General features: G+C 41.6%; 50 protein-coding genes, 5 tRNA genes and 2 riboswitches (2 of these 57 only partly in view). Of the genes, 14 read left to right on the top strand and 41 right to left on the bottom strand.

Annotation, left to right across the window (positions count from 1 at the left end; translation table 11 throughout):
- Positions 1 to 1,407 carry the start of an insulinase family protein gene (locus NE664_08805; GenBank protein MCQ4726753.1) on the bottom strand. The gene continues 1,506 nt to the left of window position 1, outside the view, so 1,407 of the gene's 2,913 nt are visible here — the first part of the coding sequence; the start codon lies at positions 1,405 to 1,407; the stop codon falls past the left edge of the window.
- A 560-nt stretch (positions 1,408 to 1,967) separates the two neighbouring features.
- On the opposite strand from NE664_08805, the gene NE664_08800 reads away from it, so the two are divergent.
- The 5 genes from NE664_08800 (at position 1,968) to NE664_08780 (ending at position 8,846) form a co-directional block, all read left to right on the top strand.
- Positions 1,968 to 2,513 (top strand): NADH peroxidase, encoded by a 546-nt coding sequence (locus NE664_08800; protein ID MCQ4726752.1) that lies wholly within the window; start codon positions 1,968 to 1,970, stop codon positions 2,511 to 2,513.
- Between the two features lie 1,728 nt (positions 2,514 to 4,241).
- The gene (locus NE664_08795) at positions 4,242 to 4,988 is read left to right on the top strand and encodes a DUF5058 family protein (GenBank protein ID MCQ4726751.1); all 747 of its coding nucleotides are present in this window, start codon (positions 4,242 to 4,244) and stop codon (positions 4,986 to 4,988) included.
- A 1-nt stretch (position 4,989) separates the two neighbouring features.
- A complete protein-coding gene (locus NE664_08790; protein MCQ4726750.1) occupies positions 4,990 to 5,685 on the top strand; it encodes a hypothetical protein in 696 nt (231 codons plus the stop codon).
- Positions 5,686 to 5,742: 57 nt separating this feature from the next.
- The gene (locus NE664_08785) at positions 5,743 to 7,065 is read left to right on the top strand and encodes a DUF2812 domain-containing protein (protein MCQ4726749.1); all 1,323 of its coding nucleotides are present in this window, start codon (positions 5,743 to 5,745) and stop codon (positions 7,063 to 7,065) included.
- A gap of 155 nt (positions 7,066 to 7,220) precedes the next feature.
- Positions 7,221 to 8,846 carry an amidohydrolase gene (locus NE664_08780; GenBank protein MCQ4726748.1) on the top strand — a complete coding sequence of 542 codons (1,626 nt, stop codon included), beginning with the start codon at positions 7,221 to 7,223 and terminating at the stop codon, positions 8,844 to 8,846.
- A gap of 876 nt (positions 8,847 to 9,722) precedes the next feature.
- Here NE664_08780 and NE664_08775 read toward each other — a convergent pair.
- The 7 genes from NE664_08775 to NE664_08745 all read right to left on the bottom strand — a co-directional run bounded on the left by NE664_08775 (position 9,723) and on the right by NE664_08745 (position 16,623).
- A complete protein-coding gene (locus NE664_08775) occupies positions 9,723 to 10,127 on the bottom strand; it encodes a hypothetical protein (protein ID MCQ4726747.1) in 405 nt (134 codons plus the stop codon).
- A 797-nt stretch (positions 10,128 to 10,924) separates the two neighbouring features.
- Positions 10,925 to 11,644 (bottom strand): DUF4367 domain-containing protein, encoded by a 720-nt coding sequence (locus NE664_08770; protein MCQ4726746.1) that lies wholly within the window; start codon positions 11,642 to 11,644, stop codon positions 10,925 to 10,927.
- Positions 11,637 to 12,170 carry a sigma-70 family RNA polymerase sigma factor gene (locus NE664_08765; GenBank protein MCQ4726745.1) on the bottom strand — a complete coding sequence of 178 codons (534 nt, stop codon included), beginning with the start codon at positions 12,168 to 12,170 and terminating at the stop codon, positions 11,637 to 11,639. The genes NE664_08770 and NE664_08765 overlap by 8 nt, the downstream gene beginning before the upstream one ends.
- Before the next feature lie 250 nt (positions 12,171 to 12,420).
- A complete protein-coding gene (locus tag NE664_08760) occupies positions 12,421 to 13,404 on the bottom strand; it encodes an NADPH:quinone reductase (protein ID MCQ4726744.1) in 984 nt (327 codons plus the stop codon).
- A 614-nt stretch (positions 13,405 to 14,018) separates the two neighbouring features.
- Entirely contained in the window at positions 14,019 to 14,399 is a 381-nt protein-coding gene (locus NE664_08755) for a RidA family protein (protein MCQ4726743.1), read from the bottom strand.
- A gap of 480 nt (positions 14,400 to 14,879) precedes the next feature.
- Positions 14,880 to 16,160, bottom strand: a complete 1,281-nt coding sequence (locus tag NE664_08750) for a diguanylate cyclase (protein ID MCQ4726742.1) — start codon at positions 16,158 to 16,160, stop codon at positions 14,880 to 14,882.
- A 390-nt stretch (positions 16,161 to 16,550) separates the two neighbouring features.
- A tRNA-Phe gene (locus NE664_08745) sits at positions 16,551 to 16,623 on the bottom strand.
- A 289-nt stretch (positions 16,624 to 16,912) separates the two neighbouring features.
- On the opposite strand from NE664_08745, the gene trxB reads away from it, so the two are divergent.
- Positions 16,913 to 17,845 carry a thioredoxin-disulfide reductase gene (gene trxB, locus NE664_08740; GenBank protein MCQ4726741.1) on the top strand — a complete coding sequence of 311 codons (933 nt, stop codon included), beginning with the start codon at positions 16,913 to 16,915 and terminating at the stop codon, positions 17,843 to 17,845.
- Between the two features lie 262 nt (positions 17,846 to 18,107).
- Here the strand turns inward: trxB and NE664_08735 are convergent.
- The 7 genes from NE664_08735 to abc-f form a co-directional block, all read right to left on the bottom strand.
- Positions 18,108 to 18,180 (bottom strand) — tRNA-Trp (locus NE664_08735).
- 7 nt (positions 18,181 to 18,187) lie between these two features.
- A tRNA-Asn gene (locus NE664_08730) sits at positions 18,188 to 18,259 on the bottom strand.
- A 26-nt stretch (positions 18,260 to 18,285) separates the two neighbouring features.
- Positions 18,286 to 18,374: transfer RNA gene (locus tag NE664_08725), tRNA-Ser, on the bottom strand.
- Positions 18,375 to 18,413: 39 nt separating this feature from the next.
- Positions 18,414 to 18,502 (bottom strand) — tRNA-Ser (locus NE664_08720).
- 85 nt (positions 18,503 to 18,587) lie between these two features.
- Complete coding sequence (locus NE664_08715; protein MCQ4726740.1) at positions 18,588 to 18,776, bottom strand: alpha/beta-type small acid-soluble spore protein; 189 nt, start codon at positions 18,774 to 18,776, stop codon at positions 18,588 to 18,590.
- 771 nt (positions 18,777 to 19,547) lie between these two features.
- Entirely contained in the window at positions 19,548 to 20,075 is a 528-nt protein-coding gene (locus NE664_08710; protein MCQ4726739.1) for a hypothetical protein, read from the bottom strand.
- Positions 20,076 to 20,418: 343 nt separating this feature from the next.
- Positions 20,419 to 21,903, bottom strand: coding sequence for an ABC-F type ribosomal protection protein (gene abc-f / locus NE664_08705; protein MCQ4726738.1), 1,485 nt, complete (start codon positions 21,901 to 21,903; stop codon positions 20,419 to 20,421).
- 467 nt (positions 21,904 to 22,370) lie between these two features.
- Here abc-f and NE664_08700 point away from each other — a divergent pair, with 467 nt between their 5' ends.
- The 5 genes from NE664_08700 to NE664_08680 all read left to right on the top strand — a co-directional run bounded on the left by NE664_08700 (position 22,371) and on the right by NE664_08680 (position 25,684).
- Positions 22,371 to 22,937, top strand: a complete 567-nt coding sequence (locus NE664_08700; GenBank protein ID MCQ4726737.1) for a hypothetical protein — start codon at positions 22,371 to 22,373, stop codon at positions 22,935 to 22,937.
- Positions 22,938 to 23,031: 94 nt separating this feature from the next.
- Entirely contained in the window at positions 23,032 to 23,673 is a 642-nt protein-coding gene (locus tag NE664_08695; protein ID MCQ4726736.1) for a single-stranded DNA-binding protein, read from the top strand.
- Positions 23,674 to 23,731: 58 nt separating this feature from the next.
- A complete protein-coding gene (locus NE664_08690; GenBank protein MCQ4726735.1) occupies positions 23,732 to 23,938 on the top strand; it encodes a DUF6465 family protein in 207 nt (68 codons plus the stop codon).
- 123 nt (positions 23,939 to 24,061) lie between these two features.
- The gene (locus NE664_08685; protein ID MCQ4726734.1) at positions 24,062 to 24,547 is read left to right on the top strand and encodes a cob(I)yrinic acid a,c-diamide adenosyltransferase; all 486 of its coding nucleotides are present in this window, start codon (positions 24,062 to 24,064) and stop codon (positions 24,545 to 24,547) included.
- An 855-nt stretch (positions 24,548 to 25,402) separates the two neighbouring features.
- Complete coding sequence (locus NE664_08680; protein MCQ4726733.1) at positions 25,403 to 25,684, top strand: hypothetical protein; 282 nt, start codon at positions 25,403 to 25,405, stop codon at positions 25,682 to 25,684.
- A 66-nt stretch (positions 25,685 to 25,750) separates the two neighbouring features.
- Here NE664_08680 and NE664_08675 read toward each other — a convergent pair whose 3' ends face one another.
- The 16 genes from NE664_08675 to NE664_08600 all read right to left on the bottom strand — a co-directional run bounded on the left by NE664_08675 (position 25,751) and on the right by NE664_08600 (position 43,094).
- A complete protein-coding gene (locus NE664_08675; GenBank protein MCQ4726732.1) occupies positions 25,751 to 26,062 on the bottom strand; it encodes a YbjQ family protein in 312 nt (103 codons plus the stop codon).
- Positions 26,063 to 26,123: 61 nt separating this feature from the next.
- Positions 26,124 to 26,876: a 4-hydroxy-tetrahydrodipicolinate reductase gene (gene dapB / locus NE664_08670; protein MCQ4726731.1), complete on the bottom strand. Its 753-nt coding sequence runs from the start codon at positions 26,874 to 26,876 to the stop codon at positions 26,124 to 26,126.
- A 440-nt stretch (positions 26,877 to 27,316) separates the two neighbouring features.
- Positions 27,317 to 28,198: a 4-hydroxy-tetrahydrodipicolinate synthase gene (dapA, locus tag NE664_08665; protein MCQ4726730.1), complete on the bottom strand. Its 882-nt coding sequence runs from the start codon at positions 28,196 to 28,198 to the stop codon at positions 27,317 to 27,319.
- A 25-nt stretch (positions 28,199 to 28,223) separates the two neighbouring features.
- Positions 28,224 to 29,219 carry an aspartate-semialdehyde dehydrogenase gene (locus NE664_08660; GenBank protein MCQ4726729.1) on the bottom strand — a complete coding sequence of 332 codons (996 nt, stop codon included), beginning with the start codon at positions 29,217 to 29,219 and terminating at the stop codon, positions 28,224 to 28,226.
- Positions 29,220 to 29,333: 114 nt separating this feature from the next.
- A riboswitch (Lysine riboswitch) is annotated at positions 29,334 to 29,510 on the bottom strand.
- Positions 29,511 to 30,299: 789 nt separating this feature from the next.
- On the bottom strand, positions 30,300 to 31,352 hold the full coding sequence (locus tag NE664_08655) for an electron transfer flavoprotein subunit alpha/FixB family protein (GenBank protein ID MCQ4726728.1): 1,053 nt from the start codon (positions 31,350 to 31,352) through the stop codon (positions 30,300 to 30,302).
- A 44-nt stretch (positions 31,353 to 31,396) separates the two neighbouring features.
- Positions 31,397 to 32,188: an electron transfer flavoprotein subunit beta/FixA family protein gene (locus NE664_08650; GenBank protein MCQ4726727.1), complete on the bottom strand. Its 792-nt coding sequence runs from the start codon at positions 32,186 to 32,188 to the stop codon at positions 31,397 to 31,399.
- 59 nt (positions 32,189 to 32,247) lie between these two features.
- Positions 32,248 to 33,393 carry an acyl-CoA dehydrogenase family protein gene (locus NE664_08645; GenBank protein MCQ4726726.1) on the bottom strand — a complete coding sequence of 382 codons (1,146 nt, stop codon included), beginning with the start codon at positions 33,391 to 33,393 and terminating at the stop codon, positions 32,248 to 32,250.
- A 465-nt stretch (positions 33,394 to 33,858) separates the two neighbouring features.
- Positions 33,859 to 34,392: a Holliday junction resolvase RecU gene (locus NE664_08640; GenBank protein ID MCQ4726725.1), complete on the bottom strand. Its 534-nt coding sequence runs from the start codon at positions 34,390 to 34,392 to the stop codon at positions 33,859 to 33,861.
- A gap of 3 nt (positions 34,393 to 34,395) precedes the next feature.
- Positions 34,396 to 35,223 (bottom strand): divergent polysaccharide deacetylase family protein, encoded by an 828-nt coding sequence (locus NE664_08635; protein MCQ4726724.1) that lies wholly within the window; start codon positions 35,221 to 35,223, stop codon positions 34,396 to 34,398.
- A 171-nt stretch (positions 35,224 to 35,394) separates the two neighbouring features.
- Positions 35,395 to 36,570 (bottom strand): tRNA 4-thiouridine(8) synthase ThiI, encoded by a 1,176-nt coding sequence (thiI, locus tag NE664_08630; protein MCQ4726723.1) that lies wholly within the window; start codon positions 36,568 to 36,570, stop codon positions 35,395 to 35,397.
- A gap of 25 nt (positions 36,571 to 36,595) precedes the next feature.
- Positions 36,596 to 37,753, bottom strand: a complete 1,158-nt coding sequence (locus NE664_08625) for a cysteine desulfurase (GenBank protein MCQ4726722.1) — start codon at positions 37,751 to 37,753, stop codon at positions 36,596 to 36,598.
- A gap of 7 nt (positions 37,754 to 37,760) precedes the next feature.
- Positions 37,761 to 38,489 (bottom strand): 16S rRNA (uracil(1498)-N(3))-methyltransferase, encoded by a 729-nt coding sequence (locus NE664_08620; protein MCQ4726721.1) that lies wholly within the window; start codon positions 38,487 to 38,489, stop codon positions 37,761 to 37,763.
- A 4-nt stretch (positions 38,490 to 38,493) separates the two neighbouring features.
- Entirely contained in the window at positions 38,494 to 39,471 is a 978-nt protein-coding gene (gene prmA, locus NE664_08615; protein MCQ4726720.1) for a 50S ribosomal protein L11 methyltransferase, read from the bottom strand.
- A 22-nt stretch (positions 39,472 to 39,493) separates the two neighbouring features.
- Positions 39,494 to 40,213, bottom strand: a complete 720-nt coding sequence (locus NE664_08610) for a DNA alkylation repair protein (GenBank protein ID MCQ4726719.1) — start codon at positions 40,211 to 40,213, stop codon at positions 39,494 to 39,496.
- A 928-nt stretch (positions 40,214 to 41,141) separates the two neighbouring features.
- A complete protein-coding gene (locus NE664_08605; protein ID MCQ4726718.1) occupies positions 41,142 to 41,747 on the bottom strand; it encodes an ECF transporter S component in 606 nt (201 codons plus the stop codon).
- A gap of 285 nt (positions 41,748 to 42,032) precedes the next feature.
- Positions 42,033 to 42,154: riboswitch (FMN riboswitch) on the bottom strand.
- Between the two features lie 238 nt (positions 42,155 to 42,392).
- Entirely contained in the window at positions 42,393 to 43,094 is a 702-nt protein-coding gene (locus NE664_08600) for a 5'-methylthioadenosine/adenosylhomocysteine nucleosidase (GenBank protein ID MCQ4726717.1), read from the bottom strand.
- Positions 43,095 to 43,233: 139 nt separating this feature from the next.
- On the opposite strand from NE664_08600, the gene NE664_08595 reads away from it, so the two are divergent.
- From NE664_08595 to NE664_08585, 3 genes are read left to right on the top strand one after another with little or no spacing between them, the layout of a single operon-like run.
- The gene (locus tag NE664_08595) at positions 43,234 to 44,073 is read left to right on the top strand and encodes a mechanosensitive ion channel family protein (GenBank protein ID MCQ4726716.1); all 840 of its coding nucleotides are present in this window, start codon (positions 43,234 to 43,236) and stop codon (positions 44,071 to 44,073) included.
- A 3-nt stretch (positions 44,074 to 44,076) separates the two neighbouring features.
- Complete coding sequence (locus NE664_08590) at positions 44,077 to 44,277, top strand: DUF951 domain-containing protein (protein MCQ4726715.1); 201 nt, start codon at positions 44,077 to 44,079, stop codon at positions 44,275 to 44,277.
- Positions 44,267 to 45,448, top strand: a complete 1,182-nt coding sequence (locus NE664_08585; protein MCQ4726714.1) for a beta-hexosaminidase — start codon at positions 44,267 to 44,269, stop codon at positions 45,446 to 45,448. The genes NE664_08590 and NE664_08585 overlap by 11 nt, the downstream gene beginning before the upstream one ends.
- Positions 45,449 to 45,747: 299 nt before the next feature.
- Here the strand turns inward: NE664_08585 and NE664_08580 are convergent, their stop codons facing one another.
- The 10 genes from NE664_08580 to NE664_08535 form a co-directional block, all read right to left on the bottom strand.
- On the bottom strand, positions 45,748 to 45,900 hold the full coding sequence (locus tag NE664_08580; GenBank protein MCQ4726713.1) for a hypothetical protein: 153 nt from the start codon (positions 45,898 to 45,900) through the stop codon (positions 45,748 to 45,750).
- Entirely contained in the window at positions 45,901 to 46,530 is a 630-nt protein-coding gene (locus tag NE664_08575; protein MCQ4726712.1) for an SdpI family protein, read from the bottom strand.
- On the bottom strand, positions 46,520 to 46,795 hold the full coding sequence (locus tag NE664_08570) for an autorepressor SdpR family transcription factor (GenBank protein MCQ4726711.1): 276 nt from the start codon (positions 46,793 to 46,795) through the stop codon (positions 46,520 to 46,522). Before NE664_08570 ends, NE664_08575 begins: the two co-directional genes overlap by 11 nt.
- A 2,172-nt stretch (positions 46,796 to 48,967) precedes the next feature.
- Positions 48,968 to 50,038 (bottom strand): peptidoglycan-binding protein, encoded by a 1,071-nt coding sequence (locus NE664_08565; GenBank protein MCQ4726710.1) that lies wholly within the window; start codon positions 50,036 to 50,038, stop codon positions 48,968 to 48,970.
- A gap of 232 nt (positions 50,039 to 50,270) precedes the next feature.
- Positions 50,271 to 50,900 carry a cyclodeaminase/cyclohydrolase family protein gene (locus tag NE664_08560; protein ID MCQ4726709.1) on the bottom strand — a complete coding sequence of 210 codons (630 nt, stop codon included), beginning with the start codon at positions 50,898 to 50,900 and terminating at the stop codon, positions 50,271 to 50,273.
- A gap of 65 nt (positions 50,901 to 50,965) precedes the next feature.
- On the bottom strand, positions 50,966 to 51,496 hold the full coding sequence (locus tag NE664_08555) for a folate family ECF transporter S component (GenBank protein MCQ4726708.1): 531 nt from the start codon (positions 51,494 to 51,496) through the stop codon (positions 50,966 to 50,968).
- A gap of 485 nt (positions 51,497 to 51,981) precedes the next feature.
- Positions 51,982 to 52,836, bottom strand: coding sequence for a bifunctional 5,10-methylenetetrahydrofolate dehydrogenase/5,10-methenyltetrahydrofolate cyclohydrolase (locus NE664_08550; GenBank protein MCQ4726707.1), 855 nt, complete (start codon positions 52,834 to 52,836; stop codon positions 51,982 to 51,984).
- A gap of 88 nt (positions 52,837 to 52,924) precedes the next feature.
- Positions 52,925 to 54,607, bottom strand: a complete 1,683-nt coding sequence (locus tag NE664_08545; GenBank protein MCQ4726706.1) for a formate--tetrahydrofolate ligase — start codon at positions 54,605 to 54,607, stop codon at positions 52,925 to 52,927.
- A 203-nt stretch (positions 54,608 to 54,810) separates the two neighbouring features.
- Positions 54,811 to 55,641 carry a 3-methyl-2-oxobutanoate hydroxymethyltransferase gene (gene panB, locus NE664_08540; GenBank protein ID MCQ4726705.1) on the bottom strand — a complete coding sequence of 277 codons (831 nt, stop codon included), beginning with the start codon at positions 55,639 to 55,641 and terminating at the stop codon, positions 54,811 to 54,813.
- A gap of 1,078 nt (positions 55,642 to 56,719) precedes the next feature.
- A protein-coding gene (locus tag NE664_08535) for a hydroxyacid dehydrogenase (GenBank protein ID MCQ4726704.1) crosses the window boundary here: on the bottom strand, positions 56,720 to 57,671 show its 3' portion. It continues 488 nt past the right edge of the window; the window shows 952 of its 1,440 coding nt (coding positions 489-1,440); its start codon lies off the right edge, out of view; the stop codon is at positions 56,720 to 56,722.

The raw sequence follows: 57,671 nt of genomic DNA, 5'->3' as shown, positions 1-57,671 counted from the left end.
TTCTTCCGCGGCAACCGCGGCTATGGAATGTATAGGGCTCATTAAAATATTTTCCTTGATTATATTTTCAAAATACCCGTCCTTTGCCCTTTCGCGCATAATATCAAAATATTTCCATATTTTAACGGCTTCAACCGGGTTTTGTCCATGGAGCCATCCTTTCATCATATCCATGCCGTAGGCAAGGCCTTTCGGCCTGTATCCGTAATCGGCCTCCCTCAAAAGAAACTCGTAATAATTTATGGCGGATTCCACAAGTTTAGGATCAAGCCCTGTCTTTAATATGTCTTTAAGCGAATTAAGCACGGTGTCCTTAAAGCTTCCGATTTTACGGCACGACGTATTTTTTGCAACGATACTGAACACCATCTGCTTTGTGGTGTTGTCGAACCATCCTTCCACGCTCTGTGCTATTCCTTTATCTATAACGGCTTTTTTAACAGGCGACGCGCTTGTTTCAAGAAGCACATAGCTTAAAACGTCCATGCTTAAAGACAAAAGCGTATCTGTAGATTTTCCCACTACAAAATTAAACGAAATCATGCTTTCCTTGCCTGTTTTTGTCCCTTTGGGAACGGAAAACGTATCCGAAGCGAACCCGCAGTGGGTATGCGCGGGCTCGTCGGCTATATCGTTTTTAATTTCCTTCCTGTCATATTTTTCAAGATAACCGCTGTTTATGCGTTCAAGGGCATACTCAACGTCCATATCGCCGTAAAGATAAAAAAAGCTGTTTGAAGGGTGATAATACTCATTATAAAAGCCGACGAAATTCTCATATGTCAGATCCGGTATATTTTCGGGATTTCCACCGCTTTCATATTTATATATGGAATCTTTAAAAAGCGTTTTATTTATAGTTTCTCCTAAGAGCCTGTCCGGCCCCGAAAAAGCCCCTTTCATTTCATTATATACAACGCCGTTTAATTTAAGCGGCGCGTCTTTATTTTCAAGTTCGAAATGCCAGCCTTCCTGCATAAATATCTTTCTGTCCCTGACGGCGCGCGGATTAAAAACGGCGTCAAGATATACGTCCATAAGGTTTTTAAAGTCCTCGTGATTGCAGCTTGCCACAGGATACATTGTTTTGTCGGAATATGTGAGGGCGTTAAGATAAGTATTTAACGAACCCTTAACAAGCGTATTGAACGGATCCTTAGCCGGATATTTTTCGGAACCGCATAAAACGGAATGTTCCATAATATGGGCCGTCCCGCAGTTGTCCGAAGGCGGAGTTTTAAAAGCCACAAAAAATACTTTGTTTTCATCGTTATTTTGAGCATAAAAAAGTTTTGCTCCCGTTTTTTCATGTTCAAAAACATGGCAACGGCTGTTAATATCTTCAACTTCTTCCATTTGGATAAGTTTAAAACCGTTGTATATCATGCCTGTTTCAAATTTATTCATTTAAATCCCCTTTCGCCTAATCGTTTTTACCATCAAGTTTAAAATCGTATAACCATATTATAACTAAATAACGGCAGTTTGGGAACTGTTAATGTTAAATAAATATCAAGGACCTTTTCAATACATAGTTGACAATTTACTTGTCCCGATAAAGGCGTCAATACTTTTAAAACATTTTGGCCTGCCGTCTTGCAATAAGTCTTTCATTCCTTCAGCATATCAGGAAAACAGGCGCATGTATATAAAACTCCGCCCTTATTTAATATATATAAAACTTTCATTAACATACGGGATTTATAAATTAATTTTTCAGTTTAACAGCCGCCTTCGGTTAATACATTTTTACGGAGGAATACCGGAAATTCACAATAATTTAACAAATATTTTATATTATGTTAAATACATTTTTCAACTTATGGTGTATAAAAAATATAGAATATTTTGCAGAAAAATTTTAAAAAAACTATTGACATTCTGTGATAACTAAATTATAATAATTATCAGTTAATAATAATTTAACACAATTTAAAAATACAACTTTATTTAAGGAGGATTTTAATATGAAAAAATTTGTTTGTTCAGTTTGCGGTTATGTACATGAAGGTGACACAGCTCCTGAAAAATGTCCTGTATGCGGCGTTGGCGCCGATAAATTTAAAGAGCAGACCGGTTCTCTTGAATGGGCTGCAGAACATGTTGTAGGCGTTGCAAACGGCGTAAGCGAAGATATCATCAAAGACCTCAGGGCTAACTTTGAAGGCGAATGCTGCGAAGTAGGCATGTACCTTGCAATGGGCCGCGTTGCACATAGAGAAGGCTATCCTGAAATCGGATTATATTATGAAAAAGCCGCTTGGGAAGAAGCGGAACATGCGGCTAAATTTGCTGAACTCCTCGGCGAAGTTATCACAGATTCTACAAAGAAAAATCTTGAATTGCGTATTGCGGCAGAAAACGGCGCAACAGCAGGCAAAGTAGACCTTGCAAAACGCGCTAAAGCGGCTAACCTTGACGCTATCCATGACACAGTGCATGAAATGGCAAGGGACGAAGCTCGTCACGGCAAAGCATTTGAAGGCCTTTACAACAGGTATTTCGGCAAATAATTATAGATACATAAAAACGGAGCGTTTTAGGCGCTCCGTTTTTTATTTTCGAATATCAAAGGCGCCCGCGCCCTACCTGTATAAACTAAATATGAACCATATTCTATATGTTTGCAATACGTTTAATTTACAATGGCATATATAATCCACATAGTAATTTTTTTCGGGCTTCAACGCCGCAAATACTTGACCGACCTCTTGAGCCACCATTTTTGTAACGCTCCGCGCCGCGATTAACACACGGTTCGTACACTTGCCTGCGGCAAACCTGCATATTTACGCCTTGAATAATAAAAAAATTTCTCTATGCATAGCCAAAGAGCCGGGATATAAATTAGCGTCTTAATGGCAATGAGAGAGAGCACAGACATAGACGACTCCAAGGCAAATGCTTTTTAGCCACTATTATGCCGGCGATCCCTTTTCCCAATCATATATTCCCTTATAAAGTGAAGATATACCCGGCCCTGTCCGTACTTCATCAAAAATCATGCCCTAACTCCAAAAATATATTTTATATCCGTACGGATTAAAACAAATCCAATCTAATAACCTTTTTAAGTTTCCTGTATATGTTATCTGCAAAAAACTTTTTCCCCATAATAGGCAAGCCCCTTTTGACTGTAATAAAGCTTTTGATTATGATGTTTCATACAAGTTTTTATAATATATATTTTTTGATATTCAATGCATTTATAAGCGGCTTGCCGGCAAACAGCTTAATCTTACATACGGTTTCAGTTTCCATTTCCGAAAAGCCCACAGCCTATGCTTTTTATTAAAAGGCGGAACATGTTCCCCGTATGGCGTTTATCGGAAACTCTCAATTTTAGACAATACCACGCCCGCCGCCGAAAATGACGGTTCTTTAAATATATAAGACGCCGCCTTAATCGTCAGAAGCATACGTTTTATATTATTTGTTAAATTAACTCCAAATATTAATCCTCATATAAAATACATTTGTTCATATCAGTGCATTTTTGCATATTGATATAAAATTGCACTATTGATTTTTCTCCCTAAATTACTGAATAAATACATAATAAATATTTTTTTCAATGCAATTTTGCATTGATATATATTACAATCTTTAGATATAAAATCCATAAATCCTGATTTTTTCAATACGGGCAAATCAAAAATGTTTATAAATTTATAACCAATAACACTCTGTTTATTTGCCGTTTCATTATCATTTTTTATAATATTCTCACATTTTCACACTCAAAATATAGATTATAGCACAAATAACATTTTATTTTTTTAAATTATTTGAAACTTTGGCACAACTATTGCTTTAATAACACGCGTATATTTTTGTTAGACATAAAACTTTATTTAAGGAGGCGACGCTTATGCGGAAAGACACAATTAAAAAAACCGGCGTCGGTTAAATGCCGGGATGTGCGGAAAAATTATATTTTCAAATTCAATGCAGGCCGACGCACATCATGTCAAGAATTTCTCCGCGGCCTGTTCGGAAGCGGCAAGTTTGTTAAAAAAATGACTTCCGCAAAGCAATTAAACAGTTAAGCGTCCTATTTTCAGCATAATGCATGATCTGTTTAAGCCGTCCCCTTTGGCGGAATATAATAATTATCCGCGTCATTAAACCGATTTAAAACGGATGCGCCCGAATTAGCGGGCAGGAATTTTACATTAAATAATTCCACGGTCAGCCGCCGAAGGAACTGTCAGCCAATTCAGAAGGAAGGGAGAAATAGTATGAATCAAAGTTTAATGTTATTAGACACAATGACGAACAAAGGGTATCTTGAAATAGCCAACTCCCCTATGATGTGGGCAATGGTTATACCGACGCTTATAGTCGTATGTCTTCAGGCATACATATTTATACGCGACGCGGTTAAAGCCGGCCCGATAGTCGGCCTTACAAGCAAAGAAACAAAAGAAGCTATGCGCGCCGGAGCAATCTGTTCCATAGGCCCCGGGCTTTCAATGTTCACCGTAATGATCGCCCTGATGAGTATCCTAGGAGGTCCTTTCGCCTGGCTCCGCCTTTCAATTATAGGCACTATGACAACCGAAATGCTTGGGGCAACCGCCGGAGCAACCGCCATGGGCGTGGAACTGGGCGGCCCGGATTACGGGATTATAGCCTTTACATGTTCCGTTTGGGTAATCACGTTAAATACATGGGGATTTTTCATCGTAAACCTTCTTTTTGCCCACAAAGTCGAAAAAGTTAAAGTCGCAATCGAAAAACATGATACGCACCTTTTCGACTCTGTCGGCTTATGTGTAATGATAAGTTCAATAGCTATGTTCCTCGCAGGCCAGATGGTCGGCGGAACAGGCAAGCTTATAGCAGGGATTGCAGGCTTTATAGTTATGTACATACTGCTTTTTATATCGGACAAATTCCCGAAATTAAGGGAATATAACCTTGGCATTTCAATGCTTCTTGCTATATTTATCGCACAGTTCTTTGTAGATATGGGAGGTATGTAATATGGCTAACACAAAATCCAACGCTGATATTGACAAACGATTTTATGAAGAATATACCGTCGGCATGATAAAACGCGGCCGCCTTACAACCCTTATAGCGGCCCTGCTTACTTTCCTCCCGGCTCTCTATTTATGGCTTGCGCTTGGGTTTAAACCCACATGGAACCAGATTGCCGAGGGGTGGTTTATAATATTTTCGTCGTATTTTATTATATATTTTGCAGAACCGCTCGGCTTCTATCCGATAATGGGTCTTTCCGGCATATATATCGGCTATCTTGCCGGAAATATACCTTCCGTCCGCCTTCCGGCCATGCTGAGCGCTCAGGCTGCCGTCAACGCCCCTGCCGGAACTAAAAAAGGCGAACTCGTCGGCACTATAGCCATAGGCATGTCGGTTTTCGTAAACCTTGCGTTCGTTACCCTGGCCGCTGTTGCCGGAGTAGGTATTTTAAACATACTGCCCGAATTTGTCATAAACGCGTTCGACTATACGCTTCCCGCAATCCTCGGCGGCGTTATGGCCCAATATTTCAGAAGCAACAAAGTATTTGTGCCTATTATACTTGTAATCTGTATTATTCTGCAAAAAGCTCCTATCCCAACAATCACGCAGTTCCCCGGGGCAATAATTTCAGGGTTCTTAATAGGCCTTTATATGTACCGGCGCAAAAAGAAACGCGAAGAGCAAGCATAATAGTCAATTCACACGGACGCCCTGTCTTTAAGGGAAATATTCTTTGAGGTGATAATCATGAAAGATAATATAATAAAATTTTTTCCGTTTTTACCGTTTGATTACATAGCCGTTGAGGAATATCTTTCCCAAATGCTTGAACAGGGCTACCGCCTTAAATGGATCAGAGGAAATTTTGCGGGGTTTGAAAAAAACGCCGGCAAAAACATAAGATACGTCGCCGATCCATATGCCGTTTCATCCATACTTAATTTCAGGCGTTTTTCAAAAACGCGTCTCGACAGCTATACGGAAAACGGCTGGTATTTCACGGGCAAGGCAAGAGGATGCTATGTATTCCAGTCTGATTCGGATGAAACGGAACGTCCGAACCTAGATGATAATTTAAAGACAAAAATAATAGATTCCCAGCTTAATTTTGCCGCGATATCTTTTGCCTTAATAGTATTTGTATTTTGGAAATGCCTTTCATCCCCGGCCGTTGTATACGCAATACTTTTAACAAATATTTACATTATTCTGGCGGCAGGGCTTCTGTTCCTTGCCGCATACGACATTTTTTATATATTTTTCCTTGCGCGGCAAAAAGCGCGCATAGGAACCGCAAACGAGGATTTCTCGGTTAAAGGGGCAATAAAGCGCGGAAAAATAAACGCGTTCAAAAATTCTGTCTTGCTGGTTTTAATTATCGTTGCTTTTATACTTGAAATAATTAAAACTCCGCAGGCTGTCGTGTTTGCATTAATACCCCTGTCCGTAATCGCCGCCGGCACAATTATAATAAAGTTTGTTTCAAAAAATATCAAGGAACAGCTCGGAAAATATTTGCTGCCGATTGTATCCGTAATAGCTCTGGCATTTTTGCTAATACTTCCATCGGCTATAAACGGCCTTAAGAATTTAAGCGCGGCGCCTTCGGCGGAAAAGTACGCGGAAAGTCCACTTCCGCTTCTGCACGTATCGGATATATCCGCTTCAAGCCTTGAAACTTCAAGCGTTAAAGAAAACATTTCCATACTGGGAGAAAATATACTTTACAGCGAAACCTCCGGAAACGGCGTCCGGGCGTTTACAAATTACAGCAGTATGAGAAACGAATTTTTTGCCGAGTGCATATTCAATTACCTTTATAAACAGGCTCCCGTTGATTACGGCGAAGAGTTTAAATTAATATCCATAAACGGATACGATACATATGCGCTCGAAAAGAGCCGGATTTATCTTACCAAAATCGGAAAAACGGTATTTTTATTTAATATAACAGGCATGCCGGATAATACCGACTTAAGCGGTATCATAGGCGATTTAATTTTAACGGCCCCCGAAATACCTGACGACGGCATAACGCAAAACGGCGTGGTTCCGATTTTCGGCAGATAAAACCTTCTTTTGTTTCATCCGGCTTATTTTATTTAAAATATTATAAAGAAACTTTTAATACCTTTTATGCAATTACTTTAAATCAGGCTATATGCGGATTTATCTCTTAAATCTGCTTATAAGTAAAATAATAAAGAATCGGAGGGTAATTTATTATGATTAAAGATTTTTTTGCAGACGTAGTTTTTAAAAATGCCAAAGCAATAACCGTAAATAAAAACGACGATATAGCCGAAGCAGTTGCAGTCAGCGGCAATAAAATCGTTTATGTAGGCACAAACGAAGGCTCCGCCGACTATATCGGAAAAGATACAAAGGTTATTGACGTAAACGGCAGGACGCTTATGCCGGGATTCATAGACGCGCATATACATTTCTGCCTCTACGGACTTTTAGATCACGGCGTTATCAATATCGACTATTCAAAAGCCAAGTCCATAAGCGACATAAAAGAGCTTATAAGGCAGGACGCCAAAACAAAAAAGAAAGGCGAATGGATAAAGCTTTCAGGTTACGATCACAATAAGCTTGCCGACAAACGCCATCCGACGACTGCCGATCTCGACGAAGCCGCCCCGGATAATCCGGTTCAATGCACAAGATGCTGCGCGCATATGGGCGTATATAACAGCCTCGCCCTTAAAATAGGAGGCGTGGACAGCCCGGCCAAATTTGCCCCCGGCGAAGTCGTAGTTGACGAAAACGGAAATCTCACGGGGCTTTTAAAGGAAACCGCTCATATGTACATGAGTACGAAAGTTGAATTTTCAGACGAGGAAATTCTCGGCGGCCTTAAAAACTGCGACAGCATAATGATTGAAAACGGCATAACTTCCGTCCACGACGCCGGCGCTTACGGCGCTCTTACGACAAGGCTTTATCAAAAAGCCTGCCAGGAAAATATAATAAACGTAAGGCTACGCCCAATGATATTCGACATGTTCGGCAAAGACTCCAACAAAAAATACATCGAAAGCTTTTTGGAAACAGGCGTATACACGGGGGCCGGCAATGAAAAATACCGCATAGGTCCCGTTAAGATAATGACTGACGGCAGTTCCAGCGGGCCTTCATCCGCCACGCTTGAACCATACTGCCACGATCCCAATTTAAAAGGCATACTTGTATGGAACCAGGAAGAAGCCGACGATATTGTTATGAAGGCGCATAAAGCCGGCTATCAAATGACGGCGCATGCCGTAGGGGATATGGCCGTTACGCTTATGGTAAACGCATACGAAAAAGCCTTGAAAGCCTATCCGCGCAAAGACCACAGGCACAGGATCGAACACTGCGGCATAACGAACCCGGATTTAATCAGGCGCATAAAAGAGCTCGGTATCATACCGATCTCGAACCCGGCGTTTATAACAATAAACGGAAGCGACTACAACAGATTTTACGGAAACAGGGTCGATTACATGTTCGCTTTAAAAAGCTATCTGGACGAAGGCATAATCACAGCTATCGGCTCTGACGCTCCCGTAACGCATCCAAACCCGATGTACAGCCTTTACGGAGCCCTCAACCGCGCCGATTACAAAACAAAAGACGTTGTAGGCGAAATGCAGAAAGTCGGTATTCTCGATATAATCAGGATGTTTACATATAACTGCGCATACTCAAGTTTTGAAGAAGATATAAAGGGCAGTCTTGAAGAAGGCAAGCTTGCCGACATGATAATACTTTCAGAAAATATACTTGATTATCCGACGGAAAATATATTTGACATTAAGACCGATCTGACAATGATTGACGGCAAAATTGTGTACACCCGTTAAATATCCAAAATCCATGCCGTTTGAAAACCCTCCCGGCGTCGTTATAAACGTAAGGGAGGGCTTTTTATTATATAATATAAATTTAACGAGCTTTAATTATTTTCATTTATTATATACGTTTTACATTTCGGAAATTCCCATATATGCCGCTTACGTTTAGCTTCAGTTTACAAGGGCGCATGCGCTCCGCAAGTAAAAATTTTCCGCACTTCCATGTTGTATGAGCCTTAAAACGCAAAAAATTTTTCCCTCATGATGTTGGAAAATTTTAACGGGCGTAAGCGGCGTAAGAGCAAGACGCCGCGGCTCCGACGGCAAGCGGAACGCATCCGTTGCGCCGCCGGAAACCGTTTAACCGTTCGTACTCTTGTAAATCGAAGGCAGATTATAACCGCACTGTCAAATCCGCCTTCAAGTGCACAGCGAAAAAATAGCCAAACACATAAATTGCAATAATGTGTTCCGTCACAACTTCCCTTTTGTTAAATTCCGCAATAAGCCTATGCATAATAAAATTATGTCGTCAGGTTTCATCCAATAAAAAAACTGCCCGCCGCGCCGCCACAGTTAAGGCATTGCTTTAAAATGTGCCTTTTCCTGTTTATAAAGCCGCGCAACGGACAGTTATTCAAACCTTTATAAATAAAGGTACCCTGCTGTATTAAATATAATTAAATGGGCTAACATTATTCAAAAAGGGTTTTCATCTCTCCATAAAAGCACTGTCCACCTGAATTTAAAAATTCTCTCCTGCATATAAATCTCATATTATATATACAGCAAGAAAGAGCAGTAATTTTTTAAATCATAAAATATAAAATTTTTTAACTCCATGTTCACACAATGTGTGTTTTTGATCACTTAACAACATGTAAATTAATAATATTTATATTTTGTGTCTGATTCCGATTTGCCATTGTCATAATATACCGTAACTTTATAATATACCCTGTAGCTTTCACTTGGATCGTATTCATAAGAATCTTCATACGAATAAACCTTTTTATCATATGCATTTCCCGTCGACGAAGAAAGCTTCCGCCATGAACTTCCTACAAGCCTTTGAAGCTCAAGATAAACAGTTATCCTCTCGGCCGAAAGTGTGTTTACCGTCGCCGCATACACAATTTCCCCGTCAATTTCAGTTATCGAATAAACTATGCTGTTAATATTTTCATAATAAGGGGATATTTCATACTCTTTATCCGCCGCAAACGCTTGAATACCTCCTCCCAAACAAAGCAATGCCGTCATCAGTAAAACTCCCAGTTTCTTTTTCATACACTTTCCTCTCCTTTGTAAAAATATTCTCCGTGCGGCAATACGCCGTCACTAAACGGCTGTAAATCCATCCCCGACCAATAAACAGCACGGCGTTTCCTATCCAGATAAATCATCGCCGAATATTTATAAATATGAATTTAATTGCCGTTTCAAAATAAGTAACCTTGCTTAAACGGATAATTTTACATAAAAATCAATTTTTTTACATATTTTTTCTTTCTAAAAATTCCGCGTTTAAATATTGCTTCGTTACGGCACGCCAAACCCGAATACCTCCCCGTATTAAACCGCACTTTCATATAACATCGCGCATAAACTAAACACAGCCTTTACGGCGTCACTTCGGTCTAACGGTTATCTGCTTTCAGTTTGCAATGGCGTACACGCTTCACATGGTAAATTTTTTCTCTTGTTCATTTCAAATACCTTACTTAACTTTCAAATTTTCCTTTGGAAACCATGTGCGTCCTGATTCCCACACGGTTTATACATTTGCCGCGGGCAAGCCTTTGCATTTGCGCCTTGAAAAACAAAAAATTTCTCCATGCGGACTTGAAAAGTTGAGGACAGCGTTATCCTTTTAAAATCAAATAAAAATATGCAGGCGCCGCCCAATCGGCGTCAAACGCTTTTGCCTCCGCTATTATGCCGATAATACCTTTCTCAACCATGTATGCCCTTGCAAACTAAGTATTTCCTTAAATAAAAAACGGCCTGTGTCCGCCGTTTTAACCTGCGGGCATAAGCCGGTCATTATGTATATGACTTTACCTATATTTAAAATGTATGCCTTTTTATCTCTCAACAGCCTTCATGCTTTCTGCTATTTCAAGCATTTCGTCAATTCCCTCCGCGCCTGACAACTGGAAATAAAACCCCCCGTAATTCCAGCTTATTAAGATCCCGTCCTCGAATTTCTGGAAGTATCCTTTCACACCGTTTATATCAATCTCCTTATATGCCGAATGTTCCAAATCCAGATTATATGAAACAGTGTCGCTTATCCCTTCAGATAAATAAATCGTATCCTTGCCATTATCGTATGATATATTAACTAAAGATTTCCCAAATTCAATACTGCCGACTCTATATCCCGGCGTCATATATCCGGGCACATAAAAGCGATCCCAGCTTTCAGGCATGCCGCTGAAATCGTAATTAAGATTAGTAGTATTGACGGATAAGTCCATATCGGTCCCATTATCTGTCAAAATAGCGGTTATAAACGATTTTAAATCAGCGTCGGCAGTATATAACGCCATGCTTCCCGTAAGTATAAAAACTGCAATAACGGCCGCCGCTTTTCTTTTTTTTAATCTTACTTTGCGTTTGTAATATCCGTTTTTAAAAAGTTTGTCTATTTCCTTTTTATATTCCTTAGAATATTTCGGTTCGTCTATTGTTTCAAGTTCGTCTATATATCTTTGGCCGTTCTCATCGGCTGTTTCATCCAACGCCTTTTTTGTCAGAAATTCCAAATAATCGTCGCACATTTTATCAGAATCCCTATTCATCTTTGTTCCTCATTTCCGTAATGAATTTCTTAATTGTGTTTTTTGCTCTGGATATTTTCACTCCGGCATAATTTTCAGAAATATCAAAAATCTTGGCTATTTCTTTTAACGTATAACCGTAAGTAAATTTTAACATAAGAATTCTCGCATCCTCTTTGCGTATAGATTTAATTGCCTTTTTCACGTCGTCCTTATCAGTATCAATACTCACATGCCCGTTAAAATGCCCATGCGGCGTTTCTATGCCCTCGTCGTATGGGATTTCGGCTTTATTACGTTTATTATATGTATTTATTGCACAATTTTTCAAAACCGTAATCATAAAATTAACAGTCCTTTGTTCAGACTGGTTTTCAATTTTATGAAGGTTCTTTGAAATTTTAAACCATGCATCCTGCAGAGCATCCTCTGTATCATGATGATTTTTAAGTATATCATAGGCATATTTATACAATAACTTGTTATATTTTGTATACAAATCATAAAAACGCTTTTCATCATTTTCAGAGTTAAAAACTAAAAACATTAATTATTCACCACGTTTTTCCAGACTTTAAACCTATTAGAATATATCACACTTTGAAGTTTAATAAAATAAAAAATTTCCAACACTCACAAAATGTGGATATTTATAGATCAAAACGCACATAATTAAATGTTTTGTTAAATTAATTAAAATCTGTAGTTTTAAAACCTCCGCTCCCCCGTTTCCGGCAGCTTTAAAGCTTTCAAAACGCGGGAGCCCAAAGACATATAACCTTTTACATATTTTTTAATCATCGTATGGAAAAAATAATATTCCCCTTTGAAAAACCTCCTCCCAAAAGATCTCCATGGGCTTTTGCCGCTTCGCCGAGGCCGTACCTTCCGCCCACAACAGGCCTGAAAAACCCATGTTCCATAGCGGATAAAACCGCCCGCATACACCCTGAATATTCTTTTGCTTCCGCGTTATATATCGACATACCTATCACCGAAGAATCTTTTATCATCAAAAGCCTTGGATTAAATTCAATAGTTCCCCTGTTTCCAACAACAACAATCCTGCCGCCCATTGACAATATTGAAGCGTCGTTTTCAAGGTTAACATTTGCAAGGGATTCTATTATGACATCAACGCCCTTGCCATCCGTTAAATCCAGTATCTCTTCAAAATGCCCTCTGTCATTATGGTTGAAAGCTTCATGCACGCCGTTTTCGTAAAGCTGCGGCATGGTTTCCGCACTTCCGCATGTGCCAAACACCGTAAGGCCGGCGGCATTTGCAAACTGCGACGCGGCAGTCCCCATAGCTCCGCTTGCGCCGTGTATCAGGACCGTTTCTCCGGGCCTTATGCCCGCTTTATAATACAGAGCCCTGTAAGCGGTAAGGGCCGGCGTGCCAACGCACGCTCCCTGCTCAAAACTTATTCCTTCCGGCAGAGGCATAACGGCCGTTTCGTCACACACAACATATTCGGCGTATGTTCCCGTGTTGCGCTTGGCCTGCAGGGCCGCCACAAAAACGCGTTGGCCTTCAAATAAGTTTTCAACGCCCGCTCCCGTTTTATCGATTATGCCTGCTCCGTCACACCCCGGCACATACGGTATAGACGGTTTACAGAAATAAAATGTTCCCGTTCTCGTATACGCCTCCGACGGATTAATTCCGGCGGCATAAAGGCGCACCCTGACTTGATTTTTTTCAGGTTCCGGCGTCGGTATATCTTTAAGTTCCAATACTTCCGGACCGCCGAAACTGTTTGCCTGAACAGCTTTCATAAAATTCTCTCCTTATAAATAAATGTATAATTATTTTGTCCGGATAAATACAAAGTTATAAATTTTTATTACCCAACAGAGCACATTTAATCCCTTTAAATAAACTGCATTGTTTATATTTTTTTACAAAAAAAAGCCGGATATTTATTAATATCCGACTTTAGAATAAAAAAATTCCGCCGACAATATTCTGCCTTCAGTTTGCAATGGCACACACGGTTGAAAACATCATTAGCGGCATAACAGCGGCGCCAAAAACATTTGACGCTGCCTAGGCGGCTTACTTCTTCCTTAAAATTTATCATGCGGAGCGCGTATACCCTTGTAAGCTGAAAATAACAGACATCTGTCGACATTTGTTTCTTTAAAATCTGCTTAAATAAATGCATTTTCAATTCTGATATAAGCATTTTAAAATTTTTCTGATCAAAACAAGCCTTCAATTCGACGTTTCGCCGAAAAACTCATTCTCATTCCCCCAAAATCCTTACGAAAACCCTGCCATTGTCAATCCTTCAAACTTTCCGTTTTTATGCCTTGCCAGCCAATATACAAAAATATTATTTTTTGCAGACAAAAGGCCGGATAACTGATATCCGGCCTTTTAATTCCTATTATTTGTCAAGTACTGCTATAACTTCAACTTCGCATAAGAGGTTCTTCGGAAGCTGTTTAACGGCAACGCATGAACGCGCCGGCTTACTTGTAAAATATTTTCCGTAAATTTCGTTAAAAGCGGCAAAATCATTCATATCGGCGATAAAACATGTTGTCTTAACAACATTTTCAAAGCCGACGCCGTTTTCTTCAAGTATAGCTTTAAGGTTCTGCATAACCCTTTCCGCCTGTTCTTCGATTGTTGTGCCTGCTATTTCGCCTGTTCCCGGCATAAGAGCTACCTGCCCCGATGTAAATAAAAAACCGTTAACTGCAACTGCCTGCGAATACGGTCCGATAGCTGCCGGCGCCTTGTCTGTGCTTGTGAACTTTAACATTTTCAAATCTCCCTTCATCATTAAACATAACATTAACCATGTTCAATAATTATATACCTAAAAATTATTTTAGTCAATGGATTTTATTTAAGCATCTGCAAATTTTAAAACAAAATTTAAAATTATATTCCGTATTATCGACGCCAAAACCCTTTCGTACCATTTTTTTGAAAAGAACGGTAAAATTCGTCCGCTGTAAAAAACTTCGTCAATTTTAACTTTTTGTATTGAAGCGCTTACGTTAACGCCAATTTTACGCCGTCTTATAGATAACAAAAGCGGGAACATCCAAAATCTGAATTTGCTCCCGCTTTTAAACATATACCCCTGACGAACGTTTACTGAAATAAAACCTTTTAGATACGCGGCTGACTGTCCATAAAAAATGTATCCGCACTCCGCCCCATATATAACCTTAACTTACCGGAATGTTACTGCGCCAAAATACAGTTAGAAAATATTATGTCGCTTAAAAACCTTCTATTCTTCTTTATCTTTATATATTATCCTGTCGCGTCCCTCGGCCTTTCCGCGGTACAGCCTGGCGTCCACAATACTTATGAGCTTTTCGGGATCGCTTTCTTCATTGAAATCGGCCGCTCCGAAAGTAACCGTAACCGATATATTTTCACCGTTAACGCTTAGATTTGCCCGTGAAATTTCTTTGCGCAGTTTGCTTAGGCAGCCGTATGCCTTTTCCTTTCCCATATCTTCATATATAATCATAAATTCCTCGCCGCCCCACCGAAACACAAATCCCAAGTGTTTCATATGCGCCTTAATTACATCCGCTATCATCTTTAAAACGTCGTCGCCGACCTGATGCCCGTATGTATCGTTAATGCGCTTAAAAAAATCAATATCCGACATAGCAACAGTAAAACAGCTCCCTTTGCGGCGGCTTTCAAGCATCAGGTTTTCAAGCACAACATCGCAGCTTCTCCTGTTATAAAGTCCCGTTAAAGGATCCTTGCCCACAAGATCCGTAATGGAATCCCTCAGCATAACGGCAAAGCGTCCCATTTCACCCACTTCATCCTCACGCTCGATCACATATGGATTGATCTGCGCCGTCAGATCCCCTTTTGCAACCTTTTCAAGGAACATCTTTGTTTCGTTAAGGGAAAATACAACTTTTCTGCTGTAATACAGCACTATCACGGTAACTATAGCCATAATCCCAATTTCAACAAGACATACCATAACTATATTTCGGTAAATATCCGTCATGGCGTCATCCCTTGACTTCCCGGCAAACATCATGCCTATAATTTCGCTTTCGGAATTAACCAAAGGCATATAATAACTGAAATACCTCTCATCGTTAATAACCAAATCATCGGAAAAAAATTCCTTCCCGTTTATTAAAACTTTCCTGACGGCCTCTTCCGGAGCTGCAGTTCCCGTCGCCCGCGAGCCGTCCTCGCCCTTAATTGTGGTTATATGCCTGACATCCCCATAGAAAATAGTTATATCCGCGCCAGTCATCCTTTTCATATAATCCACAAATCCAAATTGGCCGCTTAGCTCATTTTCCCCTTTAAACAGCTTTCCGTTAATTACATTGTACTCCCCCGGATAAAGAAGTTCATAGCTTTGGTATATGGAATGAATAAGCATATTCAAATTGCTTTTTGTTTCCTTTTTATAGCTTTCATAAAGCAAGTCCGTACTTATCGCCAATACGGCAATCCAAAAAATAAATAAAGGCCATATTGTAAGCGAAATAAGGCTTGTAGTTATACTTCCCTTATTATTCATATTATAAATCCCCTGCAATAATAGTCTGCAAACGCTTATTTAAGTTTAATACCTTTACATGATATAGTCAATTTAAAAATTTCATTTATAAGCCGCTTCAGTTTACAAGGGCACACATGCCACACAAGGAAAAATTTTCCGTATTTCAGTGCTGCATATGCGCCTTGAACCGCAAAAAATTTTTTCCTTGTTAGGCCGGAGAGTTTCAGCGGACGTTAGCGGCGCAATAGCAAGGCAAAGACTGGCAGGTGCTGCGGTTCCTACGGCAAGCGGCTTTAACACAGCTATTGCGGCGCTAACGTCCGTTAAAACCGTGTGTGCCCTTGTAAACTGAACCCGGCCAAAGACAAAAAAATAAAGCGGTGGAAAATACTCCACACCGCTTTAAACTGCCCAGACTCGGAATCGAACCAAGGACACGAGGATTTTCAGTCCTCTGCTCTACCAACTGAGCTATCTGGGCATACCTTATAAATATGCAGACATTCATTCTGTTGCCTAGTTATCATAGCAAAAAGGCAGGCCGTTGTCAAGCTTTTTATTTCCTTTTAATGAATATTATTAATAAAACAAAAATTCACCCACATATTGAACAGGCGTCAAAATTGCGCCGCATATACCTTGCCTGCTTTTAAAAAGTAATAAAATGTATATTATTGGATATAATAAATCCAGCCGACATATTGTAATAGCCGTTTTAAGGAGCATTATCTCCTGACGACTAAAATTAAAATAAAAAGGAGTGGCAAACAATGACTCGCATATATGACCTTGTTATAATAGGTTCAGGCCCTGCCGGCCTTTCGGCGGCAGTATATGCGCAAAGGGCCCAGCTTAACGCCGTTACGGTTGAAAAAGCCCCTTTAAGCGGCGGTCAAGTGCTTACAACAAACGAAGTTGACAATTATCCCGGGTTCCCGAGTATTTCCGGGTTTGATCTCAGCATGAAACTTAGAAAACATGCCGACGATCTGCTTGCCGTATTTATAACGGACACAGTAAACGGCCTCTCGCAAAGCGGCGGCATAATAGAGGTTTTGGGCCAAAAAAACCGCTATAAAACACGCTCGGTCATTATCGCGACAGGCGCCGTCCATAAAAAGCTGGAAATACCGGGAGAAGAAAAATTTTCTGGCCGAGGCGTATCATACTGCGCCACATGCGACGGTATGTTTTTTAAAGACAAAACGGCCGCCATTGCAGGAGGCGGCGACGTGGCCCTTGAAGATGCGGCTTACTTGTCGCGTATATGCAAAAAAGTCTATATAATCCACAGACGCGACACATTCCGCGGGGCCAAAAGCCTTCAGGAAAAGGTTTTTAACAGGGAAAATATAGAAATAATGTGGAATACGGAGGTACGCGAAATAAAAGGAACCGATTTTGTTTCGGAAATAATAATCGAAAACAACAAGACAAATGAGAAAAAAGCTTTAAAAACCGACGCCCTTTTTGTTGCGGTAGGCGTCGCCCCTGTAAGCGGCATATTTAAAAATACAGTGGAAACCGACAGCGGCGGTTATATAATAACGAACGACGACGGAGAAACGTCGGTAAAAGGAATATATGCGGCCGGCGACGTTACGAAGAAAAATTTCCGCCAGATAATAACGGCGGCAAACGACGGGGCAAACTGCGTTGCAAGCATTGAAAAATACCTCCAGGAAATACCCGCTTTAACATAACTAAACTCTAGGGCATTTAAATGCGATTTTTCCGCCGCCAACGTATTTCTTTGCCAAACGCCGCGGCCGCTTTAAATTTTTATCGGGAGTATCTCCCGTAAATGCGAATATACAGTTTCGCGCATATTAATTATAAAAAGCCTCCGGAACTAAACATGCATTTTAAACTGGAAACCGCCTTAAAAGCGGAATTGCAAAATTTCGGTATTTATACCGAAAACAAAAAAGCCCGGCGGACAGACTATCCGCCGGGCTTTAAAAACAGGGGCAAAAGGACTCGAACCCTTGACATTTGGTTTTGGAGACCAACGTTCTACCGACTGAACTATACCCCTATAAAAGCTCCCCGAGTAGGGCTCGAACCTACGACCCATCGGTTAACAGCCGATTGCTCTACCACTGAGCTATCGAGGAATATTAATAATATGCTTTTAAGAAAACGGAGAAGATGGGATTTGAACCCATGCGCCGCTATTAACGACCTATCCGCTTTCCAGGCGAACCCCTTCAACCACTTGGGTACTTCTCCAAAAGGTTTGACTAACAACAAGCATACTATATAAAAAAATGGCGGAGAGGGTGGGATTCGAACCCACGGCCCCTTGCGGAGTCACCGGTTTTCAAGACCGGCTCCTTAAACCACTCGGACACCTCTCCACAGTTCCGCCATAAAACGCTTCACGCGTTACGAACATTTATATAATACACTCAATAAAACCTTTTGTCAACACATTTTTTGCAATTAATTATTTTTTTTCTTGTTTTTTCTTCTTGAAGCCATAATACCGCCTATTTTACCGCTTTCTTTGGCCGTAAGTGATTTCCAGCCGCCCTCTTTAACCTTATCGATAAGCCCCATTTCGGCTGCGATTTCATATTTAAGCCTGTCCTCTTCTGTCAGAGCTTCAAGAGTGAATTTTTCTTTTGCCATAATATCATCCTCCCAACATGTAATAATCTTCCCATTTTTCAAAAAAATTATACGCCTGCCGCGCCGCCGCATAAAAAAATCCATTCCCAGAGTTCCGCAAACAGAATTCCTTACGCAATAACCGCCCCACGAAATTCTCCGCCGGCTTTGAAAAATCAACCATAAACACAAAAAACGCCGTCCGGCAGCATAAAGATTAAAACAACATTTTAAACTGAATACGCTTTAAATTTATAACGCGATAAACGCTCCTCATGGTAAATTTTTCCTGATTTCGGCGTTTCAAATACTTGACATAGCTTTTAAAAATCCCCTTAGAAAAACGCTCCGCGCTGTGATTGTCGCATATTTCCTAAACTTGCCTGTGGGCAAGCCCGCATATTGAGTTTTGAACAACAAAAAAATTTCTCCATTGGGGGTAAAATAGGCGATGGCGGCATTAACGCTTTAAGCGCAATAAAAAAACATGGTTTTGGCCCAAACAAATACATTTGGCGCCGCCGTTATGCGGCTGATGCCGTCCTCATCCGCATATGCCTTTGTATCCTGAAAATAAGATTAGTTTCAAATAAATATAAAAAGCGCGGGATAATTACGAATACATTTAAAAACAGCTGTGACTACGCGAAATATTGAATACAATTTATTAAATTCGGTTTTCTCTTTAAGTTTGGCTGTGGGATATTATTAAATAAATAAAATGAAGCGGCGTTAAAGCCGCTTTTTAAAATGAGTGCAAATCGATGATAAAGGATAACGCCGGCTTTGGTTTTAAATTTCCGCCGTCAATGCGCCTTCCTCCGTAAGTATAATGGAATTTTCACTGTCAAGCGGCACGTTTTCAAATATTTTAGTAGAGCTGTCGTCAGAGAACGTAACTTCAATTTCCCATCCTTCATCTGAACTTGGGATAGAATCGGCCTCTATTTTGACAGGTATCATATATCCGCTTTTCCATATGCCGCCGTCGATAGATATTTCCGTCCATTCACTTTCGCTGTCGGGGCGGATTGAAAGCTTCGATATATTGCGCCCTATATCGTTGCCGAGCTGGATTGTCAGGCTTTCCCTTTCGCCGTCATCCGGGCCGCTGTTTTCCGAACCGTCGTTCTTTTCGGTATTTTCATCATTTTGATCGTCCGATGCGCCGTCGGTTTTATCATTGCCGTTTTTATCAGTATTTTCCCCATTTGTAACCGGAGCGGAAGTTTGTTCTTTATCTTTATTGCATGATGTGAAGGCAAAAACGCTTAAACCTATAATAATAGCCGCAATCAAGGGCTTTGCATACCTTTTCATATTATTTACCTCCTTTATATTTCTTTATTTAAATTTTATACTGGTTTACCGTAAAAAGCAATATGTTTAAGAAAGCTGTAAATAATATAACAAAAATATATAATTTTTTAAAATTCTGCATTAACGGATAGTAATATAATCGCATAAATTTCCATATCATACGATATTGCATTTTATATTATAAATCTGTGCCGGGAACATTTCGGCTGCCATATAAAAAATATTGCGCAATATCAATTATTATAGGTATATAATGCATAAAACTTTATTTAAACAGCGCACAGGCATGCGAAATAAACGCGCGCGTTTAATTATATAAATTCCTTCCCATAAAAGTCAGTTTTTATCTTCCTATTTCTATTATATCGTCCGCAATTTTTTTGCAAAAATTCCTGTCGTGTTCTACAAAAAGCAGAGTAGGATTATTGGCCAGTATCAGCTCTTCTATCTGCATCCTTGAAATAACGTCGATAAAGTTAAGCGGCTCGTCCCAAATATGCAGATGCGCTTTCTCGCAAAGGCTTGCCGCAATCAGCGTTTTCTTTTTCTGGCCTTCGCTGAAAAATTCCATGTCTTTTCGGAACTGCTCACGGGAAAAATCCAATTTCCTTAATATGGCTTTAAATATATGCTCGTCTATGCCTTTTTCGGCGGCATAATCCGAAAGCGAACCTTTAAGAAACGATGTATCCTGCGGCACATACGATATTTTTAATCCCGAGCCAATGTTCAAGTAACCGCGGTATTTAATATCTTCTCCCAGTATCAGCTTTAAAACTGACGATTTTCCGCTGCCATTATGACCTGAGAGGGAAATACGTTTTCCGTTTTCTACTTTCAGGGAAACGCCGCGGCATACTTCTTTTTCGCCGTAATAGATAGATATATCTTTTAATTCTGCGAGTGTTGTTTTTCGGTAACTGAGTTGGGAAATTTTAAGCGTGTCGGAAACTTCAATATTTTTAAGCAGTCTGCATTTTTCCTCAACGGCATTCTGCCTTCGATTTTCAATGCTTTTGGAACGCTTCATCATTTTCGCCGCCTTATGTCCTATATATCCCCTGTCGGGACGGAGCCCGGAGTTTCTTTCGGCAAATTTTGTTTTTTCAACGGAATAAGACCATTCGGCTTTTTTCCGTGCCGACGCTTCAAGACGGCCTATGTCTTTTTTCAGTTTTTCGTTTTCGGCAAACTCAAAGGCGTCGGTTCTTTTCTTGTTTTCAAACCATGATGAAAAATTCCCTTTCTGTATTTCTATATCAGTTTTGTTGATTGAAAGGGTATGATCCGTACACATATCCAAAAAAGCCCTGTCATGCGATACAAGTATAAATCCCTTTTTGGAATTCAGGTATTTTGCAGCGGCTTCACGGGCATGCATGTCAAGATGGTTTGTCGGTTCGTCTATAAGAAGAAATTTGTTTTCGTTTAGAAACATAGCGGCAAGAAGTATTTTTGTACATTCTCCTTTTGAAAGCGTGTTAAACGGATGGTATAAAAGCTCGGCGTCGGCTTCCAAAAGGGAAACTTCGCGTATTATTTCCCAATCCATTGCGTTTGGACAAAACTCGGCCGCAATGTCAAAGGCCAATGCTCCGCCGTCTTTTACGTTAAAAGGGAAATACATAAACTCAACGTCAGACGATATACTGCCGCCGAACTCATATTCATTTAAAAGCAGTTTTAAAAAAGTTGTTTTTCCGCGTCCGTTGCGGCCTGTAAAGCCAAGCTTCCAATCTGTGTCAATCTGGAAACTTACATTTTCAAACACATTGTCAAAACTTCCGGGATAAGAAAAAGTCAGATTCGACACGTTTATTAACGACATATTTAAACCCTCCCTTGTAGAAAATAAAAGCCGCAGGGAAAATAATCCCAACGGCTTATAAATTTACACGTCAAAATAAGGGCCTTTGACAAAGTATATTATAAAAGAGATTATTTTTTCCTGCGCGCGCAACAAAATAACAGCGGAAATTCCGCACAAAAGCTACATATTGCGCTTAAATTAAAAATCAGCAGGAAATAATAATCATAATTTCACCTCGTTTTTAATATTATGCGGCGCATAAAACCAATTTAAGTCCGTTTCGGCCGCCGCATAATATGTTTATATCATACGAAAAGCAAAAAATCAAGTTAAATGAATAATAAGGCGCAAAATATAGAAGAATGTATTTAAACGGACTTTTCGGGAACGTAGATCTATCAAGTGTACGGGCCTTGTAAAACACAGCTTTTGTACGCCCGATTTTGATTTTTGGGGCGGATTAATAGTCTTGACGAGGTGTTATAATGGTTACTGTAGGCATTGTTGGCAATAACAGTTATGATGTGCTGGAAATTATGAACGCCATGTTTGAAAAAAGCGGGGTTAATTATCTGTGCGCTACGGCGCTTAATGCGGCCCAGCTTGCAGACGCTTTTGTGGAGGCGGTTAAAATAAAAGCGTCGCATTTAATACTTAATGTAGGAGAACCCCCGGATAAAGTTTCCTCTCTTAAATTCGACGTGCTTGTTTTCCTTATAAACAACGGCGCCGACAAACTCGGGCTTGGAAATATGCTTAAAAAAAAGAGCTATCTTATTCTAAACTGCGACAAGCCCCTGCCGAAAGAAATATACACATATTCCGATACTACATTTATAACATGCGGTTTCAGCCGTACTGCAAGCGTAACCGTTTCGGCTGTCAACGTGCCCTTTGAAGAAAAAATACTTTACTGCCTTCAAAGAGAACTTTTTAATATAAAGGGCGAAAAAATAGAGCCGGCCGAAATATCGGTTAATGTCGACGGCCGCCGCGCAACCGAGGCCATGGCGGCTATAACGGCCGCAATGGTTTCGGGAGTAAGCGTGTAATCGTACGTCTGATAAACTTGCGGTAATATTTGGCCATAGGTTGAATAACTATATTATAAGCTTAAATATATACTTGTGAGGGGAGTTTTATAATATGCCTAAAAGTACAATGGCCGAAAACAACAGCCTTTTAATTACGGGGGAAATAGTTTCCGATACATCGTTTAGCCACGAGGTTTACGGCGAGGGGTTTTACACGTTTGCTTTAGCTTCAAAAAGGCTCAGCGGCAGCGAAGACATACTGCCCGTTACCGTTTCAGAAAGGCTTATACCGGCAGGAGGTTTCCCGACGGGAACAAAGGTCCGCGTCAAAGGGCAGATAAGAAGCTATAACAGCTACGAAAACAAACGCAGCAGGCTGATATTAACTGTGTTTGCCAAAGAAATAGAAGCCGGGGAATTTAATGATGAAAACGAAATATTCTTAAACGGATATATATGCAAAAAACCCGTTTACAGGACAACGCCGTTTGGGCGCGAGATTACGGACGTGCTTCTTGCCGTTAACAGGGCTTATAATAAATCGGATTATATACCGTGTATATTTTGGGGCCGCAACGCCAAATATACTGGAGGTATTGAAATAGGAGAAAATATGAGAATTTGGGGCCGTATCCAAAGCCGTGTATACAATAAAAAGATTGACGACGGCTTTGAAGAAAGGACGGCGTATGAAGTTTCCGTCAGCAGAATTGACAAAGCTGTTGAAAAAGACGGGCATGAATACGAGTATTGACATTTGTTTCCTAATTTAGTACACTTTATAGTGTTTTTATAAATAGGGGGGATGTGAAATGGCTGTAAATTTTTATGTTGAATTCAGGGGCGCAAAAGCCGATGAAAAAACAGTTGTTGACAAAGTAAAAGCCCTTTGGAAAGAAACGGGCGGCAAAGTGAAGGACATCAAGAAAATTGACATATATTTTAACGGCGATGAAGGTATGTTTTATTACGTTATAAACAGCGTTGAAAAGGGGTCTTTCCATATTGACTGTTTATAATAAATAGTAACGGGGCGGACAGAATTGTGATTACAAAGGATAGGCTGATAATATCTTATTTCCTGCGCCATAGTTTCGTATATTTATTTTATCGGGCTTTAAATGCCGGAGGTGCTGTTTATTATGCATAACGGAAATATTTACATGTATTACGGCGAGGGCAAAGGCAAAACTACGCTTGCCATAGGTCAGGGAGTCCGGGCGATTGGCGAAGGACTGAGCGTTGTTATGGTACAGTTTCTCGATTATAACCATAACAAAGAATATATACCGCTTAAAAAGCTGGAACCCGATTTCAGGGCGTTCAGGTTTGAAAAAAACAGGGAGAGCCTTGACCATGCCGACGGCAACGAGCTTAAAAACGAAGTTAAGCTTGCCTTAAACTTCAGCAGGAAGATAATTGAAACAGGCGAAAGCGATATGCTTATACTTGACGGCGTGACAGACGCCGTTAAAAGCGGGCTTATTGACGAAGACGAGCTTGTTGAAATGCTTAAAAGCAACGCGTATATGCAGATTATAATCACAGGCAATGCAGGCAGTCAAAAGCTTGCGGACTGCTGCGATTATGTATACAGCATAAATATTGATAAAAAGCCGGAGGAATGATCCTCCCGCAGTTCAAGGCTGTGATACCGGTTATAATTAAGCTCCTTGATAATACGGTTATAAATAAAAGTATTATATAAATTCAGCTATGTAAAAAATCCCCTCAGATGAGGGGATTTTTTACATACGGCATTAATCATAAAATATACTGCGGAAAATAAACGGTACAGAAATTTTTTCTTTTAAGAGAAAAATAGGTTTTATATGGCGATATAGGCAGTCGATATGTATTTCGGTTTTTTGGATCGCCTCAATTTTCAGTATGATTTCGGACTTTTTTGACAGATATATGAATTTTATGGGAAATGTTAACGGCAAGATATATCGGAACAGAAAACAGGCGCAAAGATAACGTATGTTTAAAACGAAAACAATAGGTACTGAGAAAGAGTTTTTAAGCCGATATATCCGTTTTTGTTATTTCAACTTTTTTATTCAGGCGTTTGCCTGCATCAAATTTAAAATATAAAGACAGCCTTAATATGTATTTTCATATAAAATCAGTTATGCTATAATACTAATATGATATTTTATGGATAAGTATTAGCTTCAGTTTATAAGGGCACACACTCATCACAAGGAAAAATTTTCCGCATTTCTGCGTTGCATACGCTTGCCATATGATCGGCTATGTCGGCGCGTATGCGCCTTGAACTGCAAAAAATTTTTTCCTTGTCAGGTCGGAGAGTTTTAACGGATGTTAGCGGCGTAAGAGCAAGGTAAAGACATGCAGGCGCAGCGGATCCTACGGCAAGCGGCTTTAACACGGCTATTGCGCCGCTAACGTCCGTTAAAACCGTGTGCGCTCTTGTAAACTGAAGCTAACGTGTCTATAGCATAAAAGGAGGTTTTTATATGGATAAGAAATCGAACAACAGATATAAATATTTTGGGATTATCCCGCTTAGTACGCTCGCATATATGATACTGCAAACAGTAATATATGACGGAAAAAATGAAGTATTGAATGAGTTTGCCCCTACGTTTTATTTTATAATTACAGTTATAATAGAAGCGGTACTGCTGTATAATTATTTCCGTTATGACAGACATCGAATGAACATATTCGGAAAAGCCGCTTTTTTTATAATGCTGGCCATACTTACATATATAGTTATTATAAAAATTTGGCATTGATATTCTTTTAAAAAAGCACAGCCTACAGCGGCTGTGCCTTTTTGAGTTAGTATATTCCGTTATTTATTATTTGAAAACAACCGCCGTGCCGTATGCCATAACCTCTGCGGCAGACTGCATAACGCTGCTTGTGGAATAACGCACGCCGACAACGGCATCGGCCTTAAGGCGTACAGCCTCATCAATCATCCTTTCCGTTGCAATCTCCCGCGCCTCCTCCATCATTTCGTTGTAGCTTGTAAGCTCGCCGCCTATAAGCGTTTTAAACGATGCGCCTATATCCTTTCCGAAATGCACTGTCTGTATAGTTGATCCTTTTACAAGGCCTATATGTTTAAGCTCTTTTCCCGAGATATTTTCGGTTGTAACTAACAGCATACGGATAACCTCCTTTATTTTGGGCAGTTTGTCATATATAAATTTATTATATTACGGCAGTTTATTCCATAACGTCCTTCATGGAGTAAAGGCCCGCGCCTTTTCCCGCAAGGAATTTTGCGGCTTTAACGGCGCCTACCGCAAATATCTCCTTGCTCATTGCAGTGTGGCTTAAAGTAATGATTTCATCTTTGCCGGCAAATATTACGTCGTGCTCGCCTACTATGGTGCCGCCGCGCACCGCATGCATGCCTATTTCATTGCGCGCCCTTTTTTCACGCGTTTTTGAACGGTCATATATATATTCCATTTTATTTCCCAAAGCGCCGTTTATTGAATCGGCGATTGCTATTGCCGTGCCGCTGGGGGCGTCTATCTTCTGGTTATGATGTTTTTCTATTATTTCTATGTCAAAGCCCGAATCAAAAAGTATGTCCGCCGCTTTTTGCACAAGCGAAAGTATAAGATTTATGCCAACCGACATATTTGCGCTTTTAAGTACGGCTACCTGCTTTGATGCTTTTTCAACGTTTTTAATCATTTCATCAGAAAGGCCCGTTGTACACAGCACTACGGGCGTTTTGCTTTTCGCCGAAAAATCCAAAAGTCCCGGTACGGCGGAAGCAGTAGAAAAATCTATTATAACGTCGGCTTTAACGGTACATTCTTCCGGAGATTTAAAAACCGGATATTCGGCTTTGACGTCGCCCGGATCTATTCCGGCAGCGATGCGGCAGTTTTCGTCGCTATTTACTATGCTTTCTACAACCTTTCCCATTTTTCCGCCGCAGCCGTTAAGTATTATATCTATCATTTTTTCACCTCTGATTATATTTTTTCATAAAAAAGGAATTTACATCCGTTTCAATATTAAAGCGTATTTTAAGTCCATCGTCTATTAAGCCCTGTTATGATAACGGCGTCAAAAGGAATATGCCGTCGTGTTATGGATACGGACACAAACCTCATGCGCTTAAAAATGTATAACGGAGCATAAGCCTTTATTTATACAGCAAACCCCTTTTATTTATAAAAGGGGTTTTATCATAACTTTCGTCCGGATCAATTCCATTTGAAATTGTAATAGGTTTTAAAGCCCGCATAAGGTGTAAACGATGCTCATGTCCGCTTCGTCATCCTATAAAAACGCGTTCTGAAACCACATTGTTATTCGCTTCGAATTCGGAAAATCCGCCGCCGACAATATCAATCGGAAACCTGCCGCATAAAATCTGCATGGCTTATGCCGCCTGATTAAATTAATCCGTGCACTTCCATTTCTTTTTTAAGTTTTTCAAGGTTGCCTTCTTCCATAGGATATAAAGGAGGGGCAGTAGGGCCCGCGTTAAATCCCATAAGGTTAACGGCCTTCTTTACAGGCACAGGATTAACCTCTATAAAAAGCGTGTTTGCAAGGTTAAGCGTATCAAGGAAAAGCCTGCGGCTTTCTTCAACATTCCCGTTAAAATAGTTCTCGCATATATCATGCACTGTCTTAGGCATAACGTTAGCCAAAACGGATATAACGCCTTTTGCACCGAGGGAAAGCATCGGAAGCGTCTGGTCGTCGTTGCCGGAATATATATCAAAATCTTCCCCCGTCATCTGGGCAATTTTGGCAATCTGTGAAATATCGCCGCTCGCTTCTTTTATCGCTACGATATTTTTGATTTTTGAAAGTTCAAGGACTGTCTGAGGGGCAATGTTAACTCCCGTGCGTCCTGCAACGCTGTAAAGTATTATTGGAATATTAACGCTTTCAGCAATTGCCTTATAATGGTTTACAAGGCCTTTCTGCGTTGTTTTGTTATAGTAAGGCGTAACCACAAGAAGTCCGTCGGCGCCCATTTTTTCGGCTCCCTGTGCAAGAGCTACGGCATGGCTTGTAACGTTGCTTCCGGCCCCGGCGATAACAGGCGCCCTCTTATTTACAACATCTACCGCAAATTTAATTACTTTGAACTGTTCTTCATCGTCCAAAACGGGAACCTCTCCCGTTGTCCCGGCAATAACGATTGCATCCGTTTTGTTTTCAAGCTGGAATTCTATAAGCCTTTTAAGCTCTTCGTAATTTACCGTTAAATCGTCGTTAAAAGGCGTTATGATTGCAACTGCCGAACCTTTAAATATTGACATAAATTTCCCCCCTGATAAATAAATGTTACTTCATGTTTTTAATAACTTCCTGTGCAATCTGAACTGCGTTTGTCGCCGCGCCTTTACGGATATTATCTGCTACGACCCATATGTTTACGCCGTTTTCAACGCTTTCGTCGCGGCGGATACGTCCGACAAAAACTTCGTCTTTGCCGGCTGCGTCGAGGGCAAGGGGATATACGTTATTTTTAACGTCGTCCTTAATTTCAATACCCGGCGCATTTTTAAGCGTTTCCACAAGATCCGCCATATCAAACGCATTTTCAAATTCAATATTTATGGATTCGCTGTGGCTGTCGAAAACAGGCACGCGAACCGTTGTTGCCGTTACTTTCATATTCTCGTTATGCAATATCTTCCTTGTTTCCCAAATCATTTTCATTTCTTCCTTAGTATAGCCGTTATCCATAAAAACGTCTATGTGCGGAAGACAGTTGTTGGCTATCGGATGAGGGAACTTTTTAGGCGCTTCGCCTTTAAGGCCATTTTCGAGATCCTGCCATCCGGCAACGCCGGCGCCTGATACGGCCTGATATGTAGAATACACGACTCTCTTGATTTTATATTTATCGTCAAGCGGTTTTAAGGCAACCATTGCCTGTATTGTAGAGCAGTTTGGATTTGCAATAATACCTTTGTTCCACGAAATATCCTCCGGATTTACTTCCGGAACAATAAGAGGTACGTTTGGATCCATTCTCCATTGGGCCGAATTGTCAATAACAATACATCCGTGCTCCGCCGCTATCGGGGCAAATTTTGCACTTGTCGCTCCGCCTGCTGAAAAAAGCGCTATATCAATAGGCTTGTCAAAGGAATGTTCGGTTAACTCTTCAACAATATATTCCCTGCCGTTAAAAGTAAGCTTCTGGCCTGCGCTCCTGGCGGAAGCCATAACATAGAAGTTTTCTATCGGAAGCTGTTTTTCTTCCAAAACTTTAAGGAAAGTCCTCCCTACCATACCTGTGGCGCCTACGACAGCCAAATTTACCTTTTTCACAAAAATCACTCCTGTAATATATTATATTTTATCCGGCTAATAAAAAAACCGGCGGAAAGCCGGCTAAATTTAACAATAACTGCGCGGCGTATCAATGCCGCTGATTTAATTGATAAACTTAGTAGCTCTCCATCAATAAATGATGACAGTCGCCAGGCTGTTAACCTGAGCAACCAGACAGAAAACCACAGGGGATGTCCCGCCTTCGGCATTGTTCCCTTTTGATATATGTCCTCTGCGCCCTGCCGCATCCATATATCTACTGATGAAAAACGCGCCTCTACTTTTAATAAGGTTATAGTATCATTAAAAAATAAGGCTGTCAATTATTTAAGTAAATATTTTGCAAAAACATAATATTTCTTACGTATAAAAAACATTTCCGCCTTTAAAATGAAACAAACAATAATATTGATATGTAAAATATTAAATTGCAATACGCAATTTGGGGATGCTAAAAATATTCAAACTTTATATAAGTCCGCCGAAAAAATATATCTGATAAAAGCGCCTAATTATTTTATATATGCAAAAATTATTTATGACGTTTCTCCTGAATTTTTTAAGTATAAGTTTTTCTGAACGGCATGTTGGACTGCTGTTTATTCATGCCAAAAGCGTATGTTTTAAATTCGTTTAGCTTCGGTTTACAATGGCGCATACGGTTTTAACCGGCATAAAATCCGCTCCTAACTATAAAACTCAATATTATATTGTATTTTATAATCTTAGCTTCGGTTTACAAGGGCGCATACGCCACACAAGGAAAAATTTTCCGCATTTCTGTGTTGCATAAGCTTGCCGCAGGAACCGCTATGCCGGCGCATATACGCCTTGAACTGCAAAAAATTTTTCCCTTGTGAGGGTCTGAGAGTTTTAACGGACGTTAGCGGCTTAAGAGCAGGGCAAAAACGCGCAGGCGTAGCGGCTCCTATGGCAAGGCGGCTTTAACGCGGCTATTGCGCCTCTAACGTCCGTTAAAAGCGTGTGTGCCCTTGTAAACCGAAACTAATCTCATTTCAGATAAAAACCCGGCCGTTAAATACCGGCCGGGCAAAATGGGATTGTCCCAAATATTTATTAGTTGTTTTCTTTTGCTTCGTTGTATTTTTTAAGCGCTTCTGTTAACTTAGGAAGGATAACCTTAACATCGCCTACGATACCTAAGTCTGATACGTTAAAGATAGCTGCTGTGTCGTTCTTGTTGATTGAGATAACAAGATCGCTGTTTTCCATACCTGCAACGTGCTGGATAGCGCCTGAGATACCGCATGCAAGATAGAGGTCAGGGCGTACAGTTTTACCTGTCTGGCCTACCTGCCTGCTGTTTTCAATCCAGCCTGCGTCTACAGCTGCCCTTGAAGCGGAAATTTCGCCGCCGAGCTGATCAGCACATTCCTGAAGCATCTTGAACGCGTCTGCGCTTCCGATACCACGTCCGCCTGATACAAGAACTTTAGCTTCCGTAATATCAACAGCTTTTTTGTCAGCTTTAACAACATCAAGGATTTCAACATTCATATCAGCGTCTGTGAAAGCCACGTCCATCTTGATAAGCTCGCCTGTCCTTGTTGTGTCTTTTTCAATCCTTCTCATAACGCCCGGACGTACTGTAGCCATCTGAGGAACTGTACGAGGGCACATAAGCGTAGCCATGATGTTTCCGCCGAAAGCAGGACGCGTCATAAGGAGAGCCCTCTTAGGATCGTTGTTTCCTAAAGCTTCTTCTTTAGCTAATTCTTCATCTGTTTTAGCAATCCTTAAGCCTGTGCAGTCTGCCGTAAGGCCTGTCCTGATACGGCTTGCAAGACGAGGCGCAACGTCACGGCCGATTGATGACGCGCCGAAAAGCATAATGTGCGGATCATACTGTTTGCAAACTTCCGTAAGGGCCTTTGTATATGGCTCCGTAACATATTCTTTTAACATTGGGTGGTCGATAAGGATAACCTTATCAGCGCCGTAATGGAATAATTTATCAACCTGGCCGCCGATTTCGCTTCCTAATAATACGGCAACAACGTCTTCGTTTAAGTCCTCTTTTAACCTTGTAGCCTCGCCAATAAGCTCAAGTCCAACATTCTGAATCTTGTTGCTTCTCTGTTCAACTACTACAAAAATACCTTTACTCATTGTAGAGTTCCCTCCTATTCTCTATATATCAACCGAAATTTTTATTAGATGATGTGCTTTTCTTCAAGTTTAGACATAATAGCTGCAACAGCTTCGTCAACTGAAACGTCTTTAAGGATTGTGCCCGCACCTTTAACTTCTTTAGTGAAGGACTGATATACGTTAGTTGGTGAACCCTTTAAACCAATCATATCGAGTTCAAGGTCGTCTTTAAGCTCTTCAAAGCCGATGATTTTGATTTCTTTTTCATAAGCGTCAACGATACCGCTTACAGTCATATAACGAGGCGCCGCAAGTTCAGCGATTGCTGTAAGAAGGCAAGGCGTTTTGATTTTGATGATGTGGTATCCGTCTTCAAACTGCCTGTTAACAATGAGGTGATCCTCTTTAACTTCTTTGATTTCCTGAACATATGAAACCTGAGGAATACCGAGTTTTTCGCCGATCTGTGGGCCAACCTGAGCTGTGTCGCCGTCGATAGCCTGACGTCCTGTGATAATAACGTCATAACCGATTTTCCTGAGAGCCGCTGCAAGGATACCGCTTGTAGCATATGTGTCGGAACCGCCGAATTCCCTTGCGGAAACAAGGTAAGCCTCGTCACATCCCATAGCAAGGGCTTCCCTTAAAGCAACGTCTGCCTGAGGAGGTCCCATGGAAATAACGGTAACTGTGCCGCCGATTTCTTCTTTTAATTTTAAAGCGGCCTCAATGCCTGTCCTGTCGTCATGGTTAATGATACTTGGAACGCCGTCCCTGATAAGTGTTCCTGTTTTTGGGTCTATCTTTACTTCTACAGTATCTGGAACCTGTTTAATACATACAACGATTTTCATTCTAAGTTCTCCTTCCAAATAGTTTTAATATATTTTACGTTAAACGCTGAAGGTATTTATTAAAGTTTCATAGAACCTGAGATAATCATCTTCATAGCTTCTGAAGTACCTTCATAGATTTCTGTAATCTTAGCGTCGCGCATAGCCCTTTCAACAGGATACTCGCGGCAGTAGCCGTAACCGCCCATTAACTGAACGCAAAGGCGAGTAACGTCGTTTGCAACTTCAGATGCAAATAATTTACACATTGCGGCAAGAGGCGCATAGTTTTCATGGTTGTCCTTAGCTGTAGCCGCCCTCCAAACCATAAGCCTTGCGGCGTCGATCTTTGTCTGTGCCTCGGCAACTTTGAACTGTGTGTTCTGGTATTTGCTGATTGGCTTGCCGCCCTGTTTTCTTTCTTTGATATATTTGATAGCTTCGTTAAGAGCGCCCTGCGCGATACCTACAGACTGAGCGCCGATACCGATACGGCCGCCGCCGAGAGCTGTCATGGCGATTTTATAGCCCTGGCCTTCTTTGCCGAGAAGCCTGTCGGGAGTTACAACAACGTTTTCATAGTTAACAGAGCAGTTTGATGCGGCCCTGATACCCATACGTTCGATGTTGTCGCTTACTGTAAGGCCTTCCATATCCCTGTCGAGTATGAAAGCCGACATGCCTTTAGGGCCTTTTGATTTGTCTGTAAGCGCGAATACGATAAATGTATCTGCAAAGCCTGAGTTTGTTGTGAACATTTTCTGGCCGTTTATGATGTAGTTGCCGTTTTCGTCTTTGTCGGCGGTTGTCTGAACGCCTGCGGCGTCTGTACCGGCATTAGCCTCTGTTAAGCCGAAGCAGCCAACCTTTGTGCCGTCTACAAGAGGCCTTAAAAATTTCTGTTTCTGTTCTTCCGTACCGAACTCATTGATACATGGGCAGCAAAGCGAAGTATGTACAGAAAGTGTGATGCCTGTTGAAGCGTCAACTTTTGAAACTTCCTCCATTGCCAATGTGTAAGTGAGCACGTCGGCGCCTGCGCCGCCGTATTCTTTAGCGAAAGGAATACCGAACATGTGGCATTTCTGGAGCTTTTTAACAAGGTCCATTGAATATTCCTCTGTTTCGTCCATTTCTTTAGCTATAGGCTTGATTTCGTTTTCCGCGAAATTACGGAATAACTGCTGCGCAAGCAACTGTGTTTTTGTTAATTTGAAACCTTCCATTACATATTCCTCCTGTTAAATAATATTTTATTGATAATCTGTCCGATTATTCAGCATTGGTTTAGAGCGCTGAAAACGCTTTTATACGCCAGTCCTATATTTTCAATCAAAATAGTTGGTATGCGAAATATATTGGCAAAAATAAACACACAGCCTTACCTCCGGTTGAAAAGTATTATTGTGTGCAGTGATTTTAAAGGCCAAAACAAGAACCCGGCATATAAAAATTATGCTCCTGCAAGATGAAATTGTGATAATCCATTCACAAAACTGTCCTGTCTACAGCGCTAATCCATAACCCTACTTTATATCTCTGACATAAATTTGTCAATACATATTTCTTGGTTTTTCCCTTTTTGTACAGTTTCCACAACCATTATCGGAACATACTACGCCGCGCGCTTAATAAAAGTAGCATTATTACTTAATGTGTTCGTCATTAACGTACCAATAACGCAAATCCCTTTATTTTTTTTGCATAAGGTATGTGTTTACGGCTTCAAGGTAGTTTAAGACGCCGTTTTGTTTCATGGATATTTCATACCGTTCTTCAAAGGCCGAAAACGGTATTGATTTCCTTCCGCCGCCGCGCGCGTCCGCCCAATACTGCCTTAAAACTTCGATGGGCAGGAAAAAATATGTTCCCGCCGCGCTGAAATGCACAAGCAGGAACGATACTCCGCCGTGTTTTGAAAATTCTTCCATAAAAGAAATTTGATGTTCGTGAATGTTTTGAACAGGCAGGCTTTTCTTGGAAGTTTCCTTTGCGTCAAAACATATGCCCACCCCCTGCGCCATTCCTATGTAATCAACGGTGCTTTGGCTGTCAAAATAAGCAAGCTTTATAGTATGCTTTTTGTTGTCAACCTCAACGGGCGTAATAGGCGTGGGTATCTTTTGTACAACGGCAAGGCCCCTGCTTCTGTAATAACTGTTTGTAAAATTAATTATATCTTCTAAGGCGCTTCCCCTTAGGCCTCTTGCAGACCAGTATCCCAAATTTTAACCCTCCGAACTGCCGCACTGTATATTTTTCATTTCGCTTATAGTAACAAATTTTATTCCCATTCCTTCTATTTCTTCTTTAAGCTCCTTAATTGCGTCAACGGTAACCATGCCGCCTTCCGGCCCCACATGGCCTATGGCTATTGCCGCCCCGTTCTTTTCGGCTATAGCCGCCGCCTGTCTAAGCCTATCCTTCACAACTTCTATATCGTCCGTGCTGTCAAGAAAAACGTCGCGTCCCAAAAGGCATGTTCCGAATTTTTTGCTTAGTTCTTCCGCCTTTGAGTCCGGTGTGGTCCTGCTGTCCAAAAACAGCATATCCCTTTTTTTAACTTCATCCATAACTATCGAAAGGCACCTTTCATCCTCCATTATGGCCGAGCCCATATGGTTGTTCAGGCCCACGGCGCCTTCGGCCGCATCAAAAGCTTCTTCAAGACGCATCCGTATTTCATCGTCGGTCATATTCAAAAAAAGCCCTTTGTCTCCCACCCAGCTTTTCTTTCCCGTCGTGCTTTCCATAGGCATATGTATTATCATGTCTTTTCCGGCGGCCCTTATTTTTTCTGCGTCCTCGGCGCTTTCCTTTGAAAACGGCATCAGGGCGCATGTAAGCGGTATATCTAAGGCAAGCATCTCTTCGGTGCCCTCGCCCCCGTAGCCGAAATCGTCTATAACTATAGCGACGCATCCCTTCTCCCCGCCCTGGCCCATAGCCGTAACGGCGCGCCTGTTGAATGAAACCGTAGCCGCCGCAAACGAAAATATAAACACCCCGGCGTAAAAAATAACCAGCTTTATGTTATTCTTATTTTTAAAAAACATTCCAATGCCCCTTATTAAATCTTTAATATATATTTATTTTCCGCAAAATAATATATGCGTGTCCGGGGCTGTAAATATTTTGCCGGCGTTTTGGGCGGAAGTTCCGTAAATGCTGGAAATTAAACGCCCAAAAAATCATGCCTTTGCATATCCTCGTTTCGATTAAGTTTTTTAAAGCTCAAATTCTTCCGCATCCGCTACCGCCTTGTCAATATAGCTTTCAAGAAGCGAAAGCCTGCTTTCAATCTTATTTATAACTTCTGTTTTCGGTTTTGTTTCCGGATGCTTCGCTACAAATATTGTACAGCAGTCCTCATAGGGCTGTATAGACGTTTCAAATGTTCCGATCTCTTTTGCCAAATCGACAATTTCCTGCTTGTCCATACCTGAAAGCGGGCGCAGCACAGGCATTGTACACGCCGCATTGATTGCGTTAAGGCCGTGTATTGTCTGGCTTGCAACCTGCCCTACGCTTTCGCCCGTTATAAGAGCCAATGCGTTTTCCTTCTTTGCAATCCTTTCCGCCGCCCGCATCATGGAACGCTTTAAGAATATTGTAAGCTTATCCTCCGGCACGTTTTCAAGCAGATACAGCTGCAAATCCGTAAACGGCACTACAAAAAGCTTAAATCCGCCTGTATATTTGGAAATTATGGAAGCCAAATCCAACACCTTCTGTTTCGCCCTTTCGCTTGTGTACGGCGGGGAATGGAAATAGACGCCGCTCACTTCCACCCCTCTTTTAGCCATCATAAAAGTTGCCGCCGGGCTGTCGATTCCTCCTGAAAGGAGCGAAACCCCTTTTCCAGAAGATCCGTACGGAAGGCCGCCGAAACCCTTTATAAATTTTGAATATATATACGCGTCGTTCCTTAGCTCTACGAAAAGCGTTTCATCCGGGCTGTGGATATCCACCGTCAAACCGGGCATGTTTTCAAGTATATACCCGCCTATGTCTGCCGAAACTTCGTTTGATGTAAGCGGGAAGAGCTTATTGCTCCTTTTTGTAACAACCTTAAACGTCATTTCCCTGCCGCCGAAAAATTTTTTCATATGATTTAACGCCGTTTCCCTTAAATTTTCCATAGACTGGTCCTTGACCCTTACTCCCGGGCAGACGCCGAGTATTCCCAAAACACAGTTTACTTTTGGTATTACACGGTCGAACTCCATTTCCCCGCCGCGGCTTTCAACCACAAGCCTGCCCTGCTCGCGAACTATATAAAAATCGCCTTCCCCGTCAAGATTGCGCCGTATATTTTCAACAAGCTTTGTTACAAAGAGCCTCCTGTTGTTTCCGCGCATTGCAATCTCGCCGTATTTTACTATCAAAACTTTTTCTTCCATAATATGAAAATTCTCCTGTTAAAAATTACCGTTTCCTGTTAAACCTTCTTAAAAACGGGACTGTTTCCTTAACGGCCGAAACAAACGCCTCCGCTTCATCCATGGAACTGAAACGCGAAAAGCTTATGCGTATGCTGCCCGTTATTTCGTCGTCGTTAAGCCCCATAGCCTCCAGCACATGGCTCTGCACTTTTTTTCTGCTGCTGCACGCGCTTCCTGCCGAAACGCAAATCCCTTTTTCATCAAGGGCGTTTATAAGCACGGGAGCGCGCAGTCCCTCAAATCCGATATTAAGCACATAAGGGCTTGATTTTTCAAGATCCCCGTTTACAAACGCACCCGGTATGCTTTTTAAAAGCTCCGATGCAATATATCCCTTTATTTCCATTATATTTTTAGCGTTTTCAGCTGCGTTTTTACAGCTTTCCTCCGCGGCAAGCGCCAAAGCCGCGGCGCCCGCCGCATTTTCCGTTCCCGGCCGCTGTCCCCGCTGGTGTTCTCCGCCGTACATAAGCGGTTTGACTTTAAGTCCGTTTTTCATATACAAAAATCCAGTGCCCTTTGGGGCGTGGAATTTATGCCCGCTCGCCGTAATAAGATCCGCTTTCCATTTTTTTACGTCCACGGCTTTTTTCCCAAACCCCTGCACGGCGTCCACATGGTAAATTATATTGGGGTTGATTCCCTTTATTATATCGCCTATTTCTTCCACAGGCTGGACCGCGCCAACTTCATTGTTTATAAATATCACGCTCACAAGTATTGTGTCATGGCGTATGCTTCTTTTAAGCTCCTCGACGTCCGCTAACCCGTCGCCGTCCACTGACAAAAACGTAACGTCATACCCTTCCCCTTCCAAAACTTTAAACGGGGCCGTAACGGCGGGATGTTCCACTGCCGTTGTAATAATATGCCGCCCGCTTCTCGCATATCCTTTGGCCGTGCCGAAAATAGCCCAGTTGTTGCCCTCCGTGCCGCCGGAAGTAAAATATATTTCCTCCGGAGCGGCGTTTATAAGGGCGGCAATTTTTGCGGCCGAACGCCTTATAATATTTTCCGCTTCCATTGCGCCGCGGCTTTGGCTGGCCGGGTTCTGGAAGTTTTCCGTCATTACCTTCAAGTAAGTTTCGGCTACGGATTTCGTCGGTTTTGTACTTGCGGCGTTGTCAAAATAAATTTCCATATTATTATCATCCCAATTCATAAAGCAGTATTGCGGCGGAAACCATAGCCGCCGTTTCAGTTCTCAATATTCTTTTGCCAAGAGTAACCGGGGAAATATTATTTTTAACGGCAAATTCAATTTCCCTGTCGTCAAAACCGCCCTCAGGGCCTATAAAAAGCCCTAGGCTTGACCCGTCGAACGAATTGGCATATTCCTTTATGCCGTTTTTCTCCTCTTTTTCATAAGGTATCGCCGCCCCGTCAAAGCATGCCGCCATTTTAACGGCTTCTTTAAACGAAACTATTTCGCCTATTTCCGGTATAATCCCGCGCCCGCTTTGCTTTGCCGCGGAAAGCGAAATCTTTCTCCATCGTTCAAGCTTTTTGCCCGCGTCCTTGCCCTCAAGCCTGACAACGGATCTTTCGGCCGCTACGGGAACAATCCGCCAAACGCCTATTTCAACGCACTTTTGTATTATAAGTTCCATTTTGTCAGCCTTCGGAAGCCCCTGGAAAAGCGTTATTTTAGTTTTAGGCTCGCTTTCGGTAGGCCGCGCCGATTCTATTTCCATGAGTATTTCCGTCTTTCCCACTTCTTTTATAACGCACGAATAATCCATGCCGCGGCCGTCGCACGCTTCGACAATATCGCCTTCTTTCGCCCTCAGCACGCCTCCCAGGTGTTTTGCATCCTCATCCCGTATAAAAACCGTTTCGCCATGCATATCCTCCGGCTTAATAAAATATCTAGGCATATTGTCACCCCTCAAACCTTGCGGCTATTGCCCGCCAGTCCTTCCGCTTTTTAATATCCAAAACCGTAAAGCCGTTTTCCCTGAGGGCGTTTTCCACTTCGGCGCACCTTGTGTCTATTATACCCGACGATATAAACACGCCGCCTTTTTTGATAAAGTTCCTCGCCATAGGGCATACGGCGATAATAATATCAGCAACTATATTGGCCTCTACAATATCGTATTTATTGCCGCCGAATTTTTCCGCAAGATTTTCGTCCTCAAGTATATTGCCGGCATAAACATTATAAAGCGACGGGTCTATTCCGTTTCTTTCGGCATTTTCCGTTACGATTTTAACGGCGTTTGGATCGATGTCCACGGCGTCGGCCCCGCCGGCTCCCAGCAGAAGGCTTGCAATAAACAGTATGCCGCTCCCGCATCCTATGTCAAGAACTTTATCGCCTTCTTTTATATAATTTTCGATGTGTTCCAAACAGCATTGGGTAGTTTCATGCGTTCCCGTGCCGAATATGTGTCCCGGATCAATATTAAGCACAACCCTGTCCGTTCCACTCTCCAGCTCCTCCCAGCTTGGCTTAATCATTATCTTCCCGCCGACAGGGAAAGGTTTGAAATACTTTTTCCAGTTGTTCGCCCAGTCCTCTTCCCTAATGTTTTTCATTGTAATTTCAAGGCTTCCCAGATCAAACTCCTTTTCCCGCTCTTTCAACGCCTTAACCGCGCTTTTAACGTTTGAAAGCGTTTCAAGGCCGCTTAAATTGTCCGTTACGAAAAACGTTATGCCCGTATGCCTTTTCGACTTTTCCTCAACAAGGCCGTCGTCAATATAATCCCATTCCCTGTTCGGATTTTCGAGAAATTCCTTAAACTCCCTTTCATCTTCAATCATAAGGCCCGAAACGCCGAGGCTGTATAAAAGCCCGCTTACTATCTCAATGCCGTCTTCACTTGTTTCAACAAAAACTTCAAGCCATTCCATTTTAACCTCCGAATATTCTAATCTATTTACGTTTCATGCCCCTGATTATATTTTTCACTTCCGCGTCTACTCTGTTTGATTCGATTATCTTTTGAAGGGCTTTATTATATGTAAAATTATCAAGTTCATTGTTTTTCAGAAATTCCATTGTTATTTCCGGAAATTTTACAAAGCAGACACTTATTCCCCACGCCACGGCCATATTTACATAATATCTGCCGCTTTTGATGCCGCCGTATATTTGCAGCACGCTGTCTATATATTGCCCGGTAATAAAATAATCCATCAGGAATACCGCCGCCAAACGCTGTTCGTATTCCATGCGGCTTTCGGTATAAGGTTTTATAAATTCAAAAACCGTTTCCATCTCGTGCGGCTTAACTTTGAAAGCGGCGGCAGTACCGTCGCATACGGCCCAGTTGCTTATATGCGGAATGAAATCTTTAAGATATCCGAGCCTTGTAATTATATCCGCTTTGGAATAGCCTATAACAAATCCCCGCACCATTGTTTCCTCATATGTGCCGTATCCCGCAATTTTGAGGAAGCTTTCATAATCGGTGTTTTTAACTATGTCTTTCGCCGTTTTCTTTATATCGGGCGACCTTACGCCGATTATTTCGCCCAAACCTTCGGGAACAAGCTTTCTGTGAAAATCCTTATATTTCTCGTCCGCCATGGAATACAGGCTTTCTTTGAACCTGTCGTACATAGTATTATTCCATTTTTCTTTTTCCATCATTACCTCCCGGTTTCCCTTTGGTTTCCAAACGCATATCCGCCCGTTTAATCGGACAGCCCCGCGTACGCACGGCTAATATAACCTTACTTGCCAAAGGTTTTGATAACCGCATCCCACTTTATAATTTTATACCACCGCGGCGTTATTGGCAATTTAAAATTGAAAATAAAAAAAGAAGCCCTCGGCCCCTTGCGCAACATATAAAATTGTTCCGGCGGAAAAACTTCAGGCAAGTTTTACCGCTTATTAAAAATCCATATATACAATATTTAAATTAAAATTTATTTCCTTTTCCCCGTATAAGCCTACTGTGAGAGCTAACGTCAAAACAATGCGAAAATCCGTTCCATGCCGCCGGCATTTTACCAAATAAAACTCTTGTTCCCTCAGTATAAAACGCCGTCCGATATTTTTAACCTTCATGCGAATATATGCACAAATCCCGCGGAAACAGCGGCGTATACATTTCGCTTGATAAAATTCAGCCGTGCGCTGCTCCAACATAGGTTAAAACGTCAGCACACAGACTTTTAGGGAACAGATTTTAATACCCTGCCATATATTTTGTATAATGGCAGGGTATTTCGTTTAATAAAATTCCGCTGTTCAAACCATTTCGGAAACTTGGCTACCTGCATTTTCAAAGAGCGGATTTTAATACCGCGCCGTGCATTTTGTATAATTACGCGGCCTTTCAGCCGTTGCGACAAGTCGGGCCCAGATTATATCTGCACGCCTTGCCGCAACGCAGTGTCCAACGTCATTCTTGATTAAATTCATCCGAATGGTAAATTTAAAAATACGGAAAAGCTTAATCCGCAGAACATGTATGCCCCTGTAAATCGAATATATCGTTCCATTTCGCAAAGGCCGTCATCATAACAAAAACCGTTTCCCATAATGCCCAACGCATCAAAATCTATATTTTTTAAAACGCCTTATCCATAAGCTTACAAAGAGGATAGCCTATAACGCCCACCAGAAGCGCTTTAATAATATTAAACGGCGCGACCGCAAAAAATACAAGCGTTTTTAAGTCCACAACCGAACTGTTTATCGCGTTCGCTATATCCACAAAAGCCTGAACCGGCATGCCGAAAGCGACTGCATAAGCCGGTATAAGTACATAGTAATTGAAAGCGCATGCCGTTAAAACCATTAACACGCATCCAAGGCCGACGCCCATTATAAAGCCCGCGATATTCCTTTGTTTCTTGTAAATAATGCCTGTTGGCAGTACAAGCGCAATCCCAACAAGGAAGTTGGCAACTTCGCCCACCCCCGCCGTGCTTGTTTTAAAAAGGTGAAGCACGTTTTTAACAAGCTCTATAAGAACGCCCGCCGTCGGCCCCATCGTCACCGCGCCTACAAGCGCGGGCAGATCGCTTATGTCTATTTGTAAAAATGACGGGAATATCGGAAGCGCAAATTCAAACATCATAAGCACCACCGAAACAGCGCTTAACATTCCTATTTTTACAATTTTCGAAGTATCCATTGACTTTTGTTTTCTCCCTGCCGCTGCATTTTCCATATTAAGTTCCTCCTAAAAAATATTAAATTTTTGCTGCGCTTAAACGCATGAACCCGTACTGCCTATGTCTTTTGTATGCGCTTACCGGCATACGGCAGCCGCAACCCGGATTCTCTGCACCCCGCGCCGCTTACAGCTTAAAATTATGCCCGCCCAGCCTTTTAAACAGACCCCTCCGGGTATCAAAATATTTTTTAGAATAAACAAGTTCCCATTAAAAAACGCCCTGAAAAATCAGGGCGCTAAAAAGCATGACAGCCTACGGCAAAATAAAACCGCATAAGCCACATTCTTCTCCCATCCAGACTTTACTGTCGGTTTTGGAATTTCACCAAATCAAGGCGTATAACTACGCCCTCGTGGACTATACCACCGGTCGGGAATTTCACCCTGCCCTGAAGAACCGTTATTCTATTATGTCTCAATTATATCATTATTATCCGCCGTGTCAACACAAAAATGTATAATCGGCAAGTAAAATTTTTCATGGCAAATCCCATATATTTTTCAGCGCGATAACAACGCGAAATATTTCATCTCAAATACGCGCCGCACATGTATATGCCGCCGCATTAATAAATAAGTTTCCCGATATAAAAAGCCAAACTTCCGCTAATCCTTCGCCTCTTTATCAGGCCGTACGGATTATATTTGCAGTTCCTTTACCATAGCTTCGACAATCCTTGCCGAATTAAGCGCAGCATGCTTTGAAAATTCTGCAAAGTCCATGCCAGCCTCTCCGTTGGCGTTGTCCGAAATCGAACGTATTACAACAAAAGGTATCCTGTTCAGATAACATGTATGCGCAACGGCCGCTCCTTCCATTTCGGCACAGTAAGCGTTAAACAATTTTATTATACGGTTTTTCCGATCCCTGTCGGCTATAAACTGGTCGCCGCTTGCAATGCGCCCAACATAAATATTGGCGCCGTCAATCCCTTCCCCCGCTTTCCTCGCGGCTTCAATAAGGGCAGCGTCCGCCTTGAAAAAGCTTTCTTCCATCCTCGGTATCGTGCCTATAGGGTCCCCCACGGCCGAAGCGTCCATGTCATGCTGTACGGCGTCGCTTGAAATTACAATATCTCCTATACGCAAATCCTTATATAGCCCGCCTGCAACACCCACGTTTATAACGCAGTCAACCGCAAAATGGTCTATTAAAACCTGTGTGCAAACCGCGGCGTTTACTTTGCCTATGCCGCTTCTGACAAGGACCGCATTTTTACCGCAGAGATTGGCAATATAAAAATCAAGCCCCAAAACATTTTTGGCCGTCAGTATCTCCGCCGAATCTTTCAAAAGTGCAATTTCTTCTTCCATAGCCCCAATTATGCCAACAGCGCCCATTATTTGTCCCCCTTTAAATGTATTCCATAATCTTACGAAATTATTTGTATATTATCATACTTTTATGCTAATATACAAGAGTAACCGGCATTTACAATAAAATCGTATTTACTTTGAGATATTTTTAAAGGAGGAAAAAATGATTAAGCCCGAACTTATTTTCTCTTTCATGACATCTTTGGCAGTTAAAATAATATACTGCATTATTATTATAGCCGTCTGTTCAATATTAATAAAAATAAGCGGAAAAGCCATTTCCGGCATATTCAATTCAAAGGTGACGGAAAGCCGCCATATAGATTCAAAAAAAGCCGCCACCTTAGGAGCCGTAATATCAAGCGTTGTAAAATACACAATCATGTTTGTGGGAGTATGTTCCGCGCTTGTTAATTTCGGAGTGCCTCCGGCAACGCTTGCGGCGGTTTTGGGCACCGGTACGGTAGCGATAGGCCTCGGCGCGCAAAACGTAATAAAAGATATAATTTCCGGCTTTTTTATACTTCTCGAAAACCAGTTCGGCGTAGGGGATATGGTTATAATAAACAACGTAACCGGCACGGTTGAGGACATATCAATCCGCACAACCCAAATACGCGATGCAAACGGCGCTCTGCACATAATACCAAACGGGAACATATCCACAGTTACAAACATGTGCAAGGAATTTATCAACGCCATTGTGGACGTAGATGTGGATTACAACGAGGATCTCGAACGCGTGCTTAAAGTTTTAAACGACGAAATGGACGGCGCAATGCAGAAAATAAGCGGCCTTAGAAAAAGGCCGTCCGTTCTGGGGGTTTCCAATCTCGGAGAAAGCGGCGTTACGATACGGATACTTGCCGAATGTCACATTAAAGAAAACTACAGCGTGGAGCGCGGCATACGCCTGATTGTCAAAAACAGGCTTGATAAAGAAAACATATCAATTCCTTTCCCTCAATGTACAATACATATGGCGGAAAGACAGGAGGGTTAAAACATGGATTTTTCAGTAGGCGATATTGTACAGATGAAAAAAAACCACCCCTGCGGCGGCAGGGAATGGGAAGTCCTGAGAACAGGCATAGACTTCCGCATTAAATGCACAACTTGCGGCCATATGGTTATGCTCCCACGGCCTAAATTTGAAAAGAGCGTAAAAAAAATAATCAGGAAGGCGGGGGCTTGCGATGAAAATTAAAATTTTGGCGGCGGCAGCGGCGGCATTTCTCCTTTTCGGCTGTACAGCCGACAGTCCCCAAATCCAGTCCCCCTCAATACAGGAAAATATGTCGGACGCCGAAACTGTTCCGGAACTTACGGAACCGGAAAAAGAAATAATAACGGCTGAAACAACGGCTGAAAAAATACTGAAAGACATGACCATTGAAGAAAAAATCGGCCAGATGTTTTTTGCCCGCTGTCCGGATATAAACGCCGTTGAAGACGTTAAAAATCTTTATTTGGGCGGATACATACTTTTTGCGAGGGATTTTGAAAATAAAACCGCACAGGAAGTTATAAGCGATATAGAGTCTTATCAGGCGGCGGCTGAAATCCCCCTTCTTATAGGAGTTGACGAGGAAGGCGGAACCGTCGTCCGCGCCAGCAAATATAAAGCGTTAAGGGAAGAACCTTTCAAAAGCATGCTTGAAGTTTCAAAAGGAGGCGTTGACGCGCTTATTGCCGACACTACCGAAAAGACTTCTTTCCTCAAAAGCCTGGGAATAAATGTAAACCTTGCTCCGGTCTGCGACGTCCCGGAGAGCGAAAACGATTACATTTATCCCCGATGTTTCAGCCTTGATGCGGAAACGGCGGCCGAATATACGGCGGCTGTTGCAGGCGAAATGAAACGCGGCGGTATCGGCTGTGTTTTAAAACATTTTCCCGGATACGGCGGCAACGCCGACACCCATACGGGGATTGCAGTGGACACGCGCACTCTTGACGAATTGCGTTCGCGGGATTTCCTTCCCTTCGTAAGCGGTATCGGCGCGGGAGCCGACAGCGTGCTTGTAAGCCACAATATAATTGAGGAAGCGGACGGTCTGCCTGCATCCGTTTCTCCCGAGATACACAGTATTTTAAGGGATGAACTCGGATTTAACGGCGTGGTAATGACAGACGATCTCGCTATGGAGGGCATACGCGCCTTTGCGCCGCCTGACGAGGACATTGCCGTAATGGCCGTGCTTGCGGGCAACGATATGATAATATCAAGTTCGCCCGCGGAACAGTCTGCGGAAGTGATTGAGGCCTTTAAGGCGGGGGAAATAAACGAAGAACGTATTAACGACGCCGTAAGGCGCATACTTGTGTGGAAAATAAATCTTGGTCTGATACCTATGGAAAACACTGCGGAAGGATGAAAATGATGCGTTCAATGAAAACCGCGCCGTTTCATTCGGCTTAAAGCTTGATATGCCTTGCCCGCAAACATAAAAATATGCGGACGGCATATTACGGCACAAATTCATGCCTTCGCCAATCGGTATTTACCGCATTATGCGCCAACATCTAACATTTATGACTTTTTGGCACATCTTTGTATAAAATACCGTGTATTTCAAGCATATAAGCCCGTAACGGCCCGCACAAATATAAATCCCCGTAAGGAAAACATCGTATAAGTATTCCTTACGGGGATTTATTTATGCCGCCGTATGTTTCACGGAGCATTTTTGTCTTGCCCTTTTTTTTCGCCGCGTTCACAAAACGGCAGTTTTTTAACTTTCATCTTATGCCATTTACGGCAGCTGACACAGTCGCCGTGCCTTCTGCATTTAATATTTATGCATGGACATTTCTGCTTTTTCTCCATTTATATGCCCTTCCTATACAGATAATATGAATAAATATAAGGCACAAAAAGCAAAACCATCATAACCGCAAAAAATGTGTACTTTGCTCCGTTCAAAAACGGGCATAACGCTATCACAAAGCCTCCCACAATCCAAACCTTGCCCGCCAGCCTATGGGTTTTGTTCCAATTCTCCTCGCTGTTAAGCGTCCATGGTATTTTTATGCCGACCGTGTAATTCTGTTTGCATTTAGGCATATAATTTCCTGAAATTATAAACACAGCCCCTACGAAAAACGGCGCTATATAATGTACAGGCATTTCGACTCCAAGGCCGTTTAAAAGGCTCATTGGAACCATCAAAAGGCTTAAAACAGGCACGGTAAATTTGCCCAGAACCACAGCCATTTTCCCGGCGTTTTTCCGTTTCGGATCGTTATTCAAAACGAAATGCGTAATAAAGTTGAGCGCAAACATCATAATCGGAAGTCCAAACGCCGCTATCGCTTTTGGAGTATACCCGTCTATTTCGCCGTTAAAATTCCAATGGCTCGGCACCATTTCCGGCAAACTTCCGTAAACAGCGGCGCCGAAAGCAGCCGGCAGAAGGCATATAACCGAAGTTATAATAAGAGTTTTGTCAAATTTCATGTTTATCCCCTCCAAATTGGACAAGCCACATCATAAGTTCCTCAAATACAGATGTGTTTATGTCATAATATATATAATTTTTATGTTTCGTTTCAAACACCAATCCCGCCTTTTTAAGCTGTGAAAGGTGATATGAAACAGTCGCGCCGGATATATCAAAATGTTTTGCAATATCCCCCGCTGACATTCTACCGCCTTTAAGCATTTCCAATATTTCCCGCCTTACGGGATCGGACAGGGCTTTAAAAGTTTCGGCAAATCCCATATTTTCCCCACCTATTTTGATTTTTTTCTAAATAGATAATACCACATCGCCCTGATATAATCAATATCTATTTCGATTTTTTTCTAAATAGTTTTCCGAAATATTTCAGCAGTATTTGCAATTTCAACTTTGTATTTGTCATCACACTTTACAATATAATAAGCTTTGCCCTTGTTTTTTGCGGAATAACAGACACATTAACGCCGTCCGTTATCCATAAAGCCATTTATGCATACTGCCAAAAAATAACAGTTCCTGATAAATATGTATTCGTCATCTTTTTATAAATCATATCATTTATGTAACGCCGCCTCTTCTCCATACCATGTTCCGATGCCGCAAGCCATAAGAATACGTCTGACAAAACAGCGTCTTTCTTTCAGCCTCATCCTCTGCATTAACCCCCCTGGCCCATACTGCAATACAAAATATAAATTCCTATATCTAAAATAATATCCGTTTTTCGATACTTCCGTTTATTTTCAGCGCATTACGCTATAAGGCTATTTCCCGTAAAAAAGGCATTTTACGCATTATAAATATTATTCTTTATTTTTGGCAATGCCGAATAATATTATGTTTGGCATTATCAAAATTGAAAAAGCCTGCTCGAAATAAAATTTGATAAAAAAGAACCCTTTTTATAACAAGGAAAGTATTAAATGCAGGATAAAATCACAGTCGGAAAAATGCATGCCAGACAAGGGAACCCGTAGGCATAAAGCAAAACGGACTGCGGCAAAGTTTCAGGCATACGGCATTGAAATAAGGCCAACGGATTTTTCGCCTTTGGAAGTTCAAAAAAGCCCTGCCTTAAACTTTGCGTTTAAATACTTGTCAAAAATGCCGTAAATTTTCGTAATTCGGTTTTTAGAAGTACAAAAAAATTAAATAAAATTCACTTTTCCTATTGAAAAATTTTAGAATATATGTTATTATCAGAGCAGATAATTTTTGGGGCTGAGTTCCGTTCATTTTATAATAAGTGACGGAGCTCTTTTTTTACAAAAATATACCTCATTATGTAATGTCAGTTTAAATATTAAAATAAATACCGCGATATTTCTTTTAATAGAAGGCTATAAAAAACAGATGTTTTTCTTTGCAAATCTCATATGTTCGGCACATCTTTTCACTTTTCTGTTATACATAGTCCCAAAATCTTCCGTAAACAGCGCCTGTAAATATTGATCTTTTATAATCCAATCTGCTTTCCGTGTTTTTTCAAATCTCCTTATTAACGTCGGCGTATTTGCGTCGCTTATATTCGGTTAAATTTTGAAAGCCTACTTATTTCAAAAAGCAGTTTTTGTGTAATACACATTTCCTTTTATGTATATTCCTGATTTATATCAGTTTATGGAGTTCTGCCACAATAGAATAATAGTTTTAAATAGCATAATAAATATGTCTTATTTCGTTTACAAATTTTATAATATATTTTATATATTGAAACTCAAATGAGTAAATGATTCATGCCAATAAATGAGTAAATATGGGAAAAATATTTTAACAGCAAAACATTCCTTTAGTTAAATACCGCCAAAGGGAGGGATTTATACGGAAACATATGATGAACTTTTTGAAAAATATTTCGGCGACAGGAAAGACGTTATCAAGCTGAGTTTATGCAGACATTTTCTTATGGATGCATCAGAGCGCGGAACAACTTATTACTTAATGTGCATTGAAAAAGACGGCACAATCCATATTTTTGATAACAACGGCTTTTTCAAGAGCAATCATTATATGATCCTTCCTGAAGAAATAAAAAAAGTGAAATTTAAATCTCTATATTTACACCCATTAATGTTTTCATTTTGTTTTGGCTCGCCATTTACAGTAATAATATCAAAGCTTTTTACACTGCCTGATTCTACTTATTTATTATTACTGTTACTGTTTATGCTTATTTTTATATTGATATATATACTGTTTTTCGATAACAAAAAAATTGTGATTAAAACTACATACCATGCTACATTTACATTCAACACAAGCAAATTCCTGACACCTAAATCATCAAAAAACTACCGTACTACAATACTTCTTGAAAAATATTTTTTAAATTACAAAAACAGAAAATAAATTATTTATATATAAATTCACTCTATTTTTAAAAGGCGCTGTAAAAATACATTACAGCGCTTATAAATAAATTTATCCCGAAAACTAAATTTCCAACAAATCTAATATAAAATTTACGCCGGCCTTTCCAGCCTTACTGGATGCATCTGTGACTGCAAAACAAATTACATAATTTGCCACAGCACCAACCATTATGCCAATCGGCCCTAAAGGCGCGCATAAATAAAACACATAATTTCCTGCCGCTATTCCGGCTATCAGCCCCAGCAAATCCAAAACAACTTCAATAATTTTTTCCCTTGTCTTTTCCCCCAATTTTTTATCAACGTCTGTCAAATCCTTTTCTATTTCTATACCCAACTCCAATAAATCCAATACTATGCCAAACACAATAACCAAACAATGGCCTGCATATATTGCTTTATATCTCATTGTGCCTTCCATCAGCTTCTTAATATTATCCTTACTGAAAGGCAGCCCCGCTTCTATAAGAATCTGCGAAGCAACCAGCTTCTCGCCGCTATAAAGCGCTAAATCAACAGCGCCTCCGGCTATAATAAGGTTTTCATCATTGACGCCTATTTTCTGCAAAGCGGCATATTCCTCAGTCCTTCCCAAATCGTCAACAAACCTAAGCCATGCCTCATACGTTTTTTTATCGTATATACCGTTTTCTTCCAACGGCCCATATCCTAGGGCATTTAAGTATTTTTGCAAAAGCCGGACTTTGGCCTTGTCCAAATCCATATACCAATTAAGCGCCTCAAGCTTATGCTGTGCCGTAGCCATAAACCCTTCAACAACGCCGCACGCTTTTAAATCGCTAAGCGCCTTTTCAAGCCTTTCGGCATTTTCATCCTTTATATAATTCAGCCAATACTTCCCCTTATCCAAATCGTCTTTGATCTGCTTGGCCAACGGTTTAAAAATGTTATAAAAATCATCTTTGTATGTTTTCTTCCCGACATTAAGCGGGCCTTTATATCTTCCGCTTTTAACCTTGCCCAGCACATCGGAATATAGCTCGCCGTACTTGTAGTAATTACTCCCCTTTGTAAGCTCCCCCTTCAAAAACTTTTTATTAAGATAAATAAAATATTCCTTGCTCCCAACAAACCTGCCGTTAACCGCCAATTCCCCTATAGTATTTGTCATAAACATTCCTCATTTGAATCAAAAGCTTTATATTCCTTAATAATTTCAAAGGAGTGCCCCCGTTTGGTTACCCTGATTACGGCTTCGGCAAAACAAAAAACCGTACGGTAAATCCCATACGGTTTTTTGCTTTTATATCTGCCTTTTTCAATTCCATATTAACCTTTGACTGCAAATTTATTCTGCCGCCATGCTTATACACATCAAAACAATAAATATGCCTTCCGAGAAATTATCCCAAAACAGCTACAACCTTATCAAACACTTCGTCGCATATTTTGCCGCCTTCGGAAACGAGCCTTGTAACCTTCTCTTTCGTTTCCTCAACATAAACTTCGTCTTTAATGCTGTTTAAATTTACGGTTACATTAAGGCTTGCGCTGTATATAGCCGCTTTTAGCATCTGCACGCCGCATCCGACGTCGCTTATAATAAGCTTTGTGCTTAAATCCACAAGTTCTTCATGAAGTTTTATTACGTCATAAATGCACTCGACCATTTCAATAGGCCCTTTTGCGGCAACTTTCAACGCCGCCTGAAGCACCTTTTCTTTTTCCTCCTTTTCCGCATCCGTTGAAGAAGGCATACCGTATGCTTTTGAAAGCGGCTCAAAATTTTCAGCGTCCTCGTCTACAAGGCCGAGCATTTTTTCCCTTAATGCCGTAGTTTTATCAATTATTTCCTTATGTTTGTCTTCCATGCCCAAAAAAGCTTTTTTCCCTATTGAATAATTGGCAACCATAGTTCCAAGCGCCGCGCCAAGCGCCCCCGCCAATGCCGCAACGCCCCCGCCGCCCGGAACCGGCTCTTTAGAAGCAAGTTTTTCCGCAAATTCCGCACAGCTTTTTTCTGTTAATACCATTTTAATCTCCCTTTCTTTATAAAATTAACGGGAGCATACAGCGCCCCCGTTTTTTATTAATCTATTTAAACCGTGCCGCGTTTTAATATTATGTCCGACGCAACTTTTGAGATCTTATAAAGCAGGAATGTATTTATCGGGAAAAGTATAACTGCTTTTACAAGCCTTTCAATAACAAATAAAGATGAACCATACATAATATTAAGCCACAGCGGTGTTAATATCAAAGTCACAATTACAGTTTCAACCAACACGGCCATAGCAGTGCGTTTGATTGTCGGCTGTTTCTTATAAAGGAAAAGACCGTATATAAATCCTGACACTATTTTGTTAAACGTAAAACCAAAAAAGAAAGCGCCGCTTGGCCTGATAAGATATTCTATATAATCCGAAATGCCTCCTACAATCCCGCCTACAATCGGGCCGTACATCATGCCCGCCAAAGCAATGCCTAAAAACGAAAATGAAATTTCCATTGTAGGCGTTAACACAAGTCTAAAAAAGTCGAGTACAACCGTAACAGCCGTTGCAACGGCCGCGCTTGTAAGCGTCCTTACCTTTTTAATTTCCAATGCAGCTTCTTTTAAATAATTCATAGTATTGCCTCCTGTTTTGTATAAATTGTTTTTCGCCAACTTTATAACAAAATTCTTGCTAGATGCAATATACTATTCTGGACTCAGCCACAGCCCTCACTGAAACCATTACGCCGTTTGTCTGTCAACGCCGCAATTAAAGTCCCTCAGCCTATCGGGTCAGCCCTGAATCTAAAGACGAGGAGGCCGGGATTTGACATTACCGGTTCGCTCCCCTCCTCAAGCACGGATAAAAATTCCGGCCATAGTATCTTTGTTATTCAATTTAGTAAAAATTTGTTATTATTATCATTCATATAAAACGGCTCTTCAAGGCCGGCCTCCCCTTAATAAGGCATGCCGACGCCCGCCTATGGAGCCGTTTTATCCGTAAACCAAAAATTCTCATAAACTGCATATCCGGCCAAGCCGGCACGGTATGCAAATTATTTCAAAGTAATTCCCAAAATATCTTAAGCCGAATAGACCGCGGCGTTTTCGGCACATTAAATATTATTAAGCTGTTTTGCCGCCTGGACAACGTGTTTTGCAAGCACCGACGTTGTAACGGAACCTACGCCGCCCGGAACCGGCGTAATCATTTTTGCCTTGTTTTCACATTCGTCAAAACGCACGTCCCCACAGATATTGCCGTCTTTATCGACATTTATGCCTACGTCGATTACAACGGCGCCTTCTTTTATCCAGTCTCCTTTAACAAGCCCGGCGCATCCAGCCGCCGAAACGACAATGTCGGATTTTTTTGTGTATGAAGACGTATCTTTCGTCCTAATATGGCAGTTTGAAACTGTAGCTTCCTCCTGTATAAGAAGCGAAACAAGCGGTTTTCCTACTACAAGCGAAGCCCCCACAACAGTAACGTCGCTTCCGAGCACAGGCACTTCATAATGGTGGAGAATCTCCATAACTGCCTGCGCTGTACACGGCGGGAAACCTGTCTTGTCGCCGTCGAATGTTTTTGCGACATTCAGCGGGCTTATGCAGTCAACATCTTTTTCGGCGCTGATTACATATTTAATTTCATCCATATTAAGCTGAGCCGGGAGCGGCCTGAAAAGCAGTATCCCATGAACCGATTTGTCGTCGTTAACTGCTTTAAGCTCTTTTACAAAAGCCTCTTGGCTGATTTCAGCGTCAAGTTCCAAAACTTCCGCCTCAATGCCGCAGGTTTTCATCCTGCTCAAAGCTCCTCTTTCATAGGCAAGGTCGTCGCCTCTTGCGCCAACGCGCACGATTTTAAGTTTCGGTACGATGCCTTTTTCTTTAAGCGCCGCAACTTCTTCCTGAAGTTTCGCCGTTATGGCGTCCGCAACCGGCTTACCTTTTATAACCATAGCAATACCTCCAAAAATAATAAACATGTTTCGGCGGGAAACAGACAATCCGTTTCCCGCCGCAGCCATCATTTACAAAAGATGTATTTAATAATTAGAATAAACCGCTGATTTTGCCGTCAACATCAACGTCAATCTTTTCTGCCGAAGGAACTTTAGGAAGACCCGGCATTTTCATGATTGTGCCTGTTAAAGCGACAATAAATCCTGCTCCGGCAGATAAAGTAAGATCCCTGATAGTAATCCTGAATCCTGTAGGCCTGCCGAGTATTGTAGCGTCGTCTGTCATTGAATACTGGTTTTTAGCCATGCAGATTGGAAGGTTGCCGAAACCGAGTTTCTCATATTCTGCAATAAGCTTATTGGCCGCCGGAGCAAAGTCAACGCCGTCAGCGCCGTAAACCCTCTTAGCGATTGTTTCGATTTTTTCCTTGATAGGAAGGTTAACATCATATACATAATTAAACTGAGCGTTTTTCTCGATAAGTTTAAGAACTTCTTCCGCAAGAGCTTTTCCGCCTTCGCCGCCTTTTGCCCAAACTTCTGAAAGCGCAACATTAACGCCGAGTTCGTTGCATTTTTTCTCAACAAGATCAAGTTCAGCCTTTGTATCTGTAGGGAACGCGTTGATTGCAACAACTGCCGGAAGACCGTAAACCTGCGTAACGTTTTCAACATGTTTAAGAAGGTTAGGAAGTCCTTTTTCAAGAGCTTCAAGATTTTCGTTGTTAAGTTCTGCCTTAGGAACACCGCCGTTGTATTTAAGAGCCCTTACCGTAGCGACGATTACTACTGCTTTTGGTTTAAGGCCCGACTGACGGCACTTGATGTCAAGGAATTTTTCCGCACCGAGGTCAGCGCCGAAACCTGCCTCAGTAACAACGTAATCAGCTATTTTTGAAGCCATTTTTGTTGCGATTACAGAGTTGCAGCCGTGAGCGATGTTAGCGAAAGGACCGCCGTGGATAAATGTAGGCGTCCCTTCAAGCGTCTGAACAAGGTTTGGTTTAAGGGCGTCTTTTAAAAGAGCCGCCATAGCTCCCTGTGCGTTAAGCTGTCCGCATGTTACAGGCTCGCCTTTTCTGTTGTATGCAACAATCATTTTAGCAAGCTTTTCCTTTAATTCGATAATATCGTTTGAAAGGCAGAATGCAGCCATAACTTCAGACGCAACCGTAATATCGAATCCGTCCTGACGGGTAACGCCGTCGCCTTTGCCGCCGAGGCCGTCAACGATGTTCCTTAACTGCCTGTCGTTCATGTCTACGGCCCTTCTCCAAACGATTTTCTTAAGGTCGATGTCAAGGGCGTTTCCCTGATGGATATGGTTGTCAATCATAGCGGCAAGAAGGTTGTTTGCCGCGCCGATTGCATGGAAATCGCCTGTGAAGTGAAGGTTAATATCCTCCATAGGAACAACCTGGGCATATCCACCGCCTGCCGCGCCGCCTTTAACGCCGAATACAGGGCCTAACGACGGTTCCCTTACCGCAACCATAGTTTTTTTGCCAAGCCTGTTGAGCGCGTCGCCAAGACCGATTGTAGTTGTCGTTTTGCCTTCGCCTGCCGGAGTAGGGTTAATAGCCGTTACAAGTATAAGGTCGGCGTCTTTTGCGTCTTTAAGCTCGTTTTGTAAATATCTGTAGTCGATTTTAGCTTTGTATTTGCCATAGTTTTCTACATATTTATCAGGAATCCCCGCTTTTTCAGCGATCGTGTTGATTACCTGCATTTCAGCCCTCTGGGCGATTTCAATATCAGTTAAAAATTCTGCCATTGTATTTGTTCCTCCTAAATATATAATAACTTCATTCTATAATCAACAGGAAAAATCCCCCGTTAACTAACTCCCGTAAATCCATCCGCATACCGATGCAGATACCGTTTAAAAACGCCTTTTGCTTCGGCGCTCCCCCTAATACAGTCCGAAACCTCTCCGTTTTAAGTTTTTATTGTCCTAAAACCCGAAATACTTCCGTATTACTTAAGGTTTTCAATTCCCTCGATTTTAGCGTTGTACTGATAAGCTTCCGCCGGGAATGTCCTTGCGGAACTTTCTTCGCAGTATGTATTGTAAGCGTCGATAATTGTTGTGCGTAGATCGGCATATTTTTTAACGAATTTAGGAACCCAGTCGTTCATGCCGAGCATGTCCTGAGCAACGAGAACCTGCATGTCGCATCCTGCCCCGGCGCCGATACCCATTGTAGGGATAGGAATCCTCTTTGTAATTTCGTCTGCAAGCATTGCCGGTATGCCTTCAAGAACAACCATAAACGCGCCTGCTTCCGCAACGGCCCTTGCGCTGTCAAGAAGTTCCTGCGCCGCTTCGAGGCTCTTGCCCTGAACTTTGAAGCCGCCCATCATTGCAGATGTCTGAGGAGTAAGGCCGATGTGCGCGCATACCGGCATTCCGGCTTTAACAATAGCCTTAATAACAGGCGCAACGTCCGAACCGCCCTCAAGCTTAATGCAGTCGCATCCGCCTTCAGTAAAAATCCTGTTTGCGTTTTTAACGGCGTCCTCAATGCTTACATTGTATGAGCCGAAAGGCATATCGCCGATAACAAACGTATTTGGCGCGCCTTTAACAACATGTTTCGTATGATATATGATGTCGTCTACAGTAACGCCGACTGTGCCTTTGTAACCAAGCATCGTCATACCAAGAGAATCGCCGACAAGAATCATGTCAATATTGCTTTCGTCAACAAGCTGTGCATTTGTGTAGTCGTAGCATGTAATCATTGTAGGAACTTTGCTGCCGCCTTTGCATGCCATAATGTCTGGAACTGTGATTTTCTTTTTCATAATTAGATAATCCTCCTTACTGGTTTACTGGCTGACTAGAAATTTTTACTTGTGCTATTTTATAACAGCAAACGGCGTGCCAAAACCCAGTTTTTTTCAAAAAAAATTTTTTAATAAATAAGCGGCTTATTTTATGTCAAATATGTATGCAATTTTAACAATAGAACCTTCGTATTGTTTTTTAACAAATACAATACATTTTTTTACAAAAACAGCTTGTGTTCAAATGTGTTTAAACACTTAAAAACACAAAACAAAACTGAACGCTTTAAGTTTCCTCTGAAAATTATAAACGCATCTGTATGCCATATGGCAAAATACAAAAATCCGCCTTGAAGTTGCGGGCATTGTCAAAATCCGGAAATGCCGGCAATTTAATAACGGTTCCGTATGCAGTAAAATCCTGATGCCGAAAACAATATATCGCGCTTTCCGTCATAAATAAATTGCCGGCGAAAATCTTTCGTTCCATACAACCCCATATATACTGCCGCGCTGTTTTTAATTCGGTTTAAAAACTGTCTTAGATTACTCTTATCCTCCGTTTACAGCGGCGCGCACGTCACACAAGGAAAAATTTCCCGTTTTTCTCTGCCGCATGATGCGCCGCGCCTGTGCGTATGCGCCTTGAAAGGGGAAAATTTTCCTTATGAGGCCGCATAATTTTAACGGGCGTCGTCGTCACATGGGCAATGCAAAACGCGCCGGCGCAGCGAACCCGGCGGCAGGCGGCCTAAACGCGGCTGTCGCGCCGATGTTTCCGCTTAAAACCGCGCGTACCGTTTGTAAACCGAAACTAACATTATTTATTTTTAAAAACCATTAAAATTTATTTTTAACTTTAAAATATATCTGATATACCTAAAACATAAAAAGCACACCACACTAAAAATGTGATGTGCCGTTTTTACGTTATCATTTTGCGCGCTTCATCCGCCTATAAATTCTATTGGAAACCGATACGGACTCCGTTTACGGAAGGCATGCTTTTTAATATATGCCACGCCTTACTTTATAAGCTCAACCAAGCTTAATTTCGGGAATACCGCTTCTGCCGCGCGCCCTTTTATGTATAATATCATTCTCCCATTAATATCTCGACGGCTTCCCTCAGCGTTGTAACTTCCCCTACGTTTCCCGGGAATATAACATACGGCATATTAGGGAATTTGCTTTCTTCCCCCGTCATCCAAACAGGTATGCCCGGCTTAATCTGGCCCATAACGGTAGCGCGCCTTACACGCAGGGCTTTTGTGCCGACGTCGCTTGAAGTAATTCCGCCTTTTGCAATAATAAAATTAGGCTTTACTTTAAGATTGCCTATAACGCTTGTAACGGCGTCCGAAATGGCTACTGAAGCTTCAAGTATCTTATCCTTATCGTCCGTATCCAGCTTAACTAGGTCGCGGCTTGTAAACACTACGACCGTTTTCCCGTTTTTAATCAGTTCCTCCGCTTTCGCAACAACAGTTTCAACCTCGTCTTTAAGGCCGCCTTCTTCAAGCACTCTGCCGGCGCGGAATTCTATAAATTCAAGCGGAAATCTGCATTTTTTAAGTTCTTCGAATTGTGCCGTAGTCTTTTTAACGTGCGAGCCGATTAAAACGATTCCGCCGTTGGCGTTCCCCTTTTCGACAAGTTCTTCTTTTGTTAAAAGGGCCTTGTCCTTAACGCCGCCGAGGACTTTCGTAATCGCCGCCGCGCTTCTGAATATAAACTGCTTCCCTTCGGAAACGGCTTTGCAGAAAGCTATTGCAAACACCTTTGCATCCACATAGTCGACAGCGTTTACGATAACTTTTCCGAAATCCTTTACAGCCGCGAGTTTTTCGGCGATTTTCTCAATTTCAAGATCTCTTAATTCTTCAAGGGAAATATACGTCATGTCCTCCGCTTTAAAAGCTCCCTTTGACTTTTCCTCACAGTATTCGCCAATGTGGCTTGAAGAATATCCGAAAGACTTATCTTTTGCAAATTCCGTAAGCCCTGCCGGCGTAAGCATATCGCCTTCTTTTACATAATGTATGTTG

It is taken from the genome of Anaerotignum faecicola (assembly GCA_024460105.1).
GTDB lineage: Bacteria > Bacillota > Clostridia > Lachnospirales > Anaerotignaceae > JANFXS01.
The sequence above is the reverse complement of the archived record's forward strand: the minus strand, read 5'-3'. Positions and strand labels throughout refer to the sequence as shown.

Bases quoted from the DNA above. Each gene is read 5' to 3' on its own strand.
- NE664_08800 (MCQ4726752.1), top strand. From the start codon at position 1,968: ATGAAAAAATTTGTTTGTTCAGTTTGCGGTTATGTACATGAAGGTGAC.
- NE664_08795 (MCQ4726751.1), top strand. From the start codon at position 4,242: ATGAATCAAAGTTTAATGTTATTAGACACAATGACGAACAAAGGGTAT.
- NE664_08790 (MCQ4726750.1), top strand. From the start codon at position 4,990: ATGGCTAACACAAAATCCAACGCTGATATTGACAAACGATTTTATGAA.
- NE664_08785 (MCQ4726749.1), top strand. From the start codon at position 5,743: ATGAAAGATAATATAATAAAATTTTTTCCGTTTTTACCGTTTGATTAC.
- NE664_08780 (MCQ4726748.1), top strand. From the start codon at position 7,221: ATGATTAAAGATTTTTTTGCAGACGTAGTTTTTAAAAATGCCAAAGCA.
- NE664_08775 (MCQ4726747.1), bottom strand. From the start codon at position 10,127: ATGAAAAAGAAACTGGGAGTTTTACTGATGACGGCATTGCTTTGTTTG.
- NE664_08770 (MCQ4726746.1), bottom strand. From the start codon at position 11,644: ATGAATAGGGATTCTGATAAAATGTGCGACGATTATTTGGAATTTCTG.
- NE664_08765 (MCQ4726745.1), bottom strand. From the start codon at position 12,170: ATGTTTTTAGTTTTTAACTCTGAAAATGATGAAAAGCGTTTTTATGAT.
- NE664_08760 (MCQ4726744.1), bottom strand. From the start codon at position 13,404: ATGAAAGCTGTTCAGGCAAACAGTTTCGGCGGTCCGGAAGTATTGGAA.
- NE664_08755 (MCQ4726743.1), bottom strand. From the start codon at position 14,399: ATGTTAAAGTTCACAAGCACAGACAAGGCGCCGGCAGCTATCGGACCG.
- NE664_08750 (MCQ4726742.1), bottom strand. From the start codon at position 16,160: ATGAATAATAAGGGAAGTATAACTACAAGCCTTATTTCGCTTACAATA.
- trxB (MCQ4726741.1), top strand. From the start codon at position 16,913: ATGACTCGCATATATGACCTTGTTATAATAGGTTCAGGCCCTGCCGGC.
- NE664_08715 (MCQ4726740.1), bottom strand. From the start codon at position 18,776: ATGGCAAAAGAAAAATTCACTCTTGAAGCTCTGACAGAAGAGGACAGG.
- NE664_08710 (MCQ4726739.1), bottom strand. From the start codon at position 20,075: ATGAAAAGGTATGCAAAGCCCTTGATTGCGGCTATTATTATAGGTTTA.
- abc-f (MCQ4726738.1), bottom strand. From the start codon at position 21,903: ATGTCGTTAATAAACGTGTCGAATCTGACTTTTTCTTATCCCGGAAGT.
- NE664_08700 (MCQ4726737.1), top strand. From the start codon at position 22,371: ATGGTTACTGTAGGCATTGTTGGCAATAACAGTTATGATGTGCTGGAA.
- NE664_08695 (MCQ4726736.1), top strand. From the start codon at position 23,032: ATGCCTAAAAGTACAATGGCCGAAAACAACAGCCTTTTAATTACGGGG.
- NE664_08690 (MCQ4726735.1), top strand. From the start codon at position 23,732: ATGGCTGTAAATTTTTATGTTGAATTCAGGGGCGCAAAAGCCGATGAA.
- NE664_08685 (MCQ4726734.1), top strand. From the start codon at position 24,062: ATGCATAACGGAAATATTTACATGTATTACGGCGAGGGCAAAGGCAAA.
- NE664_08680 (MCQ4726733.1), top strand. From the start codon at position 25,403: ATGGATAAGAAATCGAACAACAGATATAAATATTTTGGGATTATCCCG.
- NE664_08675 (MCQ4726732.1), bottom strand. From the start codon at position 26,062: ATGCTGTTAGTTACAACCGAAAATATCTCGGGAAAAGAGCTTAAACAT.
- dapB (MCQ4726731.1), bottom strand. From the start codon at position 26,876: ATGATAGATATAATACTTAACGGCTGCGGCGGAAAAATGGGAAAGGTT.
- dapA (MCQ4726730.1), bottom strand. From the start codon at position 28,198: ATGTCAATATTTAAAGGTTCGGCAGTTGCAATCATAACGCCTTTTAAC.
- NE664_08655 (MCQ4726728.1), bottom strand. From the start codon at position 31,352: ATGAGTAAAGGTATTTTTGTAGTAGTTGAACAGAGAAGCAACAAGATT.
- NE664_08650 (MCQ4726727.1), bottom strand. From the start codon at position 32,188: ATGAAAATCGTTGTATGTATTAAACAGGTTCCAGATACTGTAGAAGTA.
- NE664_08645 (MCQ4726726.1), bottom strand. From the start codon at position 33,393: ATGGAAGGTTTCAAATTAACAAAAACACAGTTGCTTGCGCAGCAGTTA.
- NE664_08635 (MCQ4726724.1), bottom strand. From the start codon at position 35,223: ATGTTTTTTAAAAATAAGAATAACATAAAGCTGGTTATTTTTTACGCC.
- thiI (MCQ4726723.1), bottom strand. From the start codon at position 36,570: ATGGAAGAAAAAGTTTTGATAGTAAAATACGGCGAGATTGCAATGCGC.
- NE664_08625 (MCQ4726722.1), bottom strand. From the start codon at position 37,753: ATGGAAATTTATTTTGACAACGCCGCAAGTACAAAACCGACGAAATCC.
- NE664_08620 (MCQ4726721.1), bottom strand. From the start codon at position 38,489: ATGCCTAGATATTTTATTAAGCCGGAGGATATGCATGGCGAAACGGTT.
- prmA (MCQ4726720.1), bottom strand. From the start codon at position 39,471: ATGGAATGGCTTGAAGTTTTTGTTGAAACAAGTGAAGACGGCATTGAG.
- NE664_08610 (MCQ4726719.1), bottom strand. From the start codon at position 40,213: ATGATGGAAAAAGAAAAATGGAATAATACTATGTACGACAGGTTCAAA.
- NE664_08605 (MCQ4726718.1), bottom strand. From the start codon at position 41,747: ATGGAAAATGCAGCGGCAGGGAGAAAACAAAAGTCAATGGATACTTCG.
- NE664_08600 (MCQ4726717.1), bottom strand. From the start codon at position 43,094: ATGGGCGCTGTTGGCATAATTGGGGCTATGGAAGAAGAAATTGCACTT.
- NE664_08595 (MCQ4726716.1), top strand. From the start codon at position 43,234: ATGATTAAGCCCGAACTTATTTTCTCTTTCATGACATCTTTGGCAGTT.
- NE664_08590 (MCQ4726715.1), top strand. From the start codon at position 44,077: ATGGATTTTTCAGTAGGCGATATTGTACAGATGAAAAAAAACCACCCC.
- NE664_08585 (MCQ4726714.1), top strand. From the start codon at position 44,267: ATGAAAATTAAAATTTTGGCGGCGGCAGCGGCGGCATTTCTCCTTTTC.
- NE664_08580 (MCQ4726713.1), bottom strand. From the start codon at position 45,900: ATGGAGAAAAAGCAGAAATGTCCATGCATAAATATTAAATGCAGAAGG.
- NE664_08575 (MCQ4726712.1), bottom strand. From the start codon at position 46,530: ATGAAATTTGACAAAACTCTTATTATAACTTCGGTTATATGCCTTCTG.
- NE664_08570 (MCQ4726711.1), bottom strand. From the start codon at position 46,795: ATGGGATTTGCCGAAACTTTTAAAGCCCTGTCCGATCCCGTAAGGCGG.
- NE664_08565 (MCQ4726710.1), bottom strand. From the start codon at position 50,038: ATGACAAATACTATAGGGGAATTGGCGGTTAACGGCAGGTTTGTTGGG.
- NE664_08560 (MCQ4726709.1), bottom strand. From the start codon at position 50,900: ATGGTATTAACAGAAAAAAGCTGTGCGGAATTTGCGGAAAAACTTGCT.
- NE664_08555 (MCQ4726708.1), bottom strand. From the start codon at position 51,496: ATGAATTATTTAAAAGAAGCTGCATTGGAAATTAAAAAGGTAAGGACG.
- NE664_08545 (MCQ4726706.1), bottom strand. From the start codon at position 54,607: ATGGCAGAATTTTTAACTGATATTGAAATCGCCCAGAGGGCTGAAATG.
- panB (MCQ4726705.1), bottom strand. From the start codon at position 55,641: ATGAAAAAGAAAATCACAGTTCCAGACATTATGGCATGCAAAGGCGGC.